The following is a 54,376-nucleotide window of genomic DNA, read 5'->3' as shown; positions in this document are numbered from 1 at the left end:
AATCGGCTGTGGCCGAAGCTGGTCGACCTATACGCCGACTTCGACACCTACCAGAGCTGGACCGAGCGCGAGATTCCCGTCGTAGTCCTGCAGCCGCGCTAGAATCATCCCGCGTCGCGAGGCAGGAGTCTGACGTGGTGGACGAACCGCAGTTGAAGGTGGATCGCGACGGCAGCGTCGTCGTGCTCACCATGAACAATCCGCGCCGACGGAACGCGTTGACGCCGAGCATGATTGCGTTGATGGCCCAGGCGTGGGACGAGATCGACGCCGACGACGGCATTCGCGTTGCGATCCTGACCGGCGCCGGCGACTCCTACTGCGTGGGCGGCGATCTCGCCGACGGATGGATGACCCGCGGCCCCAAGGAACAAAAGGCTCCCGCGGCAGACGCCAAGCCGGCCGGCACCGTTATCAGCGAGGGGCTGCTGCTCAGCCGGTCGCTGACGAAGCCGTTGATCGCCGCGGTGAACGGCCCGTGTCTGGGCGGCGGTTGTGAGATGTTGCAACAGACCGACATTCGGGTCGCCGAGGAACACGCGGTGTTCGGCCTGCCGGAAGCCAAATGGGGGCTGATCGCCGGCGCCGGCTCGACCGTCCGGCTCAAGCGGCAGATCCCCTACACCAAGGCCATGGAGATGATCCTGACCGGCGACCCGCTGACGGCCGCCGAGGCCTACCACTTCGGCCTGGTGGGTCATGTGGTGCCGACGGGACAGTCGCTGGACAAGGCCCGCGAGATCGCCGCCCGCGTCGCGGCCAACGGCCCCTTGGCAATTCGCAATGCGAAGGCGGCGGTGATCAACAGCGGCTGGATCGACGAGGAGGAAGCGCGGGCGATCGAGCGGCGCTTCGTCGTCGAGGTCGTCCGCTCCGAGGACGCCAAGGAGGGCCTGGCGGCCTTTTCCGCCAAACGCGAACCGCGCTTCACCGGCAGGTAACCTCCGCGGCGCTAGCCGATCGCGGTGCCGAACAGATGCCCGACGCCGTAGGTGAAGGCCAGTCCCGCCGCGCCACCCAGCACGACGCGCAGCACGGCTCGCGCGACGTTGCCGCCGCCGATCCGCGCGCTGAGCGCGCCGGTGAACGCCAGGGCGACGAGCACCGCGACGAAGGTCGCCGGAACGCGCCATGCGGTGGGGGGCAACAGGATAAACGCGAGCGGCAGCAGCGCGCCGACGAAGAACGACGCCGCCGAGGCGGCCGCGGCCTGCCACGGGTTGGCCAGCTCGTCGGGGTTGATGTTGAGCTCGGCGCGGGCGTGGGCGGTCAGCGCGTCGTGTTCGGTCAGCTCCCGCGCCACCTGCGCCGCGGTTTGCGCCGACAGGCCCCGGCTTCGGTAGATGGCGGTGAGCTCGGCCAGTTCGGCGTCGGGGATGTCGTGCAATTCCTCGCATTCGATGGCCAGCTGCGCCTTCTCGCTGTCGCGCTGGCTGGAGACCGAGACGTATTCACCCAGCGCCATCGAGACCGCGCCGCCCACCAGGGCCGCCAGGCCGGCGGTGAAGATCGGGGCGCGTTCGGGGGTGGCCCCGGCCACCCCGACCACGATGCCGGCCACCGACACGATGCCGTCGTTCGCGCCGAGCACCGCGGCGCGCAGGCTGTTCAGCCGGCTGGAGCTGTGGCCGGTGTGCGGCTCGGCGGCATGCGTGTGCCGCACCGGGTGCCCTAGATCGTCGGCCATGCCGCTCAGCGAAGCGCATATTCGCCGGATTCGCTAGCAAGCCAAGCCTCATCAAACCCGCCGGTCAGGGGCATTGGCCATACTGGAGACGTGCAGGTGTTCGTCGGATCGCAGGTGCCGCACTGGGACTTTCCGCGGAACACGGCCAGCGCCGCGCTGATGACCGAATTCGGTTGCGCGAACGGTCTTGCCGCGGCGGACCTGCTGCAGGGATCCGGCCTGGCCGAGGCGGACCTGCACGACCACGACCGGATGATCGTCGGACGCCAAGAGCTGGCGGTCGTGACGAACCTGGTGAACCTGCTGGGCGACGCGTCCGACCTCGGGGTGCGGGTCGGCAGCAGCTATCACGCCGGGTCGCTCGGGATCTTCGGCTTCGCCTGCCTGACCAGCTCCACGCTGGGCGACGCCGTCCGGTTCGCGGCCCGGTTCTACGAACTCAGCTACGGATTCTGTCTGCCGACCGTGACGGTCGCGGGGCCGGTGGCGGCCTTGCGGCTGGACCTGCCCGACCTGACCGGTCCGGTCGCGGAGTTTCTGCTGCGGCGCGACTTGGCTGCGATCGCCCGCGTGATGGCCGAGCTGTTGGGAACGGCCGTCCCGTTCACTGCGGTCGAATTCGCGGGCCCCGCGCCCGCCTCGGGTGACGCCGCCGCCCGTGGGGCGTTTGGCGTACCACCGCGGTACGGCTCGACGGTCAACGCCGCGAGCTTTCCGGCCGCGCTGCTGGGCAAGCGGCTGCCGCAGGCCAGCGAGATGAGCGTGACCATGTGCGAGCAGCAGTGCCGCGCCCTGCTGGAACGCCGCCTGGTCGGTCATCGCTGTGCCTCCAGCCGCCGGGCCCGCACCGGTGTCGCCCGGCGGGTGCGCGAGCGGCTGGCGTCGATCGACGGCGAACCCCGCACGATCGCTGCCGTCGCGCGCCGGCTGGCGATGAGCGAGCGGACGCTGCGGCGGCGGCTGGCCGAGGAGAACACCACCTTCCGTGAACTGGTCGAGGAGGTCCACCGGGTCCTCGCCGAGGAACTGCTGGCGACGGGCGCCCTGTCGGTCGAAGACGTCGCCCTGCGGCTGGGCTACGCCGAGGCGACGAGCTTCATTGCCGCGTTCAAACGCTGGACGGGCACCACGCCCGCTCGCTACCAGCGGTCGGTGGCGCCCCGGGCGCGGCGCTTGGCCGGCTGAACGTCCGCGGCCCCTTGGCCGGAATCATGGATTTTCCGACCGCAATCGGCTGTCGGTGACGGCCCGTCCGCCCCTACGTTGGGAACCATGACTTCGATTCGTCCTCGCGTGCTGGTCATCGGCGCCGGCTTCGGCGGCCTGGCCGCCGCCTACGAGCTGTCCAGGGACGGCCTCGCCGACGTGACGGTGCTGGAGAAGGCCGACGACGTCGGCGGCGTCTGGCGGGAGAACACCTACCCGGGGGCAGCCTGCGACGTCCCGTCGAACCTGTACTCCTACTCCTTCGCCCGCAAGACGAACTGGGGGCGGCGCTACGCCGAGCAGCCCGACATCCTCGGCTATATCCGCGACACCGCCGACCGGTACGGCCTGCGCGATCTGGTGCGCACCGGGGTGGAGGTCACCTCGGCCCGCTACGACGAGGGCAGCGCCACCTGGCGGGTGACGACGTCGGAAGGCCAGACCATCGAGGCCGACATCCTGGTGCCCGCCGTCGGACAGCTGTCGCGGCCGGCGCTCCCGGCGATCCCGGGGCTGGACACGTTCGCGGGCCCGTCTTTCCATTCGGCGCAGTGGCGCCACGACGTCGACCTGACCGGCAAGCGCGTTGCGGTTCTCGGCACCGGCGCGTCGTCGATTCAGTTCGTCCCGCGCATACGCCAGCTCGCCAAGCGGGTCAGCGTCTTTCAGCGCTCGGCCCCGTACATCATCCCGAAGCTGGATCGCGGCTACACCGTCGCGCACCACGCCGCCTTCCGCAGGGTGCCCAGGTTCGGCGCCGCCATGCGCTGGCTGATCTGGGAGATCAGCGAGTTCTTCGGACTCGCGCTGACCAGGGTCGCCCCGCTCGCCTGGCTGATCGGACTGCTTGCGTCGGCAAACCTCAAGTGGCACATCAAGGATCCGGTGCTGCGGGCGAAGGTCACCCCCGACTATCGGATCGGCTGCAAGCGCGTGCTGTTCAGCAGCGACTGGTATCCGGCGCTGGCGCGCGACAACGTCGACGTCGAGACCGACACGATCACCGAGGTAACGCCGACCGGGGTGCGCACCGCCGACGGCAAGCTGCACGAGGTCGACGTGATCATCTACGGCACGGGGTTCAAGGCCACGGAATTCCTTGCGCCGATGACGATTACCGGCCGCGACGGACGCGACCTGCACGCGGAATGGGGGCAGGGTGCCCGCGCGCACCTCGGCATGGCCGTCCCGGGCTTTCCGAACATGTTCCTGATCTACGGCCCGAACACCAATCTGGGGAGCAGCTCGATCATCCTGATGATGGAGCAGCAGGCTCGCTACATCCGCCAGATCACCGAGGAGCTCGCCCGTGGCGGCGGGTCCCGCGCGTTCGAGGTGTGGCGCGCCGTGGAGCAGGCCTATGACGACGGCGTGCAGTCACGCTTGGACAGCGGCGTGTGGACCACCTGCGATTCCTGGTACCGCACCGCTACGGGCCGAGTCACCACCAACTGGCCGGGCCTGGTACGCGAATATCAGCGCCGCACAACGACGGTCGCGTTCGCCGACTACATGGAGGTGCTGCCCAAGGCCCTTCCCGAAAAGCAGGCCGAGGAGGTCGGCGCGTGACCCGGTGAGGGTCTACGCTCGGATCATGCTCGCAGCGTTTGGATTCGAAACCCTGGGTGTGGTCGTCGGGGACATGTTCTTCGTCGATCCGACCCCGAACGAAGGCCAGGAAACCCCGGAGCGGGGCGTCAGGCTGGAACTACGTGTCGTCGACCGGGCCGAGCCGCAGGGCTCGATCTACGCCGGCATCCCGATCGCCTTCAACCGCCCGGTGTGGCGGGTGGACCTCTTCGGATCCACCGCGAGCCCGCCGGGGACGCTGGACCGGGCCCATCACCACCCGAAATTCAAGGGCTGGGAGCCCGGGCGCCGGAATTTCGTCCCCGAGCTGTCGGCCGACCCGGTGTCCTGGCTGGCCGCTGAGCTGGCCGACCCGGCCGCCGTGCTGGAACGGGCCGGTGTCGACCCGGACGGGGTTCCCGAGGCCGACAAGGCGGGGCTCGCCGCGGCTGCCCCGGACATCGTCGCCGCGGTGAAGCGGATGCTCGACGGCGTGCGGGACGGGGAGTTGGCGCCCGCCCCGCCCGAGCCCGTCGCCGCGGCCCGCACCGGCTGGCTCTGATCTAGAGACTTCATTGACGGTGTAGGCAGCCGCCGTTAGCCTCTGAACAAAGATTTGGTCAGGACGGCGGAGCGGGGGACAGGCGTGACAACCAAGCCGCCCAACGCCCGCTCCCTCGCGGTGACCAACGCGGCGCTTCGCGTCGGCCTGAAGGTCGTGCCATGGATCCCGCCCTGGCTGAAGCGCGTGCTCGTCGGCGGGAAACGAATCACCATCGACGGCAACACCCTCGACCCCACGCTGCAGCTCATGCTCGCGGGCCAACGAGGTACCGGTGCGGGGGGCCTGTCGGCTTCCGGCGACCCGGAAGCCGCTCGCGCGCTGATGCGCATGTCGCATTCGGTGCTGGGGAACGATATCGCCGTTCCCACCAAAGATCTCACGATCCCTGGCCCCGACTGTCCGCTACCAGTGCGGCACTACCGACCGGACGTCGAGGGGCCGGCGCCGCTGCTGGTCTTCTTCCACGGCGGCGGATTTGTGGTGGGCGACATCGAATCCCACGACGGGCTGTGCCGAATGATCTGCCGGGACGCCGCGATTCATGTGCTGTCGGTGGACTACCGGCTGGCCCCGGAACACAAGGCGCCCGCCGCGGTCGAGGATTGCGTCGCGGCCTACCGATGGGCGCTGGGACACGCCGTCGAACTGGGTGCCGATCCGTCGCGGATCGGCATCGGCGGCGACAGCGCGGGCGGAAACCTGGCTGCGTTCGTCGCGCTACGCAGCCGCGACGAGGGCATTCCGCAGCCCGTTCTGCAGGTGCTGCTCTATCCGGTCCTCGACCTGTCCGAGGAAACCAGATCACGAAAGTTGTTCTCCGACGGGTTCTTTCTGTCCAAGCAGGACCGCGACTGGTTCACGGATCTGTATCTGGGCGGCACCGACTACGCCGCGGCCAGTGCGCGAGTATCGCCGCTGCACGCCGACGACCTCTCCGGCCTGGCGCCGGCCCTGGTGTTCACCGCGGGATTCGACCCGCTGCGCGACGAGGGCAACGCCTACGCCGCGGCGCTGCGCTCGGCCGGCGTCCCGGTGGACCACCGGCAGTTCGACGCGCTGACGCACGGCTTCGCCAGCATCGCGCCGTTCGGGGGCGGCAGCGCCGAGGCGATCATTGCCACCATCTCGGCGATCCGCGCGCACTTCACCCGCAGCTGAGGCGTCAGACGTCGAACGCGATCGGCAGGCTCGTCGGGCCGCTCAGCCCGAAAAGCGGCTTCCACGGCGCGGGCCCGGTTCGGCGGGGGTTCGAAATCCGGCCGGTGACGGTCTTGAGGGCTTCGGCGATTTCCAGCCGCGCCAGGTTGGCCCCGAGGCAGAAATGCATGCCCGCGCTAAAGCTCAGTATCGGCGGCGATACCTCGCGGGTGATGTCCAGGCGATCGGCGTGTTCGTAAACCGCCGGATCGCGGTTGGCCGCAGCGGTATTCACGAAGACCATCGTGCCCGCGGGGAACCTCACCCCGGCGAGTTCGACGTCCTCGGCGGCGACGCGCAACAAGGAGTTCGATATCGGGGCGTAACGCATCGTCTCGTTCACCGCCGACATCGCCAATTCGGGCTTGTCCCGCAACAGCTTCCACTGGTCGGGATGGTCGCAGAGCGCGTCGAGGGATGCGGCGACCTGGTTGCGCGTGGTGTCGGTGCCCGCCATCAACAGGGCCGCCGCCATCATGCGCAGCTCGCCGCTGTCGAGCCGGTCGCCATCGTGTTCGGCGCGGATCAGGTCGGAGAGTAGATCGTCGGTCAGGGTGTGGCGTCGGCGGGCGACCATCTCGTCGACGTAGTCGTCGAGTTCGCCCCAGTTGCGCATCACCTCGGGCTCGCCGTCGGGAGTGAAGGGGAAGGTGAATGCCTTGAAGATCTCGTCCGTCCACAGCGAGAACTGTTCCCAGTCTTCCCGTGGCGCACCGAGCAGTGCGCAGATGATCGGTACGGGGTAAGGGCGCGCGATGTCGGTGACGACGTCGCAGTGGCCGCGGCGGCTGACCGGCTCGACGATGTCATCGATCATCTCGGTAATGGTGGCGTGCAGTCGCTCGACCGCGCGGGGGGTGAACGCCTTCGACACGACGCTGCGGACCCGCTGGTGTGCGGCGCCGTCCATGCCCAGCAGCGATTCGCCGACCTTGTCCCACAGGGGCCCGGCGGTGATGCCCTGGACGGCGAGAATGTAGCCGGGTGGGATCTGAAACCGGTTGTCCCGAAGCACGGTTCGCGCCAGCTCATACGACAGCACCTCGGGCCCAAACGGCCCCAGCACGATCGGCGCCAGCGCCTGCGCTTCCAGCAGCCGCGGATAGACCTCCGCGGGAGTTGCGGTGACGTCATAGGCGATGGTCGGCAAGCCCGCGTCGAACACACTCGGGCTAGAAGTGCTGACGGGCGTCATCGTTCCCCCTTATGCGCGTCGAGCAAGCGATAAGCGACAGTAGACTGCCACTTATCCGACTCTAGGGTTGAGGGGGCGGGCAGTTAATCGATAAGGCTCCGGGGCGATGCCATAATTCCTGTCCATGACCACGCCCTCAACCCCGTCGAACGGTCAAACCCGCTTGGCCTACATCCTCGGCGTACCTCTGGGCACCGGACTGCCGACGCCAATGGCCCCCGACGGAATCTGGAAAGGCGTGCAGCAACTTTCCCACTACTAGCACCGCAGCGAGTTATGCGCTCACGCAAGGCGTTTCGGCGACGCCGCCTAGCCGCTGGTCACCTTCGCGGCCAGCGCCGCGAACTTGGCGTCGAGTTCCTCTGCCGCGCTGAGCAATTCCGGATTGGGCTCGACGACCATCAGCGACGACGGCGTGACGTAGGTCAGGCTGCTGCCAGCGCCCTCGTCGGTGATCAAGAGCTCGACCGGGGCGAACAGGCCCGCGGTCACGTCGTGGCGCAGCATGGTGATGGCGATCAGCGGGTTGCCGAGGATGACGCGCAGCACCTTGCGCTCGATGCCGGTCTTCGTGATCCACCCGCCGTGGTTCAACGTAGCGAACAGCATGAATCCGCTCGGCCCGACGTGAGGTTCCACCGCCTTCTGATACGCCTCCCAGCTGTCGTACGCCTTGGAGAAATCGTCGATCGGGACCGGCTTTTCGCCGATGTCGGCCAGTAGCGCGGCGACCAATTCGTCGTAGCTCTTGTCGCTGTCGTAGCGGACCCGCACGCCGTCGAAATGAGTTTCGTGTGGCTTAGACGCGGACATATTCGGCCTCCTCGATCTCGGTGCTCTTTGGAATTTCGACGCGCTCGTGCACCTGTGGGTGGGGTGTGCGATCGACCACGAGGCTGAGCAGGTCGGGCCGGCTGTAGTGGCCCACGGCGTCCATCAGGGCCTTGCGGCCGTCGATCAGCGACAAGTCGAGGTCGGCTATCACTTCGCCCTCGCCCGAGCGCAGCGGCTCGCCCAAAACCACACCCTGCGGCGTGATGATCGCGGTGAAGTTGCCACCCGAGATCGGGCCGATCGGGCCACCCGTGTCGGCCATGATCTGCGCCTGCTGATCGGGGTCGAGCCAGCCCGTCGCGTTCACGACGAAGGCGCCGGACTCCAGCGCGTGATTGCGCACGCTGACCTCCATCTGCTGCGCAAACAGTTCGCCGCCAAACGATCCCGGCCACATGGCCGAGTGGATCTGCTCGCCGTCAGCGATCAGAGCGTAACGCGCCAGCGGGTTGAAATGCTCGTAGCACGCCAACTGACCGATGGTTCCGACTGCGCTGGCGACGGCGCGCAGGCCGCTGCCGTCGCCTTGGCCCCAGATCATGCGTTCGTGGTAGGTCGGCATGATCTTGCGCCGACGCTGCAACAAGGTGCCGTCGGCGTCGAACAACAGTTGCGTGTTGTACAGCGAGCCGCCGTCGCGCTCGGTGACCCCGATGGACACCACCATCTTCGCCGCGCGGGCCGCCGCACCGACCGCTTCGGTTGCCGGCGACGGTATCGTCACGGCCTGCTCCATCAGCCTGAGGTGTTCGGTCGGCCGCATCTCGAACGGGCGCTGGATGAAGGAGAAATACGGATAGTAGGGGACGATCGTCTCCGGAAAGACTGCGAGCTGGACACCTTGGGTGCCCAGCTCCGCAATCTTGTTGACAACCTTTTCGACCGTTCCCTCCCGGCTGTACAGCACCGGGCTGAGTTGCACCGCGGCCGCGCGTATTACGGACATCGTCGTTGCACTTTCTAGCCGAGTCGCTCGATGATGGTGGCGTTGGCCATGCCGCCGCCCTCACACATCGTCTGCAGGCCGTAGCGGCCGCCGCGCTGTTCGAGGGCGTTGACCAGCGTGGTCATGATGCGAGCACCGCTGGCGCCCAGCGGGTGCCCGATCGCGATGGCGCCGCCGTTGACGTTGGTCTTGGCCAGATCGGCCCCGGTGTCCTGCGCCCACGACAGGACGACAGGCGCGAACGCCTCGTTCACCTCGAACAGGTCGATGTCTGCGAGCGTCAATCCCGCACGCTGCAAAACCTTTTCGGTCGCCGGGATGACGCCGGTCAGCATGTACAGCGGGTCGGAGCCCACGACCGTGGTGGTGTGGATGCGCGCCAGCGGGCGCAGGCCCAGCTTCTTGGCCACCTCGCTGGTGGTGATCAACACCGCGGCGCTGCCGTCCGAAAGCGGCGACGAGTTGCCGGGCGTGATCTCCCAATTGATTTGGGGGAAACGCTCTTTCATAGCTTCGCTGTAGAACGCGGGCTGCAGCGTCGCCAAGGTCTCCACCGTGGTGGCGGGCCTGATGATCTCGTCGGTCTGTAGCCCGGCGATCGGGATCAGCTCGTTGTCGAACAGTCCGTCCTTGGTGGCGCGGGCGGCCCGGTTGTGACTCTCGGCGGAGAACTCGTCGAGCTGGGCGCGCGACAGGCCCCACTTGGCGGCGATCAACTCGGCGCTGATGCCCTGGGGCACCAGGCCGTCGGGGTAGCGGCGCGTCATGTCCTCGCCCATCGGGTTGGCGCCGGGTTGCACCTGGCTGCCCATCGGGACGCGGCTCATCGACTCCACGCCGCCGGCGATCACGAGGTCATACGCCCCGGCGAGCACGCCCTGGGCCGCGAAGCTGATGGCCTGCTGGCTGCTGCCGCACTGCCGGTCGATCGTGACACCGGGAACCGACTCCGGGAAACCCGCGCCGAGCAGCGCATTGCGGGCGATGTTGGCCGCCTGGTCGTTGACCTGCGTCACCGCACCGGCGATCACGTCGTCGACCTGCGCCGGGTCCACGCCGGTCCGTGCGACCAGTTCGCGCAGGCTGTGCGCCAGCAGGTCGGCGGGCAGCACGTCGTGCAGCGCGCCGCTGGCCTTGCCCTTGCCGATCGGGGTGCGAACGGCTCCGACGATCACCGCATCGCGGCCCGCAAAACTAGACGGGAAGCTGGTCATGACTCCTCCTTGAGTCTGAGTATTACTCGATATACCTAGCAAAACGCCTGGGTATACTAAAATCAACCCAGACGGGAGGTGATCTAGGTGACATTTCTGCAAGGCGCCCTGGCGGACCGGGACAAATGGTCGTCGGTAGGTCATTGCGCGATCGAAAAGGCGATGGCGGTGCTGGGCACCAAGTCCGCGATGCTGATCATGCGCGAGGCCTACTACGGCACCACGCGGTTCGATGACTTCGCCCGCCGGGTCGGCATCACCAAGGCGGCCACCTCCGCGCGGCTGAACGAGCTGGTCGACCTCGGGCTACTGGAGCGGCGGCCCTATCGGGAGCCGGGGCAGCGCGGCCGCGAGGAATACGTGCTGACCGAGGCCGGCGTCGACTTCATGCCGGTGGTGTGGTCGCTGTTCGAGTGGGGGCGAAACCACCTGCCCGGACGGCACCGGCTGCGGCTGACTCACGTTGGCTGTGGCGCCGAGGCGAGTGTCGAGATCCGCTGCGCCGAAGGACATTTGGTGCCGCCCGACGAGCTCGGCATGCGGCTGGCTAAGTCTCCCTGAGCGCGGCGAGCAGTCGCCGGGCCGCGGCGACGCGACGCGCGGCCGGTCCGGTCAGCGCGTCCAGCGCGCATTCGGGGTCGGCCGGTGGTCCCATGTGGCCGCAGCCGCGCGGGCAATCCTGCACCGCCTCGGCCAGATCCGAGAACGCCAGCATCACGTCGTCGGGCTGAATGTGGGCCAGCCCGAACGAGCGGATGCCCGGGGTGTCGATCACCCAGCCCGACCCGGCAGTCTCCAGGGGTAGCGCGACGGACTGCGTCGAGGTGTGCCTGCCGCGACCGATATCGGTGACTTCGCCGACGGCCCGATCCGCCTCGGGCACAAGGCGATTCACCAGCGTCGACTTGCCCACCCCGGAATGCCCGAGCAGCACCGTCATCTTGTCGACCAGCAGGTCGGCCACGGCCAGCAGGGGATCGTCACGGCCCGCCTCGACGACGGTCAGGTCCAGGTCGGCGAATTGCTTGGCGAACGGCCCGGGCGGGGCGAGGTCCGTCTTCGTCAGGCACAGGATCGGGGTCAGCCCGCCCGCGTACGCCGCGATCAGCGCCCGGTCGACCAGCCCGGTGCGCGGCGGCGGATCGGCGAGGGCCACCACGATGAGCAATTGATCGGCGTTGGCGACGACCACGCGCTCGGTGGGATCGGTGTCATCGGCGGTGCGCCGCAACACCGTTCGCCGTTCCGCCCGGCGCACGATGCGGGCCAGGGTGTCCGTCCGCCCGGACAGGTCGCCGACGATGTCGACATCGTCACCGACGACGATCGGCGTACGGCCCAGCTCGCGGGCCCGCATCGCGGTGACCCGGCGATCGGGTTGGCCGCCGAGCACGCAACCCCAGCGGCCGCGGTCGACGCTGACCACCATCGCCGCTTCGGCGTCGGCATGCTCAGGGCGGGTCTTGGTCCGGGGCCGTGAGCCCCGGCCGGACCGGACTTTGACGTCGGATTCGTCGTAGTCGCCCGGCCTCAACCGCTGGACTCCAGCATGTCGGCCCACAGCTGCGGGAATTCCGGCAGCGTCTTGCTGGTGGCGCCGATGTCGTCGACCTCGACGCCGTCGACCCGCAGCCCGATGATGGCTCCGGCCATCGCCATTCGGTGATCGGCGTAGGCGCGCCACAGGCCGGCCCGCAACGGGGTCGCGGTGATCACCAGGCCGTCGGGCGTCTCCTGGCAGTCGCCGCCCAGCCGGTTGATCTCGGCGCTCAGCGCGGCGAGCCGGTCGGTTTCGTGGCCCCGCAAGTGCGCGATGCCGGAAAGCCGTGACACCGACCCGGGCGCCGCCAGAGCGGCCAACGCCGCCACCGACGGCGCGAGCTCACCGACGTCGCGCAGGTCGACGTCGAAGCCGGCGTAGTCCGCCGACCCCCGCACCTCTAGCGATGAATCACCTTGTTCGACAACGGCATTCAGCTTTCCCAGCACGCGCAGGATGTCGTCGGCTGGCTGCACGCTGGTCTGCGGCCAACCGGTGATGCGGACCGCCCCGCCGCTGACCACGGCCGCCGCCAGGAACGGCACTGCGTTCGTCAGATCGGGCTCGACGTCCCAATGCCGCGCGGCGACCGTGCCGGCCCGCACCTGCCAACGGTTGGGGACCGAATCGTCGACGTCGACCCCGGCCTGGCGCAGCATCACCACCGTCATCGCGATGTGCGGCGCCGAGGGCACCGTCGAGCCGGTGTGCTGCACGGTCAGCCCGTTGCCGAACGACGCCCCGCACAGCAGCAGACCTGACACGAACTGCGACGACGCCGACGCGTCGATGGCCACGGTGCCGCCCGCGATCGAGCCCGCGCCCAGCACCCGGAACGGCAGGCCGTCGCCGTCGATCCGCACGCCCAGGTCGCGCAGCGCATTGAGCAGCGGCGCGATGGGCCGGGCGCGGGCCTGCTCGTCGCCGTCGAACTCCATCTCGGTATCGGCCAGCGCGGCCAGCGGCGGAACGAACCGCAGCACCGTGCCGGCCAGCCCGGTGTCGATGCGTGCCCCGGGCGCGGGGGCGATGCCGCCGCTCACCGTCAGCTCGGCGGCGGCGCCGTCGACGCGCAGCCCCAGCGTCCGCAGCGCGCCGATCATCAGGTCGGTATCGCGGCTGCGCAGCGCGCCGCTGATCGTGGACGAGCCCTGTCCCTGCGCGGCCGCCAGCCCCGCCAGCAGCAGCGTGCGGTTGGTCTGCGACTTCGAACCCGGGACCGTGACGGTCGCGCGCACGGGCGTCGTCGCACGTGGGGCCGTCCAGTATGGGGTTCCGCTCACCTGCTTCATCCTGCCGTGTCGGCGGGTGTCGTGGATACCAGGCACCATGGAAAGCATGTGTGGACGGTTTGCGGTCACGACGGATCCGGCCCTGCTGGCGCAGAAGATCAAGGCGATCGACGAGGCCACCGGCACCACGGAGCGTGCCGGGGAGCCGAACTACAACGTTGCCCCGACGGCCAGCATCGCCACCGTGGTGTCGCGCCACAGCGAGCCCGAGGACGAGCCGACGCGCCGGGTGCGGCTGATGCGGTGGGGGCTGATCCCGCCGTGGGTCAAGCCCGGCGCCGACGGCGGCCCGGACAACAAGGGCCCGCTGCTGATCAACGCCCGGGCGGACAAGGTCACCACCTCGCCGGCCTTCCGCGGCTCGGCCAAGTCGAAGCGCTGCCTGGTGCCGATGGACGGCTGGTACGAATGGCGGCCCAACCCGGACAACGCTGCGGGCAAGAAGGCGGCCAAGACGCCGTTCTTCATGCACCGTGACGACGGCGACACGGTGTTCATGGCCGGGTTGTGGTCGGTGTGGAAGCCGGCCAAAGACTATGCGCCGCTGTTGAGTTGCACGATCATCACGACCGACGCGGTGGGCGAGCTGGCCGGCGTGCACGACCGGATGCCGCTGATGCTCGCCGAAAAGGATTGGGACGCTTGGCTTAATCCCGACGCCGAGCTGGATCCCGAGCTACTGGTCCGCCCGCCGGACGTGCGCGACATCGAGCTGCGGCAGGTGTCGACGTTGGTCAACAGCGTCCGCAACAACGGGCCCGAGTTACTGGTCCCGGCCGAGCCCGAACCCGAGCAGATCACGCTGCTATAGCAGTTTCTCGGGGTGGTGGTAGGTGTTGGTGCGGGGTTGGCCGCGGTCGAGGTGGGGTGGCGGTATCCATTCGGTGCGGCCGCTTGGGTGTTTTCGGGTGGTCCAGCCGCGGGGTTGCAGGAGTCGGTGGTGTGGTCCGCAGGTCAGGGTGAGGTTGTCTGCGTTGGTGGTGCGGCAGTCTGCGTAGTCGGTGATGTGGTGGACTTCGCAGTAGTAGCCGGGCACGGTGCATCCGGGTGCGCTGCAGCCGCGATCCTTGGCGTACAGCACGATTCGCTGCCCGGGTGAGGCCAGCCGTTTGGAGTGATACAGCGCGACGGCTTTGCCTTTGTCGAAGACCGCGAGGTAGTGGTGCGCGTGGCGGGCCAGCCGGATCACGTCGCTGATCGGCAGTCGGGTGCCGCCGCCGGTGATGCCGCGCCCGGCGGCTTGTTCGAGTTCGGCCAGGGTGGTGGACACGATGATTGAGGCCGGCAGGCCATTGTGCTGTCCCAATTCTCCGGAGGCCAGCACCGCGCGCAGCGCGGCGTTCAATCCGTCGTGGTTACGGTGCGCGGCGGAGCGCGCATCGTGTTCGATGGCGTCTTCGGTGGGTGCGCCGTCCACACAGGGGTTTTCGTCGGTCGGGTTGCACATGCCGGGGGCGGCCAGCTTGGCCAGCACCGCTTCCAGCGACGCCCGCGCTTCAGGGGTGAGCCAGCCGCGCAGCGCCGACATGCCGTCAGGCTGCTGGTTGCCCAGGGTCAGGCCGCGTCGCCGGGCGCGGTCCTCGTCGGTGTAGTTGCCGTCGGGATTGAGGCAGTCCATCAGATGCTGCGCTAACCCGGCCAAGGTCTCGGGACGGTATTGGGCACCCAGCTCGGCCAGCCGCGCCTCGGCGGCCTCGCGGGTGTCGGCGTCGATGAAGCCCGGCAGGTGGTGGTAGAAGCGGCGAATCACGCCGACTTGCCCGGCACCCAACCGGCCCGCGCGCTGCGCTGCGGCCGTCGCGGCCAGCACGGGTGCCAACGGTTCGCCCGTCAGCCCGCACCGCTCACCCAGGTCGGCGGCCTCGCGCACCCGCCGCGCGGCCTCGGCGCGGCTGGTGAGCGTCGCCTCGGCGATCGCATGGGAGACCTTGCCGCCCAGTTCTTGCGGGGTTGCCTCGCGGGCCAGCTTGTTGATCAGCCGGTGCTCGACGGCGGGCAACCGGCGGCGCACCTGCTCGCATTGTTCCAGCATCGCGAGGCACTGCTCGGTGTTCAACGCATCGATATCCGCGTCCGCCACCTCGTCGAAGCCCATACCCCGAAACTAAACCCACCCACCGACAAAAAGGGCCGGCCTGAAACCACAGAAACCAAAGTGGCGCAAGGGATTTAATGAGTGTGCGCTCACGGCGATTGTCGCTCGAAGGTGGGCGCAGCGGCACATGAAGCACAAGGCTTAGCATGCATACGTGACGTACACCTACACCTTCGAAGACATCAAAGACCGCCCGGTCGCGGTGATCGGCGCGGGGACGTTGGGTCGCCGGATCGCCTTGATGTTCGCCACCCGCGGCGGAGCGGTCCGGATCCACGCGCGGCGCGCCGAACAACTGGCCGAGGCGACCGACTATGTCTCGCAAAACCTTCCGCGCGCACTGGCGCAACGCGCCGAAGGTCAATCCGGCGAAGTCACCGGCACGACGTCCCTCGAGGAGGCGCTGGACGGTGCGTGGCTGGTCGTGGAATCCGTCCCGGAGCGACTCGACGTCAAGATCCCGCTATGGGGCGAGATCGACCGCGCGGCGCAGCCGGGCACCATCTTCGGGACGAACTCATCGTCACTCCCGTCGCGGCTGATGGCCGAAAACGTCCACGACAAAAGCCGGTTGTGCAACATGCACTTCTACATGCCACCGGATATCAACGCGGTCGAGTTGATGTCGGACGGTGAAACCGACCGCGGCCTGCTGGACACCCTGCTGGCCGTGCTGCCCGAATTCGGCGTGCAACCCTTCGAGGTGCGCAAGGAGTCCACCGGTTTCATCTTCAATCGCGTCTGGGCGGCAGTAAAGCGCGAGTCATTGGCGGTCGTCGCCGAGGGTGTCGCCCGTCCCGAGGATGTCGACGGGTTGTTCAAGCACACCTGGGGCGTGTTGGCCGGGCCGTTTCAGATGATGGACGTGGTCGGCCTGGATGTGGCCCTCGACATCGAGAACCACTACCTGCGCGAGTTCCCGCACCTGCCCACGAGCGCGCGAGAGCTGTTGCAGGCCTATGTCGATGCGGGCAAGCTCGGCATCAAGACCGGCGAGGGCTTCTACACGTACTAGTTGCTGAGAACCAGCTTCCAGTTGCCGTTGACGTTGCGGTCCGGAACGCACCAGAAGTTGTTCCAGCCCCCGGGCGTCGATGCTCTCACGCCGGGGCCGGCGTCCTGGCAGGCCTGCCGGGTCGGGTAGTTGCCCTCGGTCTGAATGGTGTCCGCGCTGCTGACGCCCAGCCCGACCGTCATCAGCCCCGCAGCGGCGAGCACGCCGCCGGCGAAAAATCGCTTCATGTTCATGGGCAATAACGTAAAGTGTAGTCAAGTGACTACACACGCGTTTTCGCGGGATACTTAAGTTCGCTGGGCCTGCAGCGACACCGCGGTGGCGACGGCTTCCAGCATTCGGGAGAGTTGCTCGGCCTCGTGGATGCTGCGGTCCCCGCCGGCCAATCGGGTGAACACGCCCGCGATGAACGTGGTCACCGCCGTCGTCTGGGCGTCCAGCAGGGCGGGATCGTCGGTGCCCGGCTGCAGGTGCGCGATGGCCTCGTGCGCCATGGCGTTCATCCGCGCGACGAACGTCTGCGATGTCGCGGCCAGGTCCGGGTCGCGCACCGCCCCCAGCAGCAACTCGTGCCGCGCCCGGTTCAGCATCAGCCCGCGCCCGTCGGCCTGCATCATGGTGAGCTCGGCCAGGCGCGCGAACGGCGACTGGAGATCGAGCGGCGCGTCGATCACCGACTGCAGGTTGGCGATGTCGATCTCGGCGACGCGCTTACCGACGCCGTGTAACAGGGCGGCCCGGGTGCGGTAGTAGTACGACGTGGTGCCGTCGGGAAGCCTCGCGTAGCGGTCCACCTGCGCGTGCGTCAGCCCGCGTGAACCGTACTCGGCCAGCACCTGGATCGCCGCGTCGCAGAGTTCGCGCCGGCGTTCGTCGGCGTTGCGTCTGCGGGATCTGTTGCTGGCCGCCATGATTCAGCGCAGGACCGTTCCACCGTCGATGTTGACGACCTGGCCGTTGATCCAGCCGCCCTCCTCGGACAGCAGGAAGGCGACCAGCGCGGCGATGTCAGCCGGCTCGCCGACGCGGGTGCCGCGGATGCGCTTGAGCGCACCGGCTTCCAGGTCGGGCCACTGTGGCACGGAGCGGATGGCCTCGGTCGCGGTGAACCCCGGCGCGACGGCGTTGCAGCGGATGCCCTCCTTGCCCCACCTCGACGCGACGTGCCGGGTGAGCGCGCCGATGCCGGCCTTCGCGGTCGCGTACGCGGGCCGGGCCGGCTCACCCTGGAACGCGGCCGCCGACGACATGTTGACGATCGCCCCGCCGCCGCGGGCGAGCATGCGGGGGATCGCGTACTTCATCGCCGCCACATACCCGCGCAGATTCACCGCCATCACGCGATCCCACACGTCGAATTCGATGTCGACCACGTCGGTGTCCGAGCGGATCGCCCCCATGTCGGCGCCCACGTTGAACAGCAGGTCGATGCCGTCGAAAGGTGTTGCGGCAGAATCCATCAGCCCGGCCACCGAGGACGGCTCGGCCAGGTCGAACGCGACGTGCACGGCTGTGCCGCCGGCCGCCGTGATCCGCGCGGCCGTCTGGGCGGCGGCGTCGGCGGCGACGTCACCGATGACGACCCGGCAGCCCTCCGCGCCCAGTCGGGTGGCCGTCGCGGCGCCGATGCCGGTGGCGCCGCCGACCACGACGGCGACCTTGTCGGTCAGACCCTGCAGTCCCATGGATATTGACTTTACCTCTAGAACTGTAGAGGATCGCAAGTCATGACTGGGATCCACCGGGAGCGCCCCGGAGCGGCCGATCTCGCGGCGGCGTCCGACACTCCCGCGACACCGCTGGGCGACGGGATCTGGATGTCGCCTGGGGTCTCCAACTCCTACGCGGTGGGCACCGACGACGGGCGGGTGCTGATCAACTCCGGGATCATCTTCGAAGGCGCGCTGCACCGCAAGGCGTTCGCCGAGGTCCCGGGGCCGACGCGGGCCATCCTGATCTCCCAGGGCCACGCCGATCATTGGGGCGGCGTCACCTCGCTTCGCGACGCCGGCACCGACGTCGTGATGCATCGCAACTACCGGTACTGGCGCGACGACAACGAACGGCTGATGGGCTACCGCGTGCCCAAGACGTCGTTCGCCTTCGGAAAGTTCTCCGACGCGGTGATGGAGCATTTCAAGACGATCGATCCCGCGACCATCGACTTCTCCTTCCCAGAGCCGACCACGACCTTCGACCGCCACCACGAACTGACGGTCGGCGGCCGCACCTTCGAGCTGACCTGGACGCCCGGGGGCGAGACCACCGACGCCGCGGTGGTGTGGCTGCCGCAGGATCGAATCCTGTTCAGCGGCAACCTGTTCGGGCCGCTGTTCGGACACGTGCCGAACCTGATGACCATCCGCGGTGACCGCTATCGCGACCCGGCCCTGTACATCGAGGCGCTGAACGCGGTGCTGGCCTACGGGCCGCGGCGGTTGATCACCGGCCACTTCGACCCCATCGAGGGCGCCGATCGCATCGCCGAGGAAGTCACCGCGATGCGCGACGCCATGCAGGCCGTGCACGACCGCACGATCGAGCTGATGAATTCCGGCGCCGACCTGTACACCGCGATGCGCGAGGTCCAGGTGCCCGAACACCTCGACATCGGCGAGGGCTACGGGCAGACCTCGTGGAACGTGCGCGCCATCTGGGAGATGTACGCCGGCTGGTTCCAGCACCGGTCCACCACCGAGTTGTACGGCGTGGCACCGAATTCGGTCGCCGCCGACGTCGTCAACGTCGCCGGGGCCGACGCGCTGGTGCAGGCGGCCCGCGAGCGGCTGGCAGGCGGTCAGCCGGTGGAGGCGCTGCACCTGACCGACCTCGTCCTGACCGCCGAGCCTGCGCACGCGGGGGCGCGCGCCGCGGCGGCCGACGCCCACGAGGCGCTGCTGGACCGGACCGACAACTTCTGGAAAAAAGCCTGGCTCACCAAATCGATCAACGAATTGAGGACGAACGAATGAACCGCCTGAGCTTCGACTTCACCGGCGCCAATGTGCTGGTGACCGGCGGCACCAGTGGCATCGGCCACGGGATCGCCGCCGAGTTCGCCAAGGCCGGCGCCGCGGTCACGGTGACCGGCACCCGCGAATCCACCACCGACTACGACGATGTGGACCTCGGTGACTTCACCTATCGCCAGTGCCACATTCAGGATGCCGGCTCCGTCGACGCCCTCGCGGAGTCGCTCGGCGAACTGGATATCCTGATCAACAACGCGGGCGGCCCGTACCCCGCGGGCGACGAGTACGACCCCGACGGCTACGTCGCGTCGGTGACGCAGAACATGTTGGGCCCCATGCGGTTGACGATGCGCTGCCACGAGCGGCTCAAGGCCAGCCAGGCCGCCGGCGGTGCGAGCGTCGTCAGCGTCGTCTCGATGTCGGCGTTCCGCTCGGCGATCTTCGTCCCCGGATACGGCTCCTCGAAGATGGGCCTGCTCTCGTTGACGATGAACCTGTCCCGACGCTGGGCCGACGACGGAATCCGGGTCAACGCCATCGCGCCCGGCCTGATCGACACCCGAATGACGCACCCCGCCATGGGAATTCCTGAGGTGATGGACGTCGAGATCGGCTTCCACACCCCGCTGGGCAGGCCGGGAACACCGCAGGACTGCGCCGGGGCGACGCTGTTCCTGTGTACCGACGCGGCGTCGTACATCACCGGCAGCACCATCGCCGTCGACGGCGGATACCTGACGGTTTAGGGCCATGAACGACGTGAATGAATTAGCCAACATCGCGACGCCGGACGACGTCTTCAAGCTGGCCGCGCAACGCACCGGCCTGTCCGAAATCGATTCCGACTCTTGGCGTGACGGGCTCGTCGTCATGCTGGAGGACCTCAACACGTCGTCGGCGTTCACGCCGTTCGGCCGCGAACGCATTTTGGGCGACGCCACCGACGCCCTGGGCCGGCGCATGCAGGTCCACGACTACATTCAGCAGCATCCCGAGGTGCTGGACGCGCCCGTCGAGCGGCCCCTGGTCGTGCTCGGCATGCCGCGCACCGGCACGACGGTGATCAGCTATCTGCTCGACCAGGACCCCACGCGGCGCTCGCTGCTGCACTGGCAGTGCGTGGACCCGATCCCGCCGGCCACCACCGAGACGCTGCGCACCGACCCGCGGTGCCTGGCCCTGCTGGAGGAACAGGGCAAGATCCTTCAGATGGTCAAGCAGGCGAAAGTACCTCTGCCGCACTGGGAAGACGCCGACGGCCCGACCGAGGACATGTTCATCCACAACCAGGACTTCAAGGGCCTGTCCTGGGACTCGTTCCTGTCCACCCCGCGCTACTCCGAGTGGCTGTTCGACGAGACCGACATGACGAGCACCTACGAATATCAGAAGCGCTACCTGCAGGTGCTGCAATCCACCGCGCCGGGCTCCTGGAGCCTGAAGATGCCGTCGCATTCGGTGCACATCGAGGCGCTGCTGAAGGTGTTCCCCGACGCGCGGCTGGTGTGGGCGCACCGCGACCCGTACAAGGCGACGGGGTCGCTGGCCAACCTGTGGAAGCTGCCGAAGGGGATGACGCATCAACCCGACGCCGTCGATCTGGAAGCCATGGGGCGCAACGCCATGTGGCAGATGGGCTATCACGTGGACCGGCCGCTGCGGGCGCGCGACCGCATCGGCGACGAGCGCTTCTTCCACATGTACTACCACGAGATGATGCGCGACCCGGTGGACGTCATGCGCCGCCTCTACGCGTGGGCCGACGAGCCGCTGCCCGCCGAAACCGAAGCGCGCATGCGCAATTGGCTTGCCGAGCATCCGCAGGACGTGTTCGGCCTCAACTCGTACAGCCTCGACCAATACGGCCTGACCGTCGAGCAGCTCCAGCCGGTCTTCGCCGAATACCTGGACACCTTCGACATCGAATTGGAGGCCACGCCATGACGGCGTCGATGAAAGTGGCCACTGTCACCGGCCCAGGCAAGGCCGAGGTGCTCGACGCCGACCACCCGCAGCCCGGCCCGGACGACGTGCTGGTCGCGATGCGCGCGTGCGGAATCTGCGGCTCCGACGCCTTTTACATCACCATCGGCGGCATCCCGCCGCGCCAGGGGCACACGCCCCTGGGCCACGAGCCCGCGGGCGAGGTCGTCGAGGTGGGCGCGAACGTGTCGGGCATCGCCGTCGGCGACCACGTCGTCATCAACCCGATGGCGACGCCGGGCAACATCATCGGCAACGGGGGAGCGGCCGGGGCGCTCGCCGATTTCCTGTTGATCGAAAATGCCGTTCGGGGAAAGAGTCTCGAGGTCATCCCGAGCCACATCCCGTGGGAGGTCGCCGCGCTCAACGAGCCGATGGCCGTCGCCCGCCACGGTGCCAACCAGTGCAAGCCGAAGGCGTCGGACAAGGTCGTCATCTTCGGCGCGGGACCGATCGGGCTGGGGGCCACGCTGGCCTTCAAATCCCTTGGCGTGAGCCACGTCGTGGTCGTCGACCTGATTCCCGCGCGCCTGGACAAGGCGCTGCAGATCGGCGCCGACGCCGTCATCAACTCCGCCGACGAGGACGTCGTCGCCCGCCTGATCGAACTGCACGGCGAGGGGGAGTCCGGAATTTCCGGGTTCTCCCGGCGCGCAGGCACCAACATCTACCTCGACGCCGCGGGCGTGCCCGCCGTCGTCAACACCGCCCTGGCCGCCGCCCAGAAGGGGGCCACGCTCGGAATCGTTGGCGTGCACAAGGAACCGGTGCCCGTCGAGTTCGTCAACGTGATGAGCAACGAGATCACCATCGTCGGCAGCATGGGCTACCCGGACGAGATCTTCGAGGTCACCAAGGACATCGTCGCGAACTGGGAGAGATACGCGATGATCGTCAGCCACACGATCGGATTCGCTCACGTCGGCGAGGCGCTCGAGATGGCCAGCACCCCCGGTGCGGCCGACAAAGTGGTGGTGACGTTCTAGGCGCGCTTCAGGTAGTCCAGAGCCAGGTGGGCTGCGTTGGCGCCGCACATGCCGTGCGCGCCGGGGCCCGGCGGGGTGGCCGCCGAGCAGATGTACATGCCCGGTATCCCAACCTCGTACGGCGACAGCGTGATTCGTGGCCCGAAGACCAGCTGCCGGATGTCCTTGGCGCCGGTCATGATGTCGCCGCCGACGTAGTTGGCGTTGTAGGCGGCCAGCTGCGTCGCCGAACGCACCGCCTGCCCGACGATGCGGTCTCGGAAGCCGGGCGCGAACCGTTCGATCTGGGCGACGATCGCCTCGGTCGCGTCGACGGTGTAGCCGTTGGGGACGTGCGCGTAGGTCCACACCGGATGCGTATTGCCTACCGAGCGTTGCGGATCGGCCAGATACTGCTGGCCCACCAAGACGAACGGGCGCGCCGGCATCCGCCCGGCGTGGACGTCGCGCTCGGTGGCGGCGAGTTCGGCGTAGTCGCCGGCCAGGTGCACGGTGCCCGCCCGGCGCGCGTCGGGGTTCGTCCACGGCACCCCACCCTCGACGGCGAAATCGACCTTGAATGCGCCGGGCCCGCGGCGAAAGCTACTGAACGATCGCGAAACCCGTTGCGGCAGGCGGCCTCCCAGGATACCGGCGACCGCGCTTGGCGCCAGGTCGAACAGCGTGACGTCGGCCTGCGGCAGCTGCGACGCGGTCGTGACGCACACGCCGGTCTCCACCGTGCCGCCCAAATCGCCCAGCAGCGTGACCAGGGCCGTCGCGATCGCCTGCGATCCACCCGCGGCCACCGGCCAGCCGTGCCGGTGGCCGGCCACCAGGATGCCCATCCCGATCGCCGACGTCATCGGGTAGTGCAGCGGCCGAAAGGCGTGGGCCGCAACGCCGCCGAACAGCGCCCGCGCTTGCTCCGTCTGGAACACCCGGGCGAACGCCGACGCCGGAAGCACCGTGGGCGCCCCGAACCGGGCCAGCTTCAGCGGGTGGTGCGGCATTCGCAGCAGCGGGCCCATGATGTCCTCGGACAGCGCGTCGAACTGCGCGGCCGGATAGCCGAACGCCAGCCGCCACCGGGTGCCGTCGCTGCCGAGGCCGGCCGCCGTCTGCTCCACGGAGCGGTGCAGCACGCCGGCGCTGCCGTCGTCGAGGGGATGCACGCAGTCGATTTCCGGCCACCGCCACGACAATCCGTACCGTTGAAGATTGAAGCCGCGCAGAAAGCGCGAGCCGACGGCCATCGGGTGAATCGCCGAGCAGTCGTCGTGCAGCAGACCGGGAACAATCGCCTCGCCGCTGCGGGTGCCGCCGCCGACCTGATCGGCCGCCTCGAGCACCGTGACCTGCACGCCCTTGGCGGCCAGGCAGACGGCCGCGGCAAGCCCGTTGGGCCCACTGCCGACCACCACTGCGGTACTCATATTCACCGTGCAGGCTACCGTGGGCCTTTTTTGTTACCCGGTCGCGATACTGAATCGTGTCGCTGCGGACATTTTGTTTACACCATTGCGGCGAATGATGTTGAGATGACTACTCGCGACGACACCGTTTTCGAAGGTCCTCTTCGGGCACTTGCTCGCAGTGCGTGGCAAGTGCTCCTCCTTACCGGCATCCTGGCGATTGCGCTGGGTGTCATCGTGCTGGCCTGGCCCGGACAGACCCTGTTCGTGGCCGGCGTCCTGTTCGGCATCTACCTGGTGGTTTCCGGGGTCGGCTACGTGTTCGCGGCTTTCGGCTCGCATGCCGGCGCCGCGATGCGGGTGCTGACATTCATCACCGGCATCGTGTCGCTGATCCTTGGATTCTTCTGCTTCCGTGAGGAATTCGAGGCGGTTACGCTGTTGGCGATCTGGATCGGCATCAGCTGGTTGTTCCGCGGGATGACGCTGCTCACCGCGGCGCTGGCCCTGGACCACATGCCCGGCCGCGGCTGGCAGGTGGTGTCCGGGTTGGTCATCGTGATCGGTGGCGCGGTGCTGATCGTCGCGCCGCTGCACTCGATCGCGGTCCTGACCCTGGTCGCCGGCTGCTGGCTGATCGCCATCGGCATCGTCGACGTGATCAGCGCGTTCCAGGTCCGCAGCCGGACCCACGCCGCCTGATCCAAGCCGCTGGACTGTAACCCCCTGCAGCACAACGCCGGCCGCCAAGCGGCTGGCGTTGTGTGTTGTCCCGGGGCGCATCCGTTTGCTGGATGTGAGGTCCGGTGCCGGGTGTGTGCGATATCGGTACAGATGATGCCTGTGCTCGGCCGGTCGGAGCGGGTTCTCGACGGGGCTGGAGAAGTTTGCCGGAAGGGCGCCGCACCGCGTCAGATAGACTGAGTTGCCGGCAAGTCGATCAAACGCCGATCGCCCGTCGCGCAAAGTCCACTTAAATCTCACTGCCAAAGGTTGTGCCTTGTCGTCAAAGAAAAGCGAAGATTCCGGCCTGAAGCCGCATTTCGAGGACGTGCAGGCGCACTACGACCTGTCGGACGAATTCTTTGCACTCTTCCTGGACCCGACGCGCACCTATAGCTGCGCGTACTTCGAGCGCGACGACATGACGCTCGAGGAGGCGCAGTTGGCCAAGGTCGACCTGTCGCTGGGCAAGCTGGGCCTGCAGCCCGGGATGACGCTGCTCGACATCGGCTGCGGGTGGGGCACCACGGTTGTCCGCGGACTCGAGCAATACGACGCCAACGTCGTCGGCCTGACGCTGAGCCGCAATCAGCAGGCACACGTCCAGCGGCGCCTGGACGAGCATTCGTCCCCGCGGAGCAAGCGGGTGCTACTGCAGGGCTGGGAGCAGTTCGGCGAGAAGGTCGACCGCATCGTGTCGATCGGCGCCTTCGAGCACTTCGGCCGCGACCGCTACACCGACTTTTTCAAGATGGCCTACGAGGCGCTTCCGGACGACGGCGTGATGCTGCTGCACACCATCATTCAGCCCAGCCGCGAGGAGTTCTCCGACCGCGGCCTGCCGATCACGATGACCAAGCTGCGGTTCATGAAATTCATCATGGAGGAGATCTTTCCGGGCGGCGACCTGCCCGCCGCCAAGACCGTCGAAGAGCACGCGGAACGCGCCGGCTTCACCATCAAGCGCGTGCAACAGTTGCGCCTGCACTACGCGCGCACCCTCGACAACTGGTCGGCCGCGCTCGAGGCGCGTCGCGACGAGGCCATCGCGATTCAGTCGCAAGAGGTGTACGACCGGTACATGAAGTACCTGACCGGTTGCGCGGATCTGTTCCGCGAGGGCTACACCGACGTCGCGCAGTTCACCCTCGCCAAGGGCTGATTACGGGCCCTCCTAGGGACCCGAGTACCCCGGCGGGTTGACGCCCTCGACCCAAAAGTCTTCGCCCAGTTTGGATCCCGGGATGCAGTCGTACACCGACAGGTCGGTGACCCCGGAGTCGAGCAGCACGTCCTCGCACAGCAGCGTGTTGCCGGTGAATTCGCGGGCGGGCTTGTTGAGGATGACGTAGGCCGCGTCGGAGTACACCTCCGGCTTGCGGGCCCGGCCCATCGCCTCGTCGCCGCCGAGCAGGTTCTGCACCGCGGCGGTGGCCACTAGCGTGCGCGGCCACAGCGTGTTCGACGCGATGCCCTCCTCGCGCATCTCCTCGGCGATCCCGAGCGCGCACAGCGTCATGCCGAACTTCGCCATCATGTACGCGGTCGGCTTGAGCCACTTGCTGTCCAGCAGCACCGGCGGCGACAGCGTCAGGACGTGCGGGTTCTCCCGGCCCTTCAGGTGCGGAAGGCAGGCTTGGGAGACGGCGTACGTGCCGCGCACCTGGATGCCGTTCATCAGGTCGAAGCGCTTCATCGGCACCTCGGAGATGGAGCCCAGGTTGATCGCCGACGCGTTGTTGACGCAGATGTCGATGCCGCCGAACTGCTCGACGGCCTTGGCCACCGCGGCCTCGACGGAGTCCGGCTCGCGGACGTCCCCGACGATCGGCAGCGCCTGGCCGCCGGCCTCCTCGAGCTCCTTGGCGGCGGTGTAGACCGTTCCCGGCAGTTTCGGGTGTGGCTCGGCGGTCTTGGCGATCAGCGCGATGTTGGCGCCGTCCTGCGCTGCGCGTTTGGCGATTGCCAGGCCGATACCGCGGCTGGCGCCGGAGATGAACATGGTCTTGCCATTCAGGGACATGGCGCCACATTAACGCCCGGTCCCAACCGGTCGGTTGGGGGGACCGCGCTGCCCGCCGTCGGCGCCGGAAATAGCAGCTTGCCTCGCGCCGTTGATTCTGTCGGTCTCTGAAACAGACGTGGGCAGACCCGGGCAGACGGTGTCGGTCCCAGCCTTTAGATTGGGAGGAGGCAGTCGGGTGTCAACGGCGACGATCTATGCGCGTCCGGTATCGCTGGCGATGCTGTCCGGCGACGCCGCAACAGAAGGGACCGTGTTAATCGAGATGGATGATCCCGAAGATCGACGAGACGGAGCCCAGCCCGAGTTGCCCGAGGTCGAGCTGCCGCCGGAGAGCGACGCGGAATTGACGGCGCGCTTCGAGCGCGACGCGATTCCGCTGCTGGACCAGCTCTACGGCGGCGCGCTGCGCATGACGCGCAACCCCGCCGACGCCGAGGACCTGCTGCAGGAAACGATGGTCAAGGCCTACGCGGGCTTCCGGTCGTTCCGCGCCGGCACCAACCTGAAGGCCTGGCTGTACCGGATCCTGACCAACACCTACATCAACAGCTACCGCAAGAAACAGCGCCAGCCTGCGGAATACCCAACCGAGGCAATCACCGACTGGCAGCTGGCCGCCAACGCAGAACACACGTCGACCGGGCTGCGCTCGGCCGAGGTCGAGGCCCTGGAGGCGCTGCCGGACACCGAGATCAAGGCGGCCCTGCAGGCCCTGCCCGAAGAGTTCCGGATGGCCGTCTACTACGCCGACGTCGAGGGTTTCCCGTACAAGGAGATCGCCCAGATCATGGACACGCCGATCGGAACCGTGATGTCGAGGCTGCATCGAGGCAGGCGACAGTTGCGTAGTCTATTGGCCGATGTGGCCAAGGAGCGGGGCTTCACCCGCGGGCAGCAGACGCACGAGGAGGTGTCGTCATGAGCGAGATTTCACCCGGTGACGCCTCGGCGGCCGCCACCCCGCAGATGAAGGCCGAGTGCGCCGAACTGATTGCCGAGGTATGGACGCTGCTCGACGGCGAATGCACGCCGGAGACGCGGCAAAAGCTCAAGCAGCACCTCGACGAATGCCCGCCCTGCCTGCGGATATTCGGCATCGAGGAGCAGTTCAAGGCACTGATCGCCACCAAGTGCAGCGGCGACAGGGCCCCCGAGGGCCTGCGCGAGCGCCTGCGGCTGGAGATCCGCCGCACCACGATCATCCGCGACGTGTACTAACTCACCCGCGCGAGCGCGGTTGCCTTCAGCCCTGGTTAGGCGTTCGGCCGCTTGCCGTGGTTGGCCTTGCTGTGCTTACGGTCACGCTTCTTGCGGCCACGCTTGGCCATGGGGTACCTCCGTCGTTTGTGCATGAGTTTCGGGCGTCCGGCGCCCGTAGGGTTCCTCACAGTCTCTCATGACGCGTTTCACGTGCCGCTGTCTGATCGGGTCTTGTGGTTCGATATACATGAGCTGAAGAAAGCCTGGACCAGCAGCCAGCATGCGACGTGGCCCGAAAGAGTGGGGTGAAGATGGCCGAGGATGTTCGAGCCGAGATTGTGGCCAGCGTGCTCGAAGTCGTTGTCAACGAGGGCGACGAAATCGGTAAGGGCGACATTGTCGTGCTGCTGGAGTCCATGAAGATGGAGATCCCTGTGCTGGCCGAGGTCGGCGGCACCGTGAGCAAGGTGAGCGTCGCCGTCGGCGACGTCATCCAGGCGGGCGACTTGATCGCCGTCATCAGCTAGTCGTTGCACCCGTAATCGATGTCCACTCTCGGTGATCTGCTTGCCGAGCACACGGTGCTGCCCGGCAACGCCGTGGACCACCTGCACGCGGTGGTCGGGGAGTGGCAGCTGCTGGCCGACCTGTCCTTCGCCGACTACCTGATGTGGGTGCGCCGCGACGACGGCGTGCTGGTGTGCGTGGCGCAATGCCGCCCGACGACCGCGCCCACGGTGCTGCAGAGCGACTCGGTGGGCAGCGTGGTGGCCGCCGACGTACTGCCACTCGTCACGCAGACCTTCGCCTCGGGTGCCGAGCAGCAGGAAAGCACTGCGGGGCAAGCGAATTCGTGGCAACTGCCCGGGTCCAACGTCGCGGCCACCCCGGTGCGATACGCCGACCAGGTGGTGGCGGTGCTCACCCGGCACCAAACCACGCCGGCGGCCGACCAGAACCCCGGCCACCTGGAGACCGCCTACCGCGAGTGCGCCACCGATCTCGTACACATGTTGGCGCAGGGCACTTTTCCCGATGTACGCGACGTGGCGATGTCGCGTTCCACGCCGCGGGTGGGGGACGGGTTCATTCGTCTCGACGTCGACGGGGTGGTCGCCTACGCCAGCCCCAACGCCCTATCGGCGTATCACCGCATGGGGCTGACGACCGAGCTCGAGGGCCACAACCTGATCAGGATCACGCGGCCGCTGATCTCGGACTCCTTTGAGGCACAAGAGGTTGCAGAACACGTGCAGGACCTGCTGGCCGGCGGCAAGAGCATGCGGATGGAGGTCGACGCGGGCGGCGCCACGGTGCTGCTGCGGACCCTGCCGCTGGTGGTGGACGGGCGCAGCGCCGGTGCGGCGATCCTGATCCGCGACGTCACCGAGGTCAAGCGGCGGGACCGGGCCCTGATCTCCAAGGACGCCACGATTCGCGAGATCCACCATCGGGTGAAGAACAACCTGCAGACCGTGGCGGCCCTGCTGCGCCTGCAGGCTCGCCGCACCGCCAATGCCGAGGGCCGCGAGGCGCTGAACGAATCGGTGCGCCGGGTGTCGTCGATCGCCCTGGTGCACGACGCCCTGTCGATGTCGGTGGACGAGCAGGTCAACCTCGACGAGGTCATCGACCGGATCCTGCCGATCATGAACGACGTGGCGTCGGTGGACCGCCCGATCCGGATCAACCGGGTCGGCGATCTCGGCGTGCTGGATTCCGATCGGGCGACGGCGCTGATCATGGTGATCACCGAGCTGGTGCAGAACGCGATCGAGCACGCGTTTGATCCGGCCGCCCAGGCGGGGTCGGTGACGATCCGCGCCGAGCGTTCGGCGCGCTGGCTCGACGTCGTGGTGCACGACGACGGGCGCGGGCTGCCCGAGGGATTCAGCCTGGACAAATCCGACAGCCTCGGGCTGCAGATCGTGCGGACGCTGGTGGCCGCCGAGCTCGACGGCACGCTGGGCATGCGCGCTGCGCCGCGGCGCGGCACCGATGTGGTGCTGCGGGTTCCGATCGGCCGGCGCGCCCGATTGCTGTTGTGATCCCGACGCAACAGTGCGGCCCCGACAGATTGTCGGGGCCGCACTGTTAACGGAAGCTGTGGTCAGACTCCGCTGCGGGCCTTCGTCCGGGCGTTGCGACGCTTCAGTGCACGCCGCTCGTCTTCGCTCATGCCGCCCCAGACGCCCGAGTCCTGGCCGGTGTTCAGAGCCCAACTGAGGCAATCTGTGGTCACCGGACACCGATTGCAGACCAGTTTCGCGTCAGCGATCTGCGCGAGCGCCGGGCCGCTATTCCCTACCGGGAAAAACAGTTCCGGATCCTCGTCGCGACAGACCGCCTTGTGGCGCCAATCCATAAGTAGTTACTCCTCAACTATGTGCGCAGCACAGCGCACTCGCGTTTGTCTTCGGCTCTTAACGCTTGCACGGCAGAGGTCAGTAAACCCGTACCCCTACGACTTTCCTGCATGCAACCTTTCGATCGTTTCACAGGCCCAACAGATGTCAATAGCGTGCGTTCGTCCGTGTGCTATCTCACTTTGATCACGCCGTAGCCGAGCCCTAACACCGTTGTACTACACTCGCCGGTTACTCTCACGGATTTATTCGTCACACCGCCGGCTCACGCGGCTTTTCTTCCAGCTCAGAATGGCTTTTGGTGGGGCGGGGCGGCGACCGCTAATACGTCGCGAACGGCCCGGAAAGTCATGCTCTCGCGCAGGCCCAGGTACTCGCCGTCGAACTGGCTGGCGACCGGCACTCCTGGCGAGCTGATGCGCAGGCAAGCCGCGTCGTCGTCCCGGACCAGTTGCTTGGCTTGAGGATTCGGCCGCTTGGACAACAGCTGGCTCAGCAGCCGCAGCGTCGGGATCGTCTTCATTTCGGTGACGGCGAACACGCCGAGGCCCGTTTCGAAGCTGCAGCCGGGGTTGGTCACCATCGGCCGGCTGTTGCTGTAGGTCCACGGCGTGGTGTTGGACACCCAGGCGAAATTCACGCCCTCCACCGGGTCGCGCCCGGGCAGCTCCAGGGTGAGGCTGGGGGCGCGGCGGCTGTAGCCGATGGTGATGGGAATGGCGACGCGCCAGTACCGTAACGGCGTCACCTTGACGCCCTTGTTGCGCTGGGCCTCCACCCCCGCGACCACTTCAGCATCGACGCCCATGCCCGCGTTGATCACCGCCCACCGGTCGCCGCAGTCGATCAGGCTGATGCGGCGCCACTTCTGCGAACGGCGGTAGTCGTCGATCAGCTGAATCAGCTGATTGGTGGCGGCGACGGGGTCACGCGAGATCCCCAGCGATCGCGCCAGCACGTTGGCCGAGCCGCCGGGCACCACCGCGATTGCGGGCAGCTGTCCCGTCGGCGCCGTCGGACCGGGGCGGCCGAGCAACCCGTTGACCACGCCGCTCACCGTGCCGTCGCCGCCGTGCACCACGACCAGATCGATGCCGTCGGCGACGGCCTTCTGCGCGAGTTCGACGCCGTGACCGCGATGGGTGGTGTGTTCGACGGTGAGCTCGAGACGGCTCTTGAGGGCGTGTGCCAGGAGATCGCGGCCGGCCGCAGTGGTGGAAGTCGCCGTTGGGTTCACGATCAGCACCGCGCGCATGATGGATGAGCTTATGCGGGGTCGCTATGCCCCCGCTGTGGGGGAAGGGCCCGCACGCCCGGGACGCCCGGGCGCCGTGACTACGCTGACGCTGTGACCGCCCCCGCCCCATCCGTCGTGCGAGGCGCGGGATTGCTCGTCGCGGTGCAAGGCGCGGCCGCGCTGGTGATGGCCGCAGTGCTGGTGGTGCGTGCGATCGCCGGAGTCGACCAGCACGTGGTCAACGGCCTGGGCACGGCGGCCTGGTTCGTCGTGGTGGGCGGCGTGGTGCTGGCCGCGGGCCGCGCGCTGACGCTCGGCAAGCGCTGGGGCCGCGGGCCGGCGGTCTTCGCCCAGCTGCTGCTGTTGCCGGTGGCGTGGTACCTCGGGGTGGGCTCGCGCCAGCTGGCCTTCGGGATTCCCGTCGCCGTCGTGGCGCTCACCGTGCTGGGCCTGTTGTTCAGCCCCCCGGCGCTGCGCTGGGCCGCCGGCGGCGATCAGCGCGGTCCGGCCAGCTCGTCCAACGGCGGCCCGGACAGCCGGTAGGTCGTCCATTCCCGTTGCGGCACTGCGCCGATGCCGTCGTAGAGCGCGACGGCGCCCGAGTTCCAGTTCAGCACCGCCCACGACAGTCGGGTGTAGCCGTTGTCGACGCATTCGGCCGCGAGGGCCGCAAGCAGCGCGCGGGCAAGGCCGCGACGGCGAACCTGTTGCGTACGAACAGGTCTTCCAGGTAGATCCCGGCGACGCCATCCCAGGTGGAGAAGCTGAGGAACCACAACGCCATCCCGGCGACCTCGCCGTCGACCTCGGCGACGTGCCCGAACACCGTCGGGGCAGCGGCGAAAAGCGCCGCCGTGATCTGGGTTTCGGTGACGGTGCACTGGTCGGGGGCGCGCTCGAATTCGGCCAGCCCGTGAATCATGTCGGCGATGTCCGCGGCGTCCGACGGGGTGACGCGGCGGATGGTGTGGCTCAACGCTGCACTCCCAGCGCGCGCAGGATGGTGGCGAATTTCGTTGTGGTTTCGTCGACTTCGGCGTCGGGATCGGATTCGGCGACGATGCCGCCGCCGGCGTGCGCCAGGGCCGTGCGGCGGTCGGCCGACAGCTGCGCGCAGCGGATGGACACCACCCAGCGGCCGTCGCCGCCGGCGTCGCACCAGCCGACGGCGCCGGCGTAGAAGCCGCGGTCGCCCTCCAGCTCGGCGATGAGTTCGGCGGCGGCCTCGGCCGGAACTCCGCCGACCGCCGGCGTCGGGTGCAGCGCCAGCGCTAGATCGATTGCGGTGGTTGATGTTTCACGTAATCGTCCGCTGATCGGTGTGCACAGGTGCCAGACCGCCGCGGTGCGGCTCAGGTCCGGTTCGGGCGCGATCGTCAGCTCGTCGCACAGCGGCTCCAGCGCGGCCCGCATCGCGTCGATGACCAGCCGGTGCTCGTGGCGGTCCTTGGCCGACGCCGCCAGCGCGGCGCCGTTGGCCGCGTCGAGTTGCGGGTCGACGGCGCGGGGGGCCGAGCCGGCGAACGGCTGACAGATCACCCGGTCGCCGGAGCGCGCGACCAGCAGCTCGGGGCTGGCGCCGATCAGGGCCGCCCCGGTGTAACCCTCGCCCGCGGCCGTCAGGTCGACGAGATAGCCGTAGGCGGCCGGATCCGCGGCGACCAGCCGGCGCAGGACGGCGCGGCCGTCCAGCGCGCCGTCGGCGGACAGCTGCAGCGTGCGGGCCAGCACCACTTTGCTCAGCGGGCTGCCCGGTGCGGTGAGCCGATCGCGGGCCCGCGCGATGCGGTCGCGATAGTCGGCCGGCGGCGGAACGGCGGCCGCGACGCGCACCGCCGGCAGCGGGCCCGTCGGCCAGTCGGGCAGCCCGTCGCGGCGGAGCACCGCGTCCGGCGTCAGCAGTGCGGCCGGCCTGCCCACGTCGAAAGGCAACGCGCCCAACACGATTGGTGCCGACCCCGTGCGCAGCGCGTGCTGCGCCGCTGCCACCTCGCTGTAGCGCGCTCGCACCCCGTCGGCGATCAGCGTGCCGGTCGGCCCGCTCAGCGCGAACGGCGGTTCTGCTGGGCTCACACGCCAGCGCTCGGTTGACCGGTCAGGCCCAGCGCGAGCAGTTGGCGCACTCCGTGCTCGAAGCCGCACAGCGCGATCGAGGCGGTGCGCATGCCGAACCGGCGGCCCTCGACGAGCGGCAGTTCGACCCAGCGGGTGATCACCGCGCGGGAGAAATGGCCGTGGCTGACGAACACTACGTCGTGCGATTCCATGTGCCGCAACGCCATCGCGACGGCCGCGTCCGCGCGGTCGCTGACCTGCGCAACGCTCTCGCCGCCGGGACATCCGTGCGTCCACACCAGCCAATCGGGAACCGTCTTGTGGATCTCATCGGTTGTGACGCCTTCGTATTCGCCGTAATCCCACTCGGCGAGCAGCGGGGACACCTCGTCGACGGTCAGGCCCGCCAGGTCGGCGGTGACCAGGGTGCGCTGCCGCGGGCTGCTGATCACCACCGGGCTGACGGGGTCCAGCCCGGCCAGCAAGGCGCCGGCCAGCTTGGCCTGCTGCCGGCCGTTCTCGGTCAGGTCGATTTCGGTGCTGCCGGTGTGCTGACCCGACAGCGACCACTCGGTCTCGCCATGGCGGAGCAGGAACAGCCGGTGCTTGAGCACGCCCATGTTCAGTGATTCTGCCGGACGACTCGCCGTGCCCGCAGAGGGAAGCCGTAGCACCCCGCCGAGAACGTGCCAGGATGGCAGGGTGAGTGACTTTCGGGTACTGGCGGTGGCCAACCAGAAGGGCGGCGTCGCTAAGACGACGACGGTCGCCTCGCTCGGCGGGGCGATGGCGAAAAGCGGCAAGCGGGTGCTGCTTGTAGATCTCGATCCGCAGGGCTGTCTGACCTTTTCGCTCGGCCACGATCCCGATAAGTTGCCGCTGTCGGTGCACGAGGTGCTGCTCGGTGACGTCGAGCCGAATGCGGCGCTGGTAGCCACCGTCGAGGGAATGACGCTGCTACCGGCCAACATTGACCTCGCCGGTGCCGAGGCCATGCTGCTGATGCGGGCAGGCCGCGAGTACGCGCTCAAGCGGGCGCTGGCCAAGCTGGACGACCAGTTCGACGTGGTGATCCTCGACTGCCCGCCGTCGCTGGGCGTGCTGACGCTCAACGGTCTGACGGCCGCCGACGAGGTGATCGTGCCGCTGCAGTGCGAGACGCTGGCCCACCGCGGCGTCGGCCAGTTCCTGCGCACGGTCTCCGATGTGCAGCAGATCACCAACCCGGAGCTCAAGCTGCTGGGCGCGCTGCCGACGCTGTACGACTCCCGCACGACGCACACCCGCGACGTGCTGCTCGACGTCGCCGATCGTTATCAGCTGCCGGTGCTCGCCCCGCCGATCCCGCGCACGGTGCGCTTCGCCGAGGCGAGCGCGTCGGGCTCGTCGGTGATGGCCGGGCGCAAGAACAAGGGCGCGGTCGCCTACAGCGAGCTGGCGAAGGCGTTGATCAAGCACTGGAAGTCCGGCAAGCCGCTGCCGACGTACGCCGTCGAGGTCTAGCCCGCGGGCGTATCAGCCCAGGGCCACCACGGTGTCGCCCCGCTGCTCGTACACGTGCGAACCCGAAACCGCCGGAACGACGGGCACTCCGGGCTGCTGGCTGCCGGGCGCCCGGTTCACCGGGATGTAGCGCTCGTTCGCGCCGCTGATCTGGTCGTAGACGCCGATCGCGCCGGTCACCGGGACCAGCAGTTTGCCGGCCATCATCGCCCCGGGACCCAGCGGCGCCGTAGTGTCGCCCGCGGCGATGGTGTAGCGCGGCGCCAGGCTGGTCGCGTCGAACACCAGCACCGAATCGCCCGTCCACCAGGTGACCGAGTTGCCCGCCAGCGACGCCACCGCCGCCGGCGACGGCGGCTTGGGCAGCAGGGTGGTCGACACCACCGTGCCGGTCTCGTCGAGCACGTCGACGCGCGGCTGCGGCAGCGGGACGTAAACCGCGGTGTTGTTCTCCCGCACCGCCACCACGCGGGCACCCGAATCCGCCTTGACGCCGGGTTCCGACACGGCGTGCTGGGCGGGCTCGTCGTCTTCCTTGCCGGGGCGCAACAACACCAGCCGCAGGTCGGCCTGGCTCTTGCAGCTCTCCAGCACCGAGACCGCCGACGAGCTGGCCGCCGCCGAGATCAGCCGGCACCCGGAGTGCAGGCCGCGCGACGACGGCTTCACCCGGGCGTCGGTCTCGCCGTAGGCCAGCATCCGGACCATGTCCGAGCGCCACAGCTCCAGGCGGGTGTCACCGGTCGATAGCACCGTCATGCCGTCGGAGGTGAGCCGGACGCGGGGATCGGCGTAGCTGCTGCGGGCGGCCCCGCGCCGGCCATTGGACCCGTCCAGCGTGCTGACCTGCCCGCAGCCGCGGTCGTCCTTGTAGACGGCGACGGCGTAGCGGTAGATCCAGGAGAGCCCGCACAGGTCGGCGTCGCGGGAGTAGCTCCAGCGCGACTGGCCCGTCGCGGGATCGCGCCCGTCCACCCTGCGGCCGTTGCCGGTGGCGATCGTCCCGCTGATCACGAGCGGCGCCGTGGTCGCGGGGCTGGCGGCGGTCCACAACTGCGTGAGGGTCGCCGGCACTTCCCTGGCCGGGGTGGGGTTGGGCGCCGGGATGGCGGCGGGCCGGCTGATGGTGGCCCGGGCGTCGCTCGTCCACCAGATCAGCGACGCCACCGCGGCGACGACAATCGCGATCGCCGCAGCAGCCAGCAGGTCACCCTTGGTGCGGCGTTCGGGTTTGACCATGCGCCGGAGCGGACTCAGTTGGCGGTAGTGCCGGCGGCGGCGCTCTCCGCCGGCTTGCGGCGACGGCGGCGGCGGGGGTTGGCCCCGCCTGCTGCGTTCGGGCCGGCCCCGTCACCAGATCCGGCCGCCTGGGGTGTGTCCGCGGCGGCGTCGCCGTTGCTGCTCGCGGGCGCGCCGCCGGCGGGGTGGCCGGTGACGGGCTCGCCGGCACGGGTACGCCGGCGCCGGTTGCCGGACCGGGCGCGCGCGGGCTTGTCGCCCTCTTTGCGGTCCGAGTTGCGGTGCGAGCCCTCGCCGCGGCCCGCGCTTTCGGTGACGCGGCGCTTGACCGGCGACTTGCGCGCCGTGCCGACGGTGCCTTTCGCCTCGCTCGGGATGCCGAGCTCGGCCTTCAGGTGCGCGGAGTTGGAGTACGTCTCGGCCGGGTCGGGGATGCCCAGGCCCAGCGCCTTATCGATCATCGCCCAGCGGGGCATGTCGTCCCAGTCCACCAGCGTGACCGCGATGCCGGTCTTGCCGGCCCGGCCGGTGCGCCCGATGCGGTGCACGTACGCCTGTTCGTCCTCGGGGGTCTGGTAGTTGATGACGTGGGTGATGTCGTCGATGTCGATGCCGCGGGCGGCGACGTCGGTGGCCACCAGCACGTCGACCTCACCGTTGCGGAACGCCTTGAGTGCCTTCTCCCGGGCGATCTGCCCGAGGTCGCCGTGCACGGCGCCGACCTTGAAGCCGCGCTCGGCCAGCTCGTCGGCGACCTTCTGCGCGGTGCGCTTGGTACGGGTGAAGATCATCGTCGCGCCCCGGCCCTCGGCCTGCAGCACCCGGCTTACCAGCTCGACCTTGTCCAGCGCGTGGGCGCGGTAGGCGAACTGCTCGGTGGTGTCGTGGGTGGCCGCCGAGTGCGGCGCCTCGGCGCGGATGTGGGTGGGCTGGACCATGAACGTGCGGGCCAGCGTGATGATCGGGTCCGGCATCGTGGCCGAGAACAGCATCGACTGCCGGCCGGCCGGGATCTGCCGCAGGATGCGCTCGATGTCGGGCAAAAAGCCCAGGTCGAGCATCTCGTCGGCCTCGTCGAGCACCAGCACCGACAGGCCACCCAGCTGCAGGTGGCCCTGTTGGGAGAGGTCGAGCAACCGGCCCGGGGTGCCCACCACGACGTCGGCGCCGGCTCGCAGCGCCTCGATCTGCGGCTCGTAAGGGCGCCCACCGTAGATGGACACCACCGCCAGGCGGCGGCCCTCGTCGGCGATCAGGTACTTGGCCGCGGTGGCCAGGTCCTCGGTCACCTGGATGCAGAGCTCGCGGGTGGGCACGACGATCAGCGCCCGCGGGGCGCCGCTGAGCGGTCGCGTCGCGGCGCTGGCCGTAATGCGTTGCAGCAGTGGCACGCCGAACCCGAAGGTCTTGCCCATGCCGGTGCGGGCCTGGCCGATCACGTCGTCGCCGGCGAGCGCCAGCGGCAGGGTCAGTTCCTGGATGGCAAAGGGATGCTCAATGCCTTCTTCGGCCAGCGCGCGCACGATTTCGTCGCGGACGCCGAGTTGAGCAAAGGTAGTTTCGGTCGCGCTTGTGAGAGCGGTCATATGTGGTTGTTGTGCCTTTCGGTGACATGGAGTTTTTCGGTGTTCTCGATTGCGGTCACGCGCGCACGAATTCCGACTCCAAGTCGCCGAGTCGCCGGCCCTAATCTCAGGTGGGCCCGCTGTGCACGCACATTTCGCCGATGGCGGCGGTACGAAATACAGCCACTATCTATCTGCATGATAGCTGGTCGACAGTCGGCGCCCATCTTCTTCTCAATACGCCGACTAGAGTGAGGACCATGACTTCGGCCTCCTCCGCCGACCAGGTGGACGAATCGCCTACCTCACACGTGACCGCAGAACACCCCGGTGTGAACGAGCTGTTCGCGGTGCTCGCCTACGGTGAGGTGGCCGCGTTCTATCGCCTGACGGACGAGGCCAGAATGGCCCCCGACCTGCGCGGACGCATCTCTATGGCCAGCATGGCTGCCGCCGAGATGATTCACTACGAGCTGCTGCGCGACGCCCTGGAAAGCCGCGGCGTCGACGTCGTCACGGCGATGTCCCGGTACGCCGCGGCGCTGGAGAACTACCACCGGCTGACGATGCCGAGCACCTGGCTGGAAGCCCTGGTGAAGACCTATGTCGGTGACGCCCTGGCCGCCGACCTGTATCTCGAGATCGCCGACAGCCTGCCCGACGAGGTTGCCGACGTGGTGCGGGCGGCCCTGTCGGAGACCGGGCACTCGCAGTTCGTCGTCGCCGAGGTGCGCGCCGCGGTGACCGCCAGCGGCAAACAGCGCAGTCGCCTGGCGCTGTGGTCGCGCCGGCTGTTCGGCGAGGCGATCACCCAGGCCCAGTACCTGCTGGCCGACCACGACGAGCTGGTCGACCTGTTGATCTCCGGGGCGGGCGGCCTGAGCCAGCTCAGCTCGTTCTTCGAACGCCTGCAGCACACCCACGACCGGCGGATGCGCGAGCTCGGCCTGAGCTAGTCGCAGCGCGTGATCGCAAGCGCGGCGCAGCCGGGCGCAGCGGGTCACGGCCATCGGACTCAGCGCGTGCAGGTCGCCATCGGCGAGTTGTTGGTCGAGGCCACCACGACCTGGCCCTCGGCATTGACCACCGAGCAGTTCAGGTGGCTGTAAATGCTTTGCGCGATCACGGATTCGGTCGTCACGCCCGGGTTCAGCACCACCATCTTTGTCCACGGCAGCGAGACGTTGAACTCCGTCTTCGGGAAGCCCTGGGCGTCGGTGTAGACGATGTTCACCAGATCAAGCAGCTGCTTGGACCCGGCCACGCTGTAGAAGACGGTGCGCGGGCTCAGGGCGGCCGTCGGCGGCTGCTGCGCGGGCGCCAGGGCGCGCGGCGGCAGGTAGGTGGGCAGCGGCGCGGCGGTGATGGGTCCCGGGGGTGCCGCGATGGGCGGGGCCAGCGTGGTGACGGTCTCGGGTGACTGCTGGGGACCCCGCGAGGGCGCCGGGCTGGCCGACGCGCTGGGCGGGGTCATGGTGCGCGGCGCGGAGGTCACCGGCCGCGGGCCCGGCCCGATCGTGGCCTTCGTCGACGCGCTGTCGCCGCTGTTGATGACCACCGCGGTGGCGATGGCGCCGACGGCCACGACCACCCCGACGAACGCCGCGACCGGGCGCCAGCGGGGGTCCGACGGCCACACCAGTTCGCCGTAGCCCTCGTCCTCGTAGTCCGAGTCGGCTCCGGCGTAAATCTCGTCATCGGGGTAGTCATGGATGGGCTCGGTGACTAGGCCGTCGAGATCGTGCAGTGTGTTGCTGATGGTGCCGATGCTACGGATGGGAGACGACGGGCCGCGGGGCTGCGCGGCGGCGTTGACCCAGTTGGGAGCGAATCGTTATCGGCCGTCGACCTTGGCGGCACCCTCTGGGTCAGACTGCTCGGCGCGCGTCGATTAGCCTGCTGCTGACGCGTCTGGGACGAATCACAGGACGAACCACGAACGGAAGGGGCCACGGTGGAGGTCAAGGTCGGAATCACGGACAGCCCACGCGAGCTGGTGTTTCCCAGTGCGCAGACGCCCGCTGAGGTCGAGGAACTTGTCTCCGCCGCCCTGGGTGGGGGCTCGAACGTGCTGCGGCTGCACGACGAGAGGGGCCGCCTGTTCCTGATCAACACGGCCAAGATCTCCTACGTCGAGATCGGCGCCGCCGACAGCCGCCGGGTCGGCTTCGGGATCGGGATCGGCGCGGACGCCAAGGCCGGTAAGGGCGCTAAGAGCGAGTAAGCGGCACGTGTGACAGGCCGCCCCAGGCGAACGCCACGGTGCCGTCGACGGCGTCCGACTTGGAGATCGGGCGGTCGGAGTCCAGCCAGTAGCGGGCGCAGTCCACGCTGATGCCGACCAGCCCGACCGCGATCATCCTGGCGCGGTGCGGGTCCAGCCCGGAGTCGGCGCTGATCAGCGCGAACACCGCGTCGATGCACGATTCGGTGGCGGCGCGCACCTGCGTGGCGACCTCGGGCTCGGTGACGTTGTCGTTCTCGAAGATCAGCCGGTACCCCTGGCTGTCGTGCTCGATGAAGTCGAAGAAGGCCTGGACGGCCGAATGCAGCCGGCGCCGGTTGTCGGTGGTGGTGCTCAGCGCGTTCTGCACGCCCGAGACCAGGTTGTCGACGTGCCGGTTGAGCACCGCCAAATACAGCTCGAGTTTGCTCGAAAAGTGTTGGTAAAGAACGGGTTTGCTGACGCCCGCCCGCTCGGCAATCTCGTCCATGCCTGCGGCGTGGTAGCCGTGGTCGACGAAGACGTCGCTGGCGACGATGAGCAACTGGCCACGACGCTCGTCGCGGGGCAGCCTGTTGCCCCGCCTGCTGGCGGTCGCCACGCCGTCGGCCGACCGGCTGCGGTCGATCGGTTTGACGGCACGCCGGGGCGCTGCCTTGGCGATCTCGCTCATCGGGTCCTCATCTGATCGTGGCAACTGACCGCCGTTCCTGGAGCCAGCCGCGCCCTCGTCGCAACGACATTACTACCCGCAATGTCGTCAGGACTGGCATCGGCGGGCTGGCGGGACCGGTGTCGCGCCCCGGATGCTCGGGCGCGCCAGGGGCGCCCCCGCTGCCCGCTGTGCCATCCTGGGGCAATGACGTCCGACCGACCTGCGCGCGACGCCGGTCGAGCGCCCGTGCTGCATGACCAGTGGCGCGAGCCGCTTCGGGCCCTGCGCGACCCGATCGCACGGGACGCCGGACGGGTCCGGGCCGACCGCGAGCGGCCACGCCAATGGCGCAAGCAGACGTGGCTGGGGCGATTCATCTCGACCTACGGCTGGCGGGCCTATGCGCTGCCCGTGCTGCTGGCGCTGACCGTGGTGATCGGCTACCAGACGGTGACCGGGGTGGGCACGTCGAAGCCGGCCGCCAGTCAGCCCATTCAGGGCCCGCCCGTCATCGGTGCGGTGGGCACCGCCATCCTCGACGCGCCGCCGCGTGGGCTGGCCACCTTCGACGCGAACCTGCCCGCCGGGACGCTGCCCGACGGCGGGCCGTTCACCGAGGCCGGCGACAAGACCTGGCAGGTGGTGCCGGGCACCATGCCGCAGGTCGGCCAGGGCACCGCCAAGGTGTTCAAGTACACCGTCGAGATCGAAAACGGCCTCGACCCCACGATGTTCGGCGGCGACGACGCCTTCGCCCAGATGGTCGACCAGACGCTGGCCAATCCCAAGGGCTGGACGCACAATCCGCAATTCGCCTTCACCAGGATCGACGGCGCTAGCGGGGTCAAGCCCGACTTCCGGATCTCGCTGGTGTCCCCGGTGACGGTGCGTGAGGGCTGCGGCTACGAGTTCCGGCTGGAGACCTCCTGCTACAACCCGGTTTTCGGGCCCGAGAAGCAGGCGCGGGTGTTCATCAACGAGGCGCGCTGGGTGCGCGGGGCGGTGCCGTTCCAGGGCGACATGGGCTCGTACCGGCAGTACGTGATCAACCACGAGGTGGGCCACGCCATCGGCTACGTGCGCCACGAGCCGTGCGACCAAAACGGCGGCCTGGCGCCGGTGATGATGCAGCAGACGTTCTCCACGTCCAACGACGACGCCGCGAAGTTCGACCCCGAATACGTCAAGGCCGACGGCAAGACCTGCCGCTTCAATCCCTGGCCGTATCCGATCGCCTGACCTCGGCCTAACCTCGGTGGTGTGCGAATTTCCTTGCCGCCGCTAGTCGAGCCCGCCGGCGAGCTGACCCGGGACGAGGTGGCGCGCTACAGCCGGCATCTGATCATTCCCGACCTGGGTACCGACGGGCAGAAGCGGCTGAAGAACGCCCGGGTGCTGGTGATCGGCGCCGGCGGCCTCGGCGCGCCGACGCTGCTGTACCTGGCCGCCGCCGGCGTCGGCACGCTCGGCATCGTCGACTTCGACGTGGTCGACGAATCCAACCTGCAGCGCCAGATCATCCACGGCACCGCCGACGTCGGGCGGTCCAAGGCCCAGTCGGCGCGCGACTCCATCGCCGCCATCAACCCGCTGGTGCAGGTGCGGTTGCACGAGGTCCGGCTGGACGCCGGCAACGCCGTCGAGCTGTTCGGGCAATACGACCTGATCCTCGACGGCACCGACAACTTCGCCACTCGGTACCTGGTCAACGATGCCGCGGTGCTGGCAGGCAAGCCCTACGTGTGGGGCTCGATCTACCGCTTCGAGGGCCAGGTCTCGGTGTTCTGGGAGGACGCCCCCGACGGGCGGGGCCTGAACTATCGCGACCTGTACCCCGAGCCGCCGCCGCCCGGCCTGGTCCCGTCGTGCGCCGAAGGTGGCGTGCTGGGCATCGTCTGCGCCTCGATCGCGTCGGTGATGGGGACCGAGGCGATCAAGCTGATCACCGGGATCGGCGAACCGCTGCTCGGCCGGCTGATGATCTACGACGCGCTCGAGATGAGCTATCGCACGATCACGGTCCGCAAGGACCCGTCAGAGGCTTTCCGGCCGAGGATCACCGAGCTGGTCGACTACGAGGCGTTCTGCGGCGGGGTGCCGGACGCGACGGCCCCGGATTCGGCGATCACCCCGCGCGAGTTGCGGGCGCTGCTGGATTCGGGCGCGAACCTGGCCCTGATCGACGTCCGCGAGCAGGTCGAGTGGGACATCAATCACATCGAGGGCGCCCAGCTGATCCCGAACTCGTCGATCAGCTCCGGCGAGGGCCTGGCAAAGCTGCCACACGACCGCAAGGCCGTGCTCTACTGCAAGACCGGCGTGCGCTCGGCCGAGGCGCTGGCGGCGGCGAAGAAGGCCGGATTCACCGATGTCGTGCACTTGCAGGGCGGAATCGTGGCCTGGGCGCAGCAGATGCAACCCGACATGGTCATGTACTAACCCGATACCCCCACTGGGCTCCATTACGCTAACCCTCGTGAGTGTCGAGCCGCCGCCGGAGCACGTGCTAGCGGCGTTCGGCTTGGCAGGGGTGAAACCCGTCGCGCTGGGCGCCAGTTGGGAGGGCGGCTGGCGCTGCGGCGAAGTCGTGTTGTCGACCGTCGCCGATCATGCCCGCGCGGCGTGGTCGGCGCGGGTGCGCGAGACGTTGTTCGTCGACGGCGTGCGGCTGGCCCGGCCGGTCCGCTCGACCGACGGACGCTACGTCGTCTCCGGATGGCGCGCGGACACGTTCGTCGCGGGCACCCCGGAACCCCGGCACGACGAGGTCGTCTCGGCGGCGGTGCGGCTGCACGAAGCCACCGGCAAACTGGAACGCCCGCGATTCCTGACCCAGGGGCCGACGGCACCCTGGTCGGACGTCGACGTGTTCATCGCCGCCGACCGCTCGGCGTGGGAGGAGCGGCCGCTCGCCTCGGTGCCGCCCGGCGCGCGCACCGCCCCGCCGCCGGCCGACGGTCAGCGCTCGGTGGAGCTGATCAACCAGCTCGCCACCCTGCGCAAGCCGACCAAGAGCCCCAACCAGCTGGTGCACGGGGACCTTTACGGCACAGTGCTTTTCATCGGCACCGCCGCGCCGGGGATCACCGACATCACCCCCTACTGGCGGCCGGCCTCATGGGCCGCGGGTGTGGTCGTCGTCGACGCGCTGTCCTGGGGTGAGGCCGACGACGGCCTCATCGAGCGATGGAACGCGCTGCCGGAGTGGCCGCAGATGTTGTTGCGCGCGTTGATGTTCCGCCTGGCCGTGCACGCGCTGCATCCGCGCTCGACCGCCGACGCGTTCCCCGGGTTGGCGCGCACCGCCGCCCTGGTGCGGCTGGTCCTCTAGACGCCTTTAAGCGTCCGGAAACTCGTAGCGAACCTCGCTGAGCGCGATCCGGCCGTCGTTCGCCAGCACCCCCTCGGCGCGCAGCAGTTCCAGCTGCCGGGTGGTCAGATGGTGGGCCGGGCGCCCCGATGCCGTGATCACCCGGTGCCAGGGCAGGTCGGACGAGTCGGTGCGCATGATCCAGCCGACGATCCGCGGGCTGGAAAGCCCTGCGACAGAGGCGATGTCGCCGTAGGTCGCGACGCGGCCCGACGGTATGGCCGCCACCAGCGCGCGCACCCGCTCGACCTGCTCGTCGGTCACCGGCGCCATGTCAACCGGCCGCCAGCAGCTTGCGCGCCAGCGCGGCGACCTCGGTGGGCATCGCGGCGGGCACCATGTGGTTGCACTCGAACGTCAGGAATTCGAACTCGGATCCCGAGCGTTGCCGCAGCCCCGCCACGAGTTCGTCGCCGACATACGGCGGCGATGTCCACGCCGCGCGCACCAGCGTGGTCGGCATGCCGGGCGGGGGCAGCACGAGGTCGCGGGCCAGCTCGCTCCAGTAGGACATCATCGCCGGCACGCTGACCCGCCAGCCGTACCGCCCGCCGGGCAGCTCGACCAGGTGCTCGTCGAGCTCGGAGTCGAGCACCGCGGAATCCACGTCGGCCCAGGAGCCGTTGGCCTTCTCCGCCCGCGCCTCGGCGGGATCCGGATAGTCGGGGGAGGAGAACATCGCCTCGGCGATCTCGCGCATCCAGCCGCCGTCCAGGCCGACCGCGGGGTCGAGCAGCAGCAGGGCCGCCACCCGGTCGGGCCGGGCCGCGGCCAGATGCATGGCCAGCCCGCCACCGAACGAATGCCCGACAACCAGCACCGGGCCGCCCGCATCGGCGTCCAGCAGCGCGCTCAGCGCCGCGACGTTCGCGTCGATGCTCCACGGCGCGGCCCACGACGACCGCCCGTGGCCGATGAGATCGGGTGCGGCGATGGCGATTTCGGGCAGGTAGTCGGCAAGCTGCTGCCAGCGCTGCCCGTGGCCGGTCAAACCGTGCAGGGCGAGCATCCGCACCGGGCCGGGCGGACCGAAGCGGTGCACGTGAAGGTCGGGGCTCACGCGTCGATGATGCCAGGTTCCGATGCCGGCCTGCGGCTGCACCAAACTTGTCGGACCCTCGTGATGTCATGCCCTCATGTCGTACACGTGGGGTGCCGAGGCGCAGGCGGTCTTGGAGCCGGGTGCACGCGGCCTGGTGCGCATCCTGGGCGGTCCGGGCACCGGCAAGAGCAGCCTGCTGGTCGATGCCGCCCTCGCCGCGATCGGTGGCGGCATCGACCCGAAATCGGTTCTGCTGCTTACCGGATCGGGCCGGATCCCGACGGCGGCGCGCAGCGCGCTGACGACGGCGTTGCTGGGCTCACAGCCGGGCGGCCCGTCGGTGGCCGCGATCTCCGAGCCGCTGGTGCGCACCGTGCACAGCTACGCGTACGCGGTGTTGCGGCGTGCCGCCGAGCGCGCCGGCGACGCGCCGCCGCGGCTGGTCACCAGCGCCGAGCAGGACGCCATCATCCGCGAACTGCTGGCAGGCGATCTCGAGGACGGGCCGGATGCGGCCGTCGCGTGGCCGCGGCACCTGTGGCCGGCCCTGACCACCGCGGGGTTCGCCACCGAGCTACGAAACCTGTTGGCGCGCTGCGCCGAACGCGGGGTGGATGCACCGGAGCTGGAACGGCTGGGGCGCCGGTCCCGGCAGCCGGAGTGGACGGCCGCCGGCCAATTCGCCCGGCAGTACGAGCAGGTGATGCTGCTGCGCGCGGCCGTCGGCACCGCGGCGCCGACGGCGACGACGCCGGCGTTGGGCGCGGCCGAGTTGGTGGGTGCGGCCCTGGAGGCGTTCGCGGCCGATCCCGAGCTGCTGGCCGCCGAGCGCGCCCGGGTCCGGGTGTTGCTGATCGACGACGCCCAGCAGCTCGACCCGCAGGCCGCCCGCCTGGTCCGGGCGCTGGCCGCGGGCGCCGAACTCGCGCTGGTTGCCGGTGATCCCAACCAGGCCGTGTTCGGTTTCCGCGGCGGCGAGCCCGCCGGGCTGCTCGACGGCGAGTCGCTCGAGGTGACGCTGACGCGGTCGCATCGCTGCGCGCCCGCGGTCGCGCGGGCCGTCAGTGGCATCGCGGGCCGGCTGCCCGGCGGCAGCGTGGGCCGGCGGATCGAGGGCACCGGCGCTGAGGACGGATCCGTCACGGTCCGGGTGGCCGCGTCGGCGCACGCGGAGGCCGCGCTGATCGCCGACACCCTGCGCCGTGCGCACCTGATCGACGGCGTGCCGTGGTCGCAGATGGCGGTCATCGTCCGGTCGGTGCCGCGGGCGGGCGCGCGGTTGCCGCGGGTGTTGGCCGCCGCGGGGGTCCCGGTGGCCGCGCCCACCGCCAGCGGGCCGCTGGTCGAGGAGCCCGCGGCGCGGGCGCTGCTGACCGTGCTGACGGCGACGGCCGGGAGTCTCGATGGCGACCAGGCGCTGGCGCTGCTGACCGGGCCCATCGGCCGCCTGGACCCGGTGTCGCTGCGGCAGCTGCGCCGGGCGCTGCTGCGCGCCAGGACAGACGACGCGCCAGGCGATTTCGGCGACGTGCTGGCGGCCGCGGTCGCCCCCGGCGCCGGGGCGCCGGGCGCGCTGTCCCGCCCGCTGCAGCGGGTGCGCGCGGTGCTGAGCGCCGCCGCGCGCTGCCACGCCGAGGGGCAGGACGCGCGGTACACCCTGTGGGCGGCATGGCAGCGGTCCGGCCTGCAGCGCCGCTGGCTGGCCGCGATCGAGCGCGGCGGCCCCGCGGGCTCCCAGGCGGGCCGCGACCTCGCCGCGGTCACGGCGTTGTTCGACGTCACCGACGATTACGTGTCCCGCACGCCGGGCGCGTCGCTGCGCGGGCTCGTCGAGCACGTCGCCGCCCTGCAGCTGCCGGGCGTCAACACCGGACCGGCGGCGGCAGAACAGGTCAGGGTGCTGTCCGCCCATGCCGCGCTGGGACACGAATGGGATCTGGTGGTCGTCGCCGGCCTGCAGGAAGGGCTGTGGCCCAACACGATTCCGCGCGGCGGTGTGCTGGGCACCCAGCGACTGCTCGACGTGCTGGACGGGGTGGGCAAGGACGCGTCGGTGCGTGCGCCGCTGCTGGCCGAGGAGCGCAGGCTGCTGGTCGCGGCCATGGGCCGGGCCCGGCGCCGGTTGCTGGTGACCGCGATCGACAGCGACACCGACGGCCCGGGCCAAGAGGCCGCCCTGCCCTCGCCGTTCCTTGACGAGATCGCCGGGTGGGCCAATGCCGATCCGGAAGACGAAGTGGCGCAGCCTGTTTCGGCACCGCGGGTGCTGTCGTACACGTCGCTGGTCGGCCGGCTGCGCGGTGTCGTGTGCGCCGCCGATGGCGCCGTCGACGACGAGTCGCGCCGTTGCGCGGCAACACAATTGGCCCGGCTGGCGCAGGCGGGTGTGCCCGGCGCCGACCCCGGCGGGTGGCACGGCCTGACTCCGGTCAGCACCAGCGAGCCGCTCTGCGGCGGCGATCACCCGGTCACCCTGACACCGTCGACGCTGCAGACCCTCCACGACTGCCCGCTGCGCTGGCTGGTCGAGCGCCACGGCGGCACCAACCCGCGCGAGCTGCGGTCGACGCTGGGCTCGGTGCTGCACGCGCTGATCGCCGAACCGGGCAGGAGCGAGGACCAGCTGCTCGCCGAACTGGACCGCGCCTGGCAGCACCTGCCCTTCGACGCGCGCTGGCACGCGGAGAACGAGCGTGACCGACACCGCGCCATGGTCCGGGCGTTCGTCGAGTGGCGCGCGCAGACGCGCGGTGAACTCCGCGAGGTCGGAGTGGAAGTCGACGTCGACGGGGTGCTCGGCACGCCGCGCGACGACGGCGGCGACGTCCGGCTGCGCGGCCGGGTCGACCGGCTGGAACGCGATGCGGCGGGCCGGCTGGTGATCGTCGACATCAAGACCGGCAAGACCCCGGTCAGCAAGGACGACGCCCAGCAGCACGCGCAGCTGGCGATGTATCAGCTGGCGGTGGCCGAGGGCATGATTCCCGCCTCCGACGGCGCGGAGCCCGGCGGTGCGCGGCTGGTCTACGTCGGCAAGTCCGGCGCGTCGGGCGTCACCGAACGCGAGCAGGACCCGATGACGCCGGCGGCCCGTGACGAATGGCGCGAGATCGTCCGGCGGGCTGCCGACGCCACGACCGGGCCGCAGTTCGTCGCCCGCCGCAACGACGGCTGCACGCACTGCCCGATACGGCCGAGCTGCCCGGCCCATGCCGATGGGGCGGCGCGATGACCCCGCGCTACACCCCCACCGAATTGGCAAGCGCGCTCGGCCTTTTCCCACCTACTTCGGAGCAGGCCGACGTCATCGCCGCGCCCCCGGGGCCGCTGGTCGTGATCGCCGGGGCGGGCGCCGGCAAGACCGAGACGATGGCCGCGCGGGTGGTGTGGCTGGTTGCCAACGGTTACGCCGAGCCCGGGCAGGTGCTGGGATTGACGTTCACCCGCAAGGCCGCCGGCCAGCTGCTGCGCCGGGTCCGGTCCCGGCTGGCCCGGTTGGCGGGCATCGGCCTGGGGGCGGGCGGCGCGGTCGCGCCCGAACCCGCGGGCGCCCCGGTGGTCAGCACCTACCACGCCTTCGCCGGCTCGCTGCTGCGCGACTACGGGCTGCTGCTGCCGATCGAACCCGACACCCGGCTGCTCAGCGAAACGGAGTTGTGGCAGTTGGCCTTTGACGTGGTCAACCGGTACGACGGGCGGCTGGACATCGACAAAACCCCGGCCGCGGTCACCTCGATGCTGCTGCGGCTGTGGGGCCAGCTCGCCGAGCACCTGGTGGACACGCGCCAGCTCCACGACACCCACGTGGAGCTGGAGCGGCTGGTTCACACCCTGCCCGCGGGTCCCCATCAGCGCGACCGCGGCCCCAGCCAATGGCTGCAGCGGCTGCTGGCCACGCAGACCGAGCGGACCGAGCTGGTGCCGCTGCTCGATACGCTCAGCGGGCGGATGCGCGAGGCCAAGGTCATGGACTTCGGCATCCAAATGGCTTCGGCCGCACGGCTTGCGATGAGTTTCCCGCAGGTGGGTGAGGACCTGCGGAGCCGCTACCGGGTGGTGCTGCTCGACGAGTACCAGGACACCGGGCACGCCCAGCGCGTCGCGCTGTCGTCGCTGTTCGGCGGCGGTGTCGACGACGGGCTGGCGCTGACGGCCGTCGGCGATCCGATTCAGTCGATCTACGGCTGGCGCGGCGCCTCGGCGACCAACCTGCCGCGGTTCACCACCGACTTCCCCCGCTCCGACGGCACCCCCGCGCCCGTCCTGGAGCTGCGGACCAGCTGGCGCAACCCGCCGCGCACGCTGCAGGTCGCCAACGCCATCTCCGCCGAGGCGCGGCGACGATCCGTCGCGGTGCACGCGTTGCGCCCCCGCCCGGACGCCCCGCCCGGCACCGTCCGCGCCGCCCTGCTTCCCGACGCGCGCGCCGAGCGGGAGTGGATCGCGGACCACCTGCAGGAGCACTATCAGCGGGCCGGCGCGCAGGGCGTCAGCCCGCCCACCGCCGCGGTCCTGGTGCGCCGCAACGCCGATGCCGCGCCCATCGCCGATGCGCTTCGTGCGCGCGGCGTCCCGGTCGAGGTCGTCGGGCTGGCCGGCCTGCTGTCCATTCCCGAGGTCGCCGACATCGTCGCCATGCTGCGGCTGGTGGCCGACCCGACGGCCGGGGCGGCGGCGATGCGGGTGCTGACCGGCCCGCGCTGGCGGCTCGGCGGCCACGACGTCGCCGCCCTGTGGCGGCGCGCGTCGGCACTGGCCGGGCCCCGCCGCGGCGACGACACGCCCTCGCCCGAGGCGATCGCGCTGGCCGCCCGCCCGTCCAGCCTGGAGGCCGACGGCGCGTGCCTGGCCGACGCGCTCAGCGACCCCGGGCCCGCCGGGTCGTATTCGGCTGCGGGACATGCGCGTATCACCGCGCTGGCCACTGAGGTCGGCGCCCTGCGGGCCCACCTCGGGCACTCGCTGCCCGACCTGGTCGCCGAGGTGCGCCGCGTGTTGGGTGTCGACTGCGAGGCCCGCGCCGCGGCGGGGGCCTCCGGCGGCTGGACCGGCGCCGAACACCTCGACGCGTTTGCCGACGTGGTCGCCGGTTACGCCGAGCGAACGACCGCCGCGTCCGGCGCGATGGATGCGTCCGCGGCCGCGTCGGTGCTGGGCCTGCTGGCCTACCTCGACGCGGCCGAGGTCGTCGAAAACGGCCTGGCCCCGGCCTCGTTGACGGTCGCGCGGGATCGGGTGCAGGTGTTGACCGTGCATTCCGCGAAGGGCCTGGAGTGGCAGGTGGTCGCGGTGGCCCACCTGTCGGGCGGCACGTTTCCGTCCACCGCCTCGCGCAGCAGCTGGCTCACCGATGCCGCCGAGCTGCCGCCGCTGCTGCGCGGCGACCGCTCGTCGGCGGGCTCGCTGGGCATACCCGTCCTCGACACCTCGGACGTGACCAATCGAAAGCAGTTGTCGGATAAGATTTCCGAGCATCGCCGCCAGCTCGATCAGCGCCGCGTCGACGAGGAACGCCGGCTGCTGTACGTGGGGATCACCCGCGCCGAGGACACGCTGCTGGTATCCGGGCATCACTGGGGTCCCGCCGGGGTGAAGCCGCGCGGCCCGTCCGACTTCCTGTGCGAGCTCAAGGATGTCATCGACCGGTCGACCGCGGCCGGTGATCCCTGCGGCGTGGTGGAGGAGTGGGCACCGGCGCCTGCCGATGGCGAGCGAAACCCGCTGCGCGACAACGTCGTCGAGGCGGTATGGCCGGCCGACCCGCTGGCGTCGCGCCGCAACGACGTCGAACGGGGGGCGGCGCTGGTGGCCCGGGCCATGGCGGCCGAGCCCGCCGAGGTTGGCCCAGACGTCGAGGGCTGGGCCGCCGACGTCGATGCCCTGCTGGCCGAGCGGGCCCGCAGCGCCGCGCCGGCCGCAGTCGTTCTGCCCAGCCAGGTGTCGGTCAGCGGCCTGGTCGACCTGGCGCGCGACCCGGCTGGCGCCGCGCAGCGGCTCACCCACCGGGTGCCGGCGCGGCCGGACCAACATGCGTTACTGGGCAACGCCTTTCACGCCTGGGTCCAGCAGTTCTACGGAACCGAGTGGCTGTTCGACCTCAGCGACCTGCCGGGCGCGGTCGACTCCGATGTCGGCGACACCCGGGAACTGGCCGCGCTGCAGGAGGCGTTCGCCACGTCGCGGTGGGCGGCGCGCACCCCGGTCGCCGTCGAGGTGCCCTTCGAGATGCCGATCGGCGACACGGTGGTGCGGGGCCGCATCGACGCGGTGTTCGCCGACCCCGACGGGGGAGCCACCGTGGTGGACTGGAAGACCGGTGAACCGCCGCGCGGGCCGGAAGCCATGCGGCACGCCGCCGTCCAGCTCGCCGTCTACCGGATGGCGTGGGCCGCGCTGTCCGGCTGCCCGGAGTCGTCGGTGCGCACCGCGTTCCACTACGTCCGCACGCAGACCACGGTCACCCCCGCCGAGCTGCCCGACGCCACCGAGCTGGCCGCGCTGTTGGTGCCGTCCACCGATGCCCACGATGTCGCCGTCTGATGCGCCTGGCGCCGTTCGTCGTGGTTACATGTGACAGATGTGTGGGGCGAGCCGATGACGGGCCATTGTGCCCAAGGGTAGGTTGCGGCGACTCAAGGGTTTCGACGAGCGGCTGACCGCGCAGCCAGGCCACCTGCTGGTCGGCGTGCTGCGCATCCCCGAAGACCAAACCGGACCCGGCCGCGTCATCGCCCGCCGGCTGGCCATCGCGCTGGTGCTGCTGGTCGGCGCCGCGCTGGTGGTCTACCTGGACCGCGACGGCTATCGCGACGTGCGCGCTGCGCCGCTGACGTTCCTGGACTGCCTGTACTTCGCGGCGGTGTCGCTGTCGACCACCGGCTACGGCGACATCACCCCAATCAGCGAGGTCGCGCGCCTGGTCAACACCGTGATATTCACGCCGCTGCGGATCGCGTTCTTGATCGTGTTGGTAGGCACGACGCTCGAGCTGCTCTCCGAGCGGTCCCGGCAGGCGTGGAAGATTCAGCGTTGGAGGAGCAAAGTGCGCAACCACACCGTTGTGATCGGCTACGGCACCAAGGGGAAGCGGGCCGTCGCCGTCCGGGTCAGCGACGAGGAGTCCACCCAGGGCGAAATCGTCGTGGTCGACACCGACCGCAGCGCCCTCGAGCACGCCGGCGCGGCCGGCCTGGTCACCGTGCACGGCGACGCCACCAAGTCCGACGTGCTGCGGCTGGCCGGCGCCCAGCACGCGTCGTCGATCATCGTCGCCACCAACCGAGACGACACCGCCGTCCTGGTGACGTTGACGGCGCGCGAGATCGCGCCCAAGGCCCGGATCGTGGCCGCGATCCGGGAGGCGGAGAACTCACACCTGCTGCAGCAATCGGGCGCGGACTCGGTGGTGGTCTCCTCGGAAACGGCCGGGCGGCTGCTCGGGCTGGCCACCACCACGCCCAGCGTCGTCGAGATGATCGAGGACTTGCTGACTCCGGACGCCGGGCTGGCCATCGCCGAGCGGGAGGTCGAGCCGGCCGAAGTCGGCGGCTCCCCGCGGCATCTGAGCGACACCGTGCTCGGTGTGGTTCGCGACGGCAGGCTGCTGCGCATCGGCGCACCCGAGGCCGACGCCATCGAGGCCGCCGACCGGCTCCTGTACGTCCGAGACACCGGCCACTAGCCGCCGAAGGGGCTCAGCGTGGACTTTCAGCTGCGGAGTGTTCCGCTGCTTTCGCGTGTCGGCGCCGACCGCGCCGACCAGTTGCGCACCGACGTCGACGCGGCCACCGCGGGCTGGGCCGAGGCGGCCCTGCTGCGCGTGGATTCGCGCAACCAGGTGCTGGTCGCGGGCGGCCGCGTTGTGCTTGGCGCCGCGGCCGAGCTGGGCGACGCGCCCCCGAAAGACGCGGTGTTCCTGGGCCGCATCGAGGGCGGGCAGCACGTGTGGGCCATCCGGGGGGCGCTGCAGGCGCCCGACGATCCCGACGCGCACGCCGAGGTCGTCAACCTGCGCAGCCTCGGCCCGATCTTCGACGACACCAGCAGCCAGCTGATGTCCTCGGCCGTCGCGCTGCTGAATTGGCATGACAGCGCCCGGTTCAGCCCGGTCGACGGCTCCCCGACGCGATCGGCCAGGGCGGGCTGGGCGCGGGTCAACCCGGTCACCGGGCAGGAGGAATTCCCGCGCATCGACCCGGCGGTGATCTGCCTGGTGCACGACGGCGGCGACCGCGCGGTGCTGGCCCGCCAGGCCGTGTGGCCCGAGCGGATGTTCTCGCTGCTGGCCGGATTCGTCGAGGCGGGTGAGTCTTTCGAAGTCTGCGTCGCGCGCGAGATTTTCGAGGAGATCGGGCTGACCGTGCGCGACGTCCGCTACCTGGGCAGCCAGCCGTGGCCCTTTCCGCGCTCGCTGATGGTCGGCTTCCACGCCGTCGCCGACCCGGCCGAGGAATTCGCGTTCAACGACGGCGAGATCGCCGAGGCGGCTTGGTTCACCCGTGACGAGGTGCGGGTGGCGCTCGAGGCCGGCGACTGGTCCAGCTCGACGGAGTCGAAACTGCTTCTGCCCGGGTCGATTTCGATCGCGCGCGTGATCATCGAATCCTGGGTGGCGGCCGGCTGAGGCCTTACTTGACGCGGTCGGTGATCGTCTGCAGGACGGTGCTGGCGACCTGATCCGACGCCTGCAGGCCCACGGCGCCGACAGAGATCAGCACGGCGGATTTGACGCGATACAGGTGGCACCACTGATGGTCGGTGAGCCGCAACGTGTTTGGGTCCGGCTTGTCCAGGACGAAGTCGTATTCGGCGTTGTGCAACGCGACGCATTCCTGCAGGGACGAATCCAGCTGACGGAACATGGCCGTCGCGTTGTCGGGGCTAGGGTAGCAGGCCACCGCCTGGCTGGGCGGATCGCCAAGCCCGCGAAGTTAGCCCGCGACCTCAGCCAGCTTCGCCTTGACCTCGGCGGCGCTGGGGTTGGTCAACGTCGAGCCGTCGGAGAACTTGACCGTCGGGACCGTCTTGTTGCCGCCGTTGACCGAGCCGACGAACTCCGCGGCCGCCGCGTCGTGTTCGATGTCGACCGTGTCGTACGCGATTCCGTTGGACTTGAGCACGGTCATGAGCCGGTGGCAGTAGCCACACCATGACGTCGTGTAAACGGTGATCGGGGCATTGCTCATAACTCGATAACGTAGCCCGGCGCTGCGGTGTTCCGAATGCCGGGCGTGGCGAAACGCCCGGTTTGTCGGTGATCGCTGCCAAGATGGACGCCATGCCGATGGTCGCCGACCCGTTGACCGCCGGGCTGGACGACGAACAGCTTGAAGCGGTGCTCGCTGCGCGCGGGCCGGTCTGCGTGCTCGCCGGCGCCGGAACCGGCAAGACCCGCACCATCACTCATCGCATCGCCAACCTCGTCGGCAGCGGCCACGTCTCGGCGGGTCAGGTGCTGGCGGTCACCTTCACCCAGCGCGCG

58 protein-coding genes and 1 pseudogene (2 of these 59 running past the window's edge) are annotated in these 54,376 nt (G+C 69.5%); 32 read left to right on the top strand and 27 right to left on the bottom strand.

From position 1 onward, the window contains the following. Both MRAB57_RS01695 and MRAB57_RS01690 read left to right on the top strand, forming a co-directional pair. Window positions 1-102, top strand: partial view of a nitroreductase family deazaflavin-dependent oxidoreductase gene (locus MRAB57_RS01695; protein ID WP_077086012.1) — the 3' portion only. The gene continues 378 nt to the left of window position 1, outside the view; only the last 102 of its 480 coding nucleotides appear in the window; its start codon lies beyond the left edge, outside the window; its stop codon occupies window positions 100-102. A gap of 35 nt (window positions 103-137) precedes the next feature. Beyond that, window positions 138-941, top strand: coding sequence for an enoyl-CoA hydratase-related protein (locus MRAB57_RS01690; protein WP_077090328.1), 804 nt, complete (start codon window positions 138-140; stop codon window positions 939-941). An 11-nt stretch (window positions 942-952) separates the two neighbouring features. On the opposite strand, the gene MRAB57_RS01685 is transcribed toward MRAB57_RS01690, so the two are convergent. Continuing rightward, window positions 953-1,687 (bottom strand): VIT1/CCC1 transporter family protein, encoded by a 735-nt coding sequence (locus MRAB57_RS01685; RefSeq protein ID WP_077086011.1) that lies wholly within the window; start codon window positions 1,685-1,687, stop codon window positions 953-955. A 90-nt stretch (window positions 1,688-1,777) separates the two neighbouring features. On the opposite strand from MRAB57_RS01685, the gene MRAB57_RS01680 reads away from it, so the two are divergent. From MRAB57_RS01680 to MRAB57_RS01665, 4 genes are all read left to right on the top strand, one after another. Beyond that, window positions 1,778-2,872 carry an AraC family transcriptional regulator gene (locus tag MRAB57_RS01680; protein ID WP_083743274.1) on the top strand — a complete coding sequence of 365 codons (1,095 nt, stop codon included), beginning with the start codon at window positions 1,778-1,780 and terminating at the stop codon, window positions 2,870-2,872. Between the two features lie 87 nt (window positions 2,873-2,959). After that, window positions 2,960-4,462 carry a flavin-containing monooxygenase gene (locus tag MRAB57_RS01675; RefSeq protein WP_077086010.1) on the top strand — a complete coding sequence of 501 codons (1,503 nt, stop codon included), beginning with the start codon at window positions 2,960-2,962 and terminating at the stop codon, window positions 4,460-4,462. Between the two features lie 25 nt (window positions 4,463-4,487). Continuing rightward, on the top strand, window positions 4,488-5,024 hold the full coding sequence (locus MRAB57_RS01670) for a hypothetical protein (RefSeq protein WP_077086009.1): 537 nt from the start codon (window positions 4,488-4,490) through the stop codon (window positions 5,022-5,024). Between the two features lie 84 nt (window positions 5,025-5,108). After that, window positions 5,109-6,185 carry an alpha/beta hydrolase gene (locus MRAB57_RS01665; protein WP_108637860.1) on the top strand — a complete coding sequence of 359 codons (1,077 nt, stop codon included), beginning with the start codon at window positions 5,109-5,111 and terminating at the stop codon, window positions 6,183-6,185. Between the two features lie 4 nt (window positions 6,186-6,189). On the opposite strand, the gene MRAB57_RS01660 is transcribed toward MRAB57_RS01665, so the two are convergent. Beyond that, window positions 6,190-7,419, bottom strand: a complete 1,230-nt coding sequence (locus MRAB57_RS01660) for a cytochrome P450 (RefSeq protein WP_077086008.1) — start codon at window positions 7,417-7,419, stop codon at window positions 6,190-6,192. A 124-nt stretch (window positions 7,420-7,543) separates the two neighbouring features. Here MRAB57_RS01660 and MRAB57_RS28435 point away from each other — a divergent pair, with 124 nt between their 5' ends. Further along, window positions 7,544-7,681, top strand: a complete 138-nt coding sequence (locus MRAB57_RS28435) for a hypothetical protein (RefSeq protein WP_157900549.1) — start codon at window positions 7,544-7,546, stop codon at window positions 7,679-7,681. A gap of 47 nt (window positions 7,682-7,728) precedes the next feature. On the opposite strand, the gene MRAB57_RS01655 is transcribed toward MRAB57_RS28435, so the two are convergent. From MRAB57_RS01655 to MRAB57_RS01645, 3 genes are read right to left on the bottom strand one after another with little or no spacing between them, the layout of a single operon-like run. After that, window positions 7,729-8,232 (bottom strand): DUF302 domain-containing protein, encoded by a 504-nt coding sequence (locus tag MRAB57_RS01655; RefSeq protein ID WP_077086007.1) that lies wholly within the window; start codon window positions 8,230-8,232, stop codon window positions 7,729-7,731. Then, window positions 8,219-9,199 (bottom strand): carbon-nitrogen hydrolase family protein, encoded by a 981-nt coding sequence (locus tag MRAB57_RS01650; protein ID WP_077086006.1) that lies wholly within the window; start codon window positions 9,197-9,199, stop codon window positions 8,219-8,221. Before MRAB57_RS01650 ends, MRAB57_RS01655 begins: the two co-directional genes overlap by 14 nt. Window positions 9,200-9,213: 14 nt before the next feature. Next, a complete protein-coding gene (locus tag MRAB57_RS01645; protein WP_077086005.1) occupies window positions 9,214-10,413 on the bottom strand; it encodes a thiolase family protein in 1,200 nt (399 codons plus the stop codon). Between the two features lie 87 nt (window positions 10,414-10,500). Here MRAB57_RS01645 and MRAB57_RS01640 point away from each other — a divergent pair, with 87 nt between their 5' ends. Then, a complete protein-coding gene (locus MRAB57_RS01640; protein WP_077086004.1) occupies window positions 10,501-10,974 on the top strand; it encodes a winged helix-turn-helix transcriptional regulator in 474 nt (157 codons plus the stop codon). Here MRAB57_RS01640 and rsgA read toward each other — a convergent pair. Both rsgA and aroA read right to left on the bottom strand, forming a co-directional pair. After that, the gene (rsgA, locus tag MRAB57_RS01635) at window positions 10,961-11,947 is read right to left on the bottom strand and encodes a ribosome small subunit-dependent GTPase A (protein WP_077086003.1); all 987 of its coding nucleotides are present in this window, start codon (window positions 11,945-11,947) and stop codon (window positions 10,961-10,963) included. The genes MRAB57_RS01640 and rsgA overlap by 14 nt on opposite strands. Further along, window positions 11,944-13,236: a 3-phosphoshikimate 1-carboxyvinyltransferase gene (aroA, locus tag MRAB57_RS01630; protein WP_245835791.1), complete on the bottom strand. Its 1,293-nt coding sequence runs from the start codon at window positions 13,234-13,236 to the stop codon at window positions 11,944-11,946. The genes rsgA and aroA overlap by 4 nt, the downstream gene beginning before the upstream one ends. Window positions 13,237-13,291: 55 nt before the next feature. Here aroA and MRAB57_RS01625 point away from each other — a divergent pair, with 55 nt between their 5' ends. Further along, window positions 13,292-14,056: an SOS response-associated peptidase gene (locus MRAB57_RS01625; protein WP_077090325.1), complete on the top strand. Its 765-nt coding sequence runs from the start codon at window positions 13,292-13,294 to the stop codon at window positions 14,054-14,056. Here MRAB57_RS01625 and MRAB57_RS01620 read toward each other — a convergent pair. Further along, window positions 14,051-15,340 carry an HNH endonuclease signature motif containing protein gene (locus MRAB57_RS01620; RefSeq protein WP_077086001.1) on the bottom strand — a complete coding sequence of 430 codons (1,290 nt, stop codon included), beginning with the start codon at window positions 15,338-15,340 and terminating at the stop codon, window positions 14,051-14,053. The two genes, MRAB57_RS01625 and MRAB57_RS01620, sit on opposite strands and share 6 nt — an antisense overlap. Window positions 15,341-15,494: 154 nt before the next feature. On the opposite strand from MRAB57_RS01620, the gene MRAB57_RS01615 reads away from it, so the two are divergent. Continuing rightward, window positions 15,495-16,355: a 3-hydroxyacyl-CoA dehydrogenase family protein gene (locus MRAB57_RS01615; protein WP_077086000.1), complete on the top strand. Its 861-nt coding sequence runs from the start codon at window positions 15,495-15,497 to the stop codon at window positions 16,353-16,355. Here MRAB57_RS01615 and MRAB57_RS01610 read toward each other — a convergent pair. The 3 genes from MRAB57_RS01610 to MRAB57_RS01600 are packed head-to-tail and all read right to left on the bottom strand — an operon-like array spanning window position 16,352 to window position 18,040. Then, window positions 16,352-16,588 (bottom strand): hypothetical protein, encoded by a 237-nt coding sequence (locus MRAB57_RS01610; RefSeq protein WP_077085999.1) that lies wholly within the window; start codon window positions 16,586-16,588, stop codon window positions 16,352-16,354. The two genes, MRAB57_RS01615 and MRAB57_RS01610, sit on opposite strands and share 4 nt — an antisense overlap. Before the next feature lie 54 nt (window positions 16,589-16,642). Next, entirely contained in the window at window positions 16,643-17,266 is a 624-nt protein-coding gene (locus tag MRAB57_RS01605; protein ID WP_077085998.1) for a TetR/AcrR family transcriptional regulator, read from the bottom strand. A 3-nt stretch (window positions 17,267-17,269) separates the two neighbouring features. Further along, entirely contained in the window at window positions 17,270-18,040 is a 771-nt protein-coding gene (locus MRAB57_RS01600) for an SDR family NAD(P)-dependent oxidoreductase (RefSeq protein WP_077085997.1), read from the bottom strand. A 42-nt stretch (window positions 18,041-18,082) separates the two neighbouring features. Here MRAB57_RS01600 and MRAB57_RS01595 point away from each other — a divergent pair, with 42 nt between their 5' ends. Genes MRAB57_RS01595 through MRAB57_RS01580 form a run of 4 tightly spaced genes read left to right on the top strand, consistent with a single transcriptional unit; the run spans window position 18,083 to window position 22,296 of the window. Then, complete coding sequence (locus MRAB57_RS01595) at window positions 18,083-19,327, top strand: alkyl sulfatase dimerization domain-containing protein (RefSeq protein WP_077085996.1); 1,245 nt, start codon at window positions 18,083-18,085, stop codon at window positions 19,325-19,327. After that, the gene (locus tag MRAB57_RS01590) at window positions 19,324-20,073 is read left to right on the top strand and encodes an SDR family NAD(P)-dependent oxidoreductase (RefSeq protein ID WP_077085995.1); all 750 of its coding nucleotides are present in this window, start codon (window positions 19,324-19,326) and stop codon (window positions 20,071-20,073) included. Before MRAB57_RS01595 ends, MRAB57_RS01590 begins: the two co-directional genes overlap by 4 nt. 4 nt (window positions 20,074-20,077) lie before the next feature. Continuing rightward, window positions 20,078-21,271 carry a sulfotransferase family protein gene (locus MRAB57_RS01585; RefSeq protein WP_077085994.1) on the top strand — a complete coding sequence of 398 codons (1,194 nt, stop codon included), beginning with the start codon at window positions 20,078-20,080 and terminating at the stop codon, window positions 21,269-21,271. A gap of 8 nt (window positions 21,272-21,279) precedes the next feature. After that, window positions 21,280-22,296 (top strand): zinc-dependent alcohol dehydrogenase, encoded by a 1,017-nt coding sequence (locus MRAB57_RS01580; RefSeq protein WP_077090324.1) that lies wholly within the window; start codon window positions 21,280-21,282, stop codon window positions 22,294-22,296. Here MRAB57_RS01580 and MRAB57_RS01575 read toward each other — a convergent pair. Then, window positions 22,293-23,711 (bottom strand): phytoene desaturase family protein, encoded by a 1,419-nt coding sequence (locus MRAB57_RS01575; RefSeq protein WP_077085993.1) that lies wholly within the window; start codon window positions 23,709-23,711, stop codon window positions 22,293-22,295. The two genes, MRAB57_RS01580 and MRAB57_RS01575, sit on opposite strands and share 4 nt — an antisense overlap. 171 nt (window positions 23,712-23,882) lie before the next feature. Between MRAB57_RS01575 and MRAB57_RS01570 the strand changes: the two genes are divergently transcribed. Beyond that, on the top strand, window positions 23,883-24,392 hold the full coding sequence (locus MRAB57_RS01570) for an HdeD family acid-resistance protein (protein ID WP_245835789.1): 510 nt from the start codon (window positions 23,883-23,885) through the stop codon (window positions 24,390-24,392). Between the two features lie 298 nt (window positions 24,393-24,690). Then, window positions 24,691-25,575, top strand: a complete 885-nt coding sequence (locus MRAB57_RS01565; protein WP_077085991.1) for a cyclopropane mycolic acid synthase family methyltransferase — start codon at window positions 24,691-24,693, stop codon at window positions 25,573-25,575. A 12-nt stretch (window positions 25,576-25,587) separates the two neighbouring features. Here the strand turns inward: MRAB57_RS01565 and MRAB57_RS01560 are convergent, their stop codons facing one another. Beyond that, window positions 25,588-26,436 carry an SDR family oxidoreductase gene (locus MRAB57_RS01560; RefSeq protein ID WP_077085990.1) on the bottom strand — a complete coding sequence of 283 codons (849 nt, stop codon included), beginning with the start codon at window positions 26,434-26,436 and terminating at the stop codon, window positions 25,588-25,590. Between the two features lie 265 nt (window positions 26,437-26,701). Here MRAB57_RS01560 and MRAB57_RS01555 point away from each other — a divergent pair, with 265 nt between their 5' ends. Both MRAB57_RS01555 and rsrA read left to right on the top strand, forming a co-directional pair. Then, window positions 26,702-27,361 carry a sigma-70 family RNA polymerase sigma factor gene (locus MRAB57_RS01555; protein ID WP_425436799.1) on the top strand — a complete coding sequence of 220 codons (660 nt, stop codon included), beginning with the start codon at window positions 26,702-26,704 and terminating at the stop codon, window positions 27,359-27,361. Then, on the top strand, window positions 27,358-27,657 hold the full coding sequence (gene rsrA / locus MRAB57_RS01550; protein ID WP_077085989.1) for a mycothiol system anti-sigma-R factor: 300 nt from the start codon (window positions 27,358-27,360) through the stop codon (window positions 27,655-27,657). The genes MRAB57_RS01555 and rsrA overlap by 4 nt, the downstream gene beginning before the upstream one ends. Before the next feature lie 35 nt (window positions 27,658-27,692). Here the strand turns inward: rsrA and MRAB57_RS29565 are convergent, their stop codons facing one another. Next, window positions 27,693-27,767 carry a 50S ribosomal protein bL37 gene (locus tag MRAB57_RS29565; RefSeq protein WP_011728008.1) on the bottom strand — a complete coding sequence of 25 codons (75 nt, stop codon included), beginning with the start codon at window positions 27,765-27,767 and terminating at the stop codon, window positions 27,693-27,695. Window positions 27,768-27,950: 183 nt separating this feature from the next. On the opposite strand from MRAB57_RS29565, the gene MRAB57_RS01540 reads away from it, so the two are divergent. Next, window positions 27,951-28,166 (top strand): biotin/lipoyl-binding carrier protein, encoded by a 216-nt coding sequence (locus tag MRAB57_RS01540; protein WP_067833296.1) that lies wholly within the window; start codon window positions 27,951-27,953, stop codon window positions 28,164-28,166. Window positions 28,167-28,184: 18 nt separating this feature from the next. Continuing rightward, complete coding sequence (locus tag MRAB57_RS01535; RefSeq protein WP_077085988.1) at window positions 28,185-29,687, top strand: sensor histidine kinase; 1,503 nt, start codon at window positions 28,185-28,187, stop codon at window positions 29,685-29,687. 62 nt (window positions 29,688-29,749) lie between these two features. On the opposite strand, the gene whiB1 is transcribed toward MRAB57_RS01535, so the two are convergent. Together whiB1 and MRAB57_RS01525 are read right to left on the bottom strand one after the other, a co-directional pair. Further along, window positions 29,750-30,004: a transcriptional regulator WhiB1 gene (gene whiB1, locus MRAB57_RS01530; protein WP_007168139.1), complete on the bottom strand. Its 255-nt coding sequence runs from the start codon at window positions 30,002-30,004 to the stop codon at window positions 29,750-29,752. Between the two features lie 287 nt (window positions 30,005-30,291). Then, a complete protein-coding gene (locus MRAB57_RS01525; RefSeq protein ID WP_077085987.1) occupies window positions 30,292-31,260 on the bottom strand; it encodes a diacylglycerol/lipid kinase family protein in 969 nt (322 codons plus the stop codon). 93 nt (window positions 31,261-31,353) lie between these two features. On the opposite strand from MRAB57_RS01525, the gene MRAB57_RS01520 reads away from it, so the two are divergent. Continuing rightward, entirely contained in the window at window positions 31,354-31,785 is a 432-nt protein-coding gene (locus MRAB57_RS01520; protein ID WP_077085986.1) for a hypothetical protein, read from the top strand. On the opposite strand, the pseudogene MRAB57_RS01515 reads toward MRAB57_RS01520, so the two are convergent. From MRAB57_RS01515 to MRAB57_RS01505, 3 genes and pseudogenes are all read right to left on the bottom strand, one after another. Further along, a pseudogene (locus tag MRAB57_RS01515) lies at window positions 31,737-32,218 on the bottom strand (N-acetyltransferase family protein). The gene MRAB57_RS01520 and the pseudogene MRAB57_RS01515 sit on opposite strands and share 49 nt — an antisense overlap. Then, window positions 32,215-33,315 carry an isochorismate synthase gene (locus tag MRAB57_RS01510; RefSeq protein WP_077085985.1) on the bottom strand — a complete coding sequence of 367 codons (1,101 nt, stop codon included), beginning with the start codon at window positions 33,313-33,315 and terminating at the stop codon, window positions 32,215-32,217. Before MRAB57_RS01510 ends, MRAB57_RS01515 begins: the two are co-directional and overlap by 4 nt. Further along, complete coding sequence (locus MRAB57_RS01505) at window positions 33,312-33,917, bottom strand: acid phosphatase (protein WP_077085984.1); 606 nt, start codon at window positions 33,915-33,917, stop codon at window positions 33,312-33,314. Before MRAB57_RS01505 ends, MRAB57_RS01510 begins: the two co-directional genes overlap by 4 nt. An 82-nt stretch (window positions 33,918-33,999) precedes the next feature. On the opposite strand from MRAB57_RS01505, the gene MRAB57_RS01500 reads away from it, so the two are divergent. After that, entirely contained in the window at window positions 34,000-34,800 is an 801-nt protein-coding gene (locus MRAB57_RS01500) for a ParA family protein (RefSeq protein WP_077085983.1), read from the top strand. A 12-nt stretch (window positions 34,801-34,812) separates the two neighbouring features. Here MRAB57_RS01500 and MRAB57_RS01495 read toward each other — a convergent pair whose 3' ends face one another. Continuing rightward, the gene (locus MRAB57_RS01495; protein ID WP_077085982.1) at window positions 34,813-36,039 is read right to left on the bottom strand and encodes an Rv3212 family protein; all 1,227 of its coding nucleotides are present in this window, start codon (window positions 36,037-36,039) and stop codon (window positions 34,813-34,815) included. Window positions 36,040-36,053: 14 nt separating this feature from the next. Further along, window positions 36,054-37,625, bottom strand: a complete 1,572-nt coding sequence (locus MRAB57_RS01490; protein ID WP_077085981.1) for a DEAD/DEAH box helicase — start codon at window positions 37,623-37,625, stop codon at window positions 36,054-36,056. A 239-nt stretch (window positions 37,626-37,864) separates the two neighbouring features. Between MRAB57_RS01490 and MRAB57_RS01485 the strand changes: the two genes are divergently transcribed. Then, window positions 37,865-38,560, top strand: a complete 696-nt coding sequence (locus tag MRAB57_RS01485) for a ferritin-like fold-containing protein (RefSeq protein WP_077085980.1) — start codon at window positions 37,865-37,867, stop codon at window positions 38,558-38,560. A gap of 59 nt (window positions 38,561-38,619) precedes the next feature. On the opposite strand, the gene MRAB57_RS01480 is transcribed toward MRAB57_RS01485, so the two are convergent. Continuing rightward, window positions 38,620-39,381, bottom strand: a complete 762-nt coding sequence (locus MRAB57_RS01480) for an MmpS family transport accessory protein (protein ID WP_083743273.1) — start codon at window positions 39,379-39,381, stop codon at window positions 38,620-38,622. 177 nt (window positions 39,382-39,558) lie between these two features. Between MRAB57_RS01480 and MRAB57_RS01475 the strand changes: the two genes are divergently transcribed. Beyond that, window positions 39,559-39,828, top strand: coding sequence for a DUF3107 domain-containing protein (locus tag MRAB57_RS01475; protein WP_077085978.1), 270 nt, complete (start codon window positions 39,559-39,561; stop codon window positions 39,826-39,828). On the opposite strand, the gene fasR is transcribed toward MRAB57_RS01475, so the two are convergent. Beyond that, complete coding sequence (gene fasR / locus MRAB57_RS01470) at window positions 39,815-40,501, bottom strand: HTH-type transcriptional activator FasR (RefSeq protein WP_077085977.1); 687 nt, start codon at window positions 40,499-40,501, stop codon at window positions 39,815-39,817. The two genes, MRAB57_RS01475 and fasR, sit on opposite strands and share 14 nt — an antisense overlap. Before the next feature lie 186 nt (window positions 40,502-40,687). Here fasR and MRAB57_RS01465 point away from each other — a divergent pair, with 186 nt between their 5' ends. The 3 genes from MRAB57_RS01465 to MRAB57_RS01455 are packed head-to-tail and all read left to right on the top strand — an operon-like array spanning window position 40,688 to window position 43,814. Then, entirely contained in the window at window positions 40,688-41,722 is a 1,035-nt protein-coding gene (locus MRAB57_RS01465; RefSeq protein WP_077085976.1) for a DUF3152 domain-containing protein, read from the top strand. 21 nt (window positions 41,723-41,743) lie between these two features. Beyond that, on the top strand, window positions 41,744-42,922 hold the full coding sequence (moeZ, locus tag MRAB57_RS01460) for an adenylyltransferase/sulfurtransferase MoeZ (RefSeq protein ID WP_108637858.1): 1,179 nt from the start codon (window positions 41,744-41,746) through the stop codon (window positions 42,920-42,922). A gap of 37 nt (window positions 42,923-42,959) precedes the next feature. Continuing rightward, window positions 42,960-43,814 carry a TIGR02569 family protein gene (locus MRAB57_RS01455; protein WP_077085975.1) on the top strand — a complete coding sequence of 285 codons (855 nt, stop codon included), beginning with the start codon at window positions 42,960-42,962 and terminating at the stop codon, window positions 43,812-43,814. Window positions 43,815-43,820: 6 nt separating this feature from the next. On the opposite strand, the gene MRAB57_RS01450 is transcribed toward MRAB57_RS01455, so the two are convergent. Both MRAB57_RS01450 and MRAB57_RS01445 read right to left on the bottom strand, forming a co-directional pair. Then, window positions 43,821-44,126: an MGMT family protein gene (locus MRAB57_RS01450; protein ID WP_077085974.1), complete on the bottom strand. Its 306-nt coding sequence runs from the start codon at window positions 44,124-44,126 to the stop codon at window positions 43,821-43,823. 1 nt (window position 44,127) lies between these two features. Continuing rightward, window positions 44,128-44,913 carry an alpha/beta fold hydrolase gene (locus MRAB57_RS01445; protein WP_077085973.1) on the bottom strand — a complete coding sequence of 262 codons (786 nt, stop codon included), beginning with the start codon at window positions 44,911-44,913 and terminating at the stop codon, window positions 44,128-44,130. Between the two features lie 76 nt (window positions 44,914-44,989). On the opposite strand from MRAB57_RS01445, the gene MRAB57_RS01440 reads away from it, so the two are divergent. From MRAB57_RS01440 to nudC, 4 genes are all read left to right on the top strand, one after another. Then, window positions 44,990-48,127 carry an ATP-dependent DNA helicase gene (locus MRAB57_RS01440; RefSeq protein ID WP_077085972.1) on the top strand — a complete coding sequence of 1,046 codons (3,138 nt, stop codon included), beginning with the start codon at window positions 44,990-44,992 and terminating at the stop codon, window positions 48,125-48,127. After that, entirely contained in the window at window positions 48,124-51,435 is a 3,312-nt protein-coding gene (locus tag MRAB57_RS01435; protein ID WP_077085971.1) for an ATP-dependent helicase, read from the top strand. Before MRAB57_RS01440 ends, MRAB57_RS01435 begins: the two co-directional genes overlap by 4 nt. 67 nt (window positions 51,436-51,502) lie before the next feature. Beyond that, window positions 51,503-52,576, top strand: coding sequence for a potassium channel family protein (locus MRAB57_RS01430; RefSeq protein ID WP_077085970.1), 1,074 nt, complete (start codon window positions 51,503-51,505; stop codon window positions 52,574-52,576). 18 nt (window positions 52,577-52,594) lie between these two features. Beyond that, window positions 52,595-53,518, top strand: a complete 924-nt coding sequence (gene nudC, locus MRAB57_RS01425; protein WP_077085969.1) for an NAD(+) diphosphatase — start codon at window positions 52,595-52,597, stop codon at window positions 53,516-53,518. A gap of 4 nt (window positions 53,519-53,522) precedes the next feature. On the opposite strand, the gene MRAB57_RS01420 is transcribed toward nudC, so the two are convergent. Together MRAB57_RS01420 and mrx1 are read right to left on the bottom strand one after the other, a co-directional pair. Continuing rightward, complete coding sequence (locus MRAB57_RS01420; protein WP_077085968.1) at window positions 53,523-53,792, bottom strand: sensor domain-containing protein; 270 nt, start codon at window positions 53,790-53,792, stop codon at window positions 53,523-53,525. 33 nt (window positions 53,793-53,825) lie between these two features. Beyond that, a complete protein-coding gene (mrx1, locus tag MRAB57_RS01415) occupies window positions 53,826-54,080 on the bottom strand; it encodes a mycoredoxin Mrx1 (protein WP_077085967.1) in 255 nt (84 codons plus the stop codon). Between the two features lie 92 nt (window positions 54,081-54,172). Between mrx1 and MRAB57_RS01410 the strand changes: the two genes are divergently transcribed. Then, window positions 54,173-54,376 carry the 5' end (the start) of an ATP-dependent DNA helicase UvrD2 gene (locus MRAB57_RS01410; protein WP_173813987.1) on the top strand. It continues 1,905 nt past the right edge of the window, so the window shows 204 of its 2,109 coding nt (coding positions 1-204); it begins with the start codon at window positions 54,173-54,175; its stop codon lies beyond the right edge, outside the window.

The sequence above is a fragment of the Mycobacterium rhizamassiliense genome (assembly GCF_900157375.1).
Taxonomy (GTDB): Bacteria; Actinomycetota; Actinomycetes; order Mycobacteriales; family Mycobacteriaceae; genus Mycobacterium; species Mycobacterium rhizamassiliense.
Note: the sequence above shows the minus strand (reverse complement) of the source record. Positions and strands in the feature narration are given on the sequence as shown.

Coding starts and splice junctions, on each gene's coding strand:
- MRAB57_RS01595 (WP_077085996.1), top strand. CDS start 18,083: ATGACTGGGATCCACCGGGAGCGCCCCGGAGCGGCCGATCTCGCGGCG.
- MRAB57_RS01600 (WP_077085997.1), bottom strand. CDS start 18,040: ATGGGACTGCAGGGTCTGACCGACAAGGTCGCCGTCGTGGTCGGCGGC.
- MRAB57_RS01685 (WP_077086011.1), bottom strand. CDS start 1,687: ATGGCCGACGATCTAGGGCACCCGGTGCGGCACACGCATGCCGCCGAG.
- MRAB57_RS01535 (WP_077085988.1), top strand. CDS start 28,185: ATGTCCACTCTCGGTGATCTGCTTGCCGAGCACACGGTGCTGCCCGGC.
- MRAB57_RS01435 (WP_077085971.1), top strand. CDS start 48,124: ATGACCCCGCGCTACACCCCCACCGAATTGGCAAGCGCGCTCGGCCTT.
- MRAB57_RS01560 (WP_077085990.1), bottom strand. CDS start 26,436: ATGTCCCTGAATGGCAAGACCATGTTCATCTCCGGCGCCAGCCGCGGT.
- MRAB57_RS01575 (WP_077085993.1), bottom strand. CDS start 23,711: ATGAGTACCGCAGTGGTGGTCGGCAGTGGGCCCAACGGGCTTGCCGCG.
- MRAB57_RS01605 (WP_077085998.1), bottom strand. CDS start 17,266: ATGGCGGCCAGCAACAGATCCCGCAGACGCAACGCCGACGAACGCCGG.
- MRAB57_RS01505 (WP_077085984.1), bottom strand. CDS start 33,917: ATGGGCGTGCTCAAGCACCGGCTGTTCCTGCTCCGCCATGGCGAGACC.
- MRAB57_RS01485 (WP_077085980.1), top strand. CDS start 37,865: ATGACTTCGGCCTCCTCCGCCGACCAGGTGGACGAATCGCCTACCTCA.
- MRAB57_RS01495 (WP_077085982.1), bottom strand. CDS start 36,039: ATGGTCAAACCCGAACGCCGCACCAAGGGTGACCTGCTGGCTGCTGCG.
- MRAB57_RS01590 (WP_077085995.1), top strand. CDS start 19,324: ATGAACCGCCTGAGCTTCGACTTCACCGGCGCCAATGTGCTGGTGACC.
- MRAB57_RS01655 (WP_077086007.1), bottom strand. CDS start 8,232: ATGTCCGCGTCTAAGCCACACGAAACTCATTTCGACGGCGTGCGGGTC.
- MRAB57_RS01645 (WP_077086005.1), bottom strand. CDS start 10,413: ATGACCAGCTTCCCGTCTAGTTTTGCGGGCCGCGATGCGGTGATCGTC.
- MRAB57_RS01650 (WP_077086006.1), bottom strand. CDS start 9,199: ATGTCCGTAATACGCGCGGCCGCGGTGCAACTCAGCCCGGTGCTGTAC.
- MRAB57_RS01525 (WP_077085987.1), bottom strand. CDS start 31,260: ATGCGCGCGGTGCTGATCGTGAACCCAACGGCGACTTCCACCACTGCG.
- rsrA (WP_077085989.1), top strand. CDS start 27,358: ATGAGCGAGATTTCACCCGGTGACGCCTCGGCGGCCGCCACCCCGCAG.
- MRAB57_RS01670 (WP_077086009.1), top strand. CDS start 4,488: ATGCTCGCAGCGTTTGGATTCGAAACCCTGGGTGTGGTCGTCGGGGAC.
- MRAB57_RS28435 (WP_157900549.1), top strand. CDS start 7,544: ATGACCACGCCCTCAACCCCGTCGAACGGTCAAACCCGCTTGGCCTAC.
- MRAB57_RS01555 (WP_425436799.1), top strand. CDS start 26,702: ATGGATGATCCCGAAGATCGACGAGACGGAGCCCAGCCCGAGTTGCCC.
- MRAB57_RS01585 (WP_077085994.1), top strand. CDS start 20,078: ATGAACGACGTGAATGAATTAGCCAACATCGCGACGCCGGACGACGTC.
- MRAB57_RS01440 (WP_077085972.1), top strand. CDS start 44,990: ATGTCGTACACGTGGGGTGCCGAGGCGCAGGCGGTCTTGGAGCCGGGT.
- MRAB57_RS01450 (WP_077085974.1), bottom strand. CDS start 44,126: ATGGCGCCGGTGACCGACGAGCAGGTCGAGCGGGTGCGCGCGCTGGTG.
- MRAB57_RS01675 (WP_077086010.1), top strand. CDS start 2,960: ATGACTTCGATTCGTCCTCGCGTGCTGGTCATCGGCGCCGGCTTCGGC.
- MRAB57_RS01490 (WP_077085981.1), bottom strand. CDS start 37,625: ATGACCGCTCTCACAAGCGCGACCGAAACTACCTTTGCTCAACTCGGC.
- MRAB57_RS01610 (WP_077085999.1), bottom strand. CDS start 16,588: ATGAACATGAAGCGATTTTTCGCCGGCGGCGTGCTCGCCGCTGCGGGG.
- MRAB57_RS01625 (WP_077090325.1), top strand. CDS start 13,292: ATGTGTGGACGGTTTGCGGTCACGACGGATCCGGCCCTGCTGGCGCAG.
- whiB1 (WP_007168139.1), bottom strand. CDS start 30,004: ATGGATTGGCGCCACAAGGCGGTCTGTCGCGACGAGGATCCGGAACTG.
- MRAB57_RS01580 (WP_077090324.1), top strand. CDS start 21,280: ATGAAAGTGGCCACTGTCACCGGCCCAGGCAAGGCCGAGGTGCTCGAC.
- MRAB57_RS01620 (WP_077086001.1), bottom strand. CDS start 15,340: ATGGGCTTCGACGAGGTGGCGGACGCGGATATCGATGCGTTGAACACC.
- MRAB57_RS01465 (WP_077085976.1), top strand. CDS start 40,688: ATGACGTCCGACCGACCTGCGCGCGACGCCGGTCGAGCGCCCGTGCTG.
- fasR (WP_077085977.1), bottom strand. CDS start 40,501: ATGAGCGAGATCGCCAAGGCAGCGCCCCGGCGTGCCGTCAAACCGATC.
- mrx1 (WP_077085967.1), bottom strand. CDS start 54,080: ATGAGCAATGCCCCGATCACCGTTTACACGACGTCATGGTGTGGCTAC.
- MRAB57_RS01660 (WP_077086008.1), bottom strand. CDS start 7,419: ATGACGCCCGTCAGCACTTCTAGCCCGAGTGTGTTCGACGCGGGCTTG.
- MRAB57_RS01540 (WP_067833296.1), top strand. CDS start 27,951: ATGGCCGAGGATGTTCGAGCCGAGATTGTGGCCAGCGTGCTCGAAGTC.